The organism is Serratia nevei (assembly GCF_037948395.1).
In the GTDB taxonomy this organism is placed as follows: Bacteria; Pseudomonadota; Gammaproteobacteria; order Enterobacterales; family Enterobacteriaceae; genus Serratia; species Serratia nevei.
The window spans coordinates 1,597,668-1,655,338 of sequence record NZ_CP149940.1 but is presented as its reverse complement, the minus strand read 5'-3'; the positions used below and the strand labels follow the sequence as shown (position 1 = coordinate 1,655,338).

Genomic DNA, 57,671 nt, shown 5'->3' with positions numbered 1-57,671 from the left:
TATTGGTTATGGTGAGCCTGAGTGGGTTATCGAAAGAGTGAAAAAATTTGCCAACATCGTGCTGATTGGTAAAGTGATGCCGAAAGATCTCCATCAATATGTTAAAGAATGGTCGATCGGGTTGATCCCATTCAAAAGCGGTGAGCTTGCCCAGGCGGTAGACCCTATAAAAATATATGAATACCTTTATTTTGGTCTGCCTACGTTGGTAACAGGCATCGAACATATCAAACGCTACCCAATGACTTATTTTTCCGATGGCAGTGATATCATTGAGATGTTCAAGAAAACACTAAGTTGCGAGCGACTTTCTTCCGAACTTGAAACATTCTTGCAAGAAACAACCTGGGCAGCCAGATTCAAAAAAATGGAATCTGATATTTTGAATAAAAATGGAATTGGGGAGCTTTATGCTTCGTAAAATAGCATTCATCTATCCTTGGGCTACGCACGGTGGTGTTGAAAAGGTCATGTTGACCCGAGCAAAGCTGCTCAATGATACAGGAGTTTATCAGATTGACGTCCTCTTTACTCACGACTCAGGTGCAGCTAAAGCTATTACCTCCGCTCTCTCTGATTGTAAAAACGTCAATGTAAAAATAGTCAATCTGAATTATCTGCAAGAGCAGAGTTACCACTATATATTCTGTATCGATTTCCCTGCAGCGCTTGAGTTTTGCCATGCAAAGCAGCTTAAATACTTTGCAGAGTGCCATACGCCTTATAAGGATAATAGAGCCTATCTGAACAACATCCCGGAAAGTTGTTTGGCGATACTATGTCCTTCAAATTTATTCATGGAACAACTTGAACCTGAATTGAAGAAAGCGCCCTGCCAGCTACTACTGCTGCGGAATTTTGTTCCGTGGGATCATATATCTCATGAGGCGGATAGTATTCCAACGTTACCACGCTGGTCGAGAAGGCCTATCCTCTTTTTGGGACGTATGGATAAGTTAAAAAATCCACTAGAACTATTAGATGCATTTGTTTCTCTGAAGGCACGTAATCCTGAAGAATATATGCTTCTTCTGTGCGGTCCGCAATCTTCTGAGATCGACATCAATGCCGAGTTAGCGAGCCGAGGCCTGATTGGCGATTCCGTCGTCTTACCGCCAGTGCCATTTTTAAAAGTTGATAAGCTTCTCATCGCGGTCTCTCAGGCAAATGGCATATTTATTTCACCTTCAACAGGGGAATCTTTTGGGCTATCCGCTTCAGAAGCCATTTGTTCCGATATACCTGTAGTCTTATCCGATATCGAAGCACACTGCTATTTAGTGGCGCCGCGAGAGAAAGACTTCACCTATCCGCTGCATGGCGCTCGTCAATTGTCAGAAAAAATAGAGTTTATTTCTGATAACTATGCACAGTCCAAAACATCACTATCCGAACTTAAAGATAAGTTTTCAGCTCATGCCTTTATGAGCGATTGGGACGAATTGCTTCGCAGACACTGATTCCGATCACCCCATGCTGATTTTATTTTCAGAATGGGGATTTTAATATTTTGAGGAAGTTATGCTAAAAAAAATTATGTGCGTTGTGGGTACTCGTCCGGAAGCGATAAAAATGGCTCCGGTGATCAAGGCACTTCAGGCCTCCGGTGAATTCGACGTTTGCGTATTGGCGACGGCCCAACACCGAGACCTGTTGGATCAGGCTTTCCAACTTTTCGAAATTGAAGCCGATTATGATCTTAATGTCATGACACCTGGGCAAACATTGCCAGAGTTGACCGCGCGCCTGATGACCAGCATCGACCGAACTCTCGAAGAGGCAGCACCGGATTTGGTTATCGCACAAGGCGATACGACGACCGTCTTCGTGACGTCACTGGCCTGTTTCTACAAGAAAGTGCCTTTCGCTCATCTTGAGGCGGGTCTGCGTACACACGACCTCTATTCACCTTTTCCTGAAGAAGCAAACCGTATTCTTGCCGGACATTTAGCACGCTTGCATTTTGCTCCGACTGAAGTATCTAAAAGCAACCTCTTGCGCGAAGGCATTCCTGAAGAGCATATTCACGTTACGGGAAACACCGTGATTGATGCCTTGCTGACGACCGCACAAAAGACGTTTGATATCGGCGTCGATATTCCCCAAGACGCCCGGGTGCTTCTTATCACTTCTCATCGCAGAGAGAACTTCGGCCAACCTATTGTCAATATCTGCAACGCGGTTATTGAACTTATTGAAAAATATAGTGATATCTATATTCTTTTCCCCGTCCACCCCAACCCAAACGTGCGCGAAGTCACGGATCGTCTGTTAAAAGACCACGAAAGAATTAAGCTGGTCAGCCCATTTGACTATGGCCCTTTCGTTGCCGCCATGAAGAATGCCTACCTGATTCTTTCCGACTCTGGCGGCGTGCAAGAAGAAGCTCCGGCCTTGGGTAAACCCGTCTTGGTCTTACGTCGCGATACCGAGCGCCCAGAAGCCGTCTCGGAAGGCGTGGTGAAATTAATCGGAACGGAACAAGCGGACATCGTAAGAGAAGCGTCTTTGCTGCTTGATAGCCCTCAGGCCTATCAAGAAATGGCAAAAGGAAGCTCTCCTTACGGTGATGGTGAGTCCAGCCAGCGTATCGTCCGTATCGTCCGCAATTTCTTTACTGAACAATGCTAATGAAAATCGTCTATCTTTCAGCTGTTCCCTGGTTGAGCATAAGTCAGCGACCTCATTTTTTCGCCAAATATGCGCTGACTCATGCCACCCAGGAACTTTTGTGGATTGAGCCTTATCCTAGTCGTTTTCCCACCCTCGCCGATCTGACCCCCGGCCGCCATGCCCCTGAACCGGCCGGGTTGAATTTGATAGGCGGTCTGCAACTGACTCGATTGGGTTTTGTAGCTCCCGTGGAGCCAATACCTGCGTTGTTTAAGCTGCTCAACCATGGAAAAATAAAGAAAATCATTGACGATATAAAGAATTTTATATCCGAAGACACCATCTTGGTAATCGGTAAACCCTGCCTGTTGGCCAACATGCTTATCAAGCAATTTAAATGGCGACAAGTGTGGTATGACGCCATGGACGATTTCCCCTCGTTTTATTCCGGTATATCAAAGAAGAACACGGCTAATCTTGAAAAAAAAATCGCCCTGCAGGTTGACCGTATATTCTGCTCAAGCCATGCCTTAATCGAGAAGTTTTCGTCTATCGCACCCCACAAAACTGTGTTGGTGCTGAATGCATGTTCGGATGACATTCAGAAAATAAATCTTCCCGAACCGTCTAATAAGCAAGTCACGTTTGGGTATATTGGTACAATCGCGAGCTGGTTTGACTGGAACTGGGTTATCGAGTTGGCAACCAAAAACCCGGAAAAAATCATAAATCTGGTGGGACCAAGAAAGACCAAAACACCGGAAAACTTACCTAAAAATATCATTCTGGAACCGGCCATTCCACACCCACGGGTTATGGAAAAGATATCAACGTTTGACTATGTGATTATTCCTTTTTTGCAGAATGACATAACCAAATATGTCGACCCAGTTAAGTTCTACGAATACAGACTGGCAGGAAAAATCATTCTGTCTACGCCATTTGGCGAGATGCTATGGCATCATAAGGATGAAACCTGCAATTCAGACACAACGTTAGACATAAACATACCTGACAACACGCTAGTTTTTCCTTCACCTAAAAAACCAAACGACATCCCAAGATGGAGTGGACGATTCTCTCATGTCTTTACCGGCTATTGAAGATGAAAAATTTCTTACAATCTCATTAGTAATTTTCAAACCGAATCTTGTAGATTTAAGAAAAACCCTTGCCGCACTTGTTGAGACAAACGTTTTTAAAGCACGCGACTGTTATTTATTGGTTGTTGATAACTCGCCAACTACTGATCCTGTAGTCACTGCGCTAATTAAAGAGTTCCTTGACGTTATTCCCGGAAATTACACATCGCGACCAGACAATCCTGGCTTTGGAGCGTCACATAATTTAAGCCTAGCTATTAAGTCAAAATACACCCTTATTTTAAACCCCGATTTAGAGATGGATAAAAATGCATTAGAGAATGCATTCTCCTTTATGGATGCTCACCCTGAATGTGGCTTAATTACGCCGTATGCAACCTGGGGAAGCGGGGAAACACAATATTTGTGTAAGCGATACCCTTCTGTATTTGTATATTTATTGCGTTTCTTTGCCTCGGTTAAAGGAAAGCGTTTTTTCAAAAGTTATCTTCGACGCTATGAGATGGCTGATACGCTAACGCCTCACGATGTTTATTTCGATCCGCCTATCGTGAGTGGCTGTTTTATGTTTTTCCGCTACAGCGTACTGAAAGAATTATCCGGATTCAATCCTAAATTCTTTCTTTACTTCGAAGATTTCGACCTCAGCATCCGTACGGCAAAAATTACCAGAATAGCCTATGTCCCTGATGTCAAAGTCGTGCATTACGGTGGCCATGCGGCGCGAAAAGGCTGGGCGCATATTAAGCTATTTTCACGCTCAATGATTACTTTCTTTAATATTCACGGCTGGAAAATTTGGTAACTCCATAGCGAAAAAGCTATGCGCCAATTACTGTCGGGTGAGCATGAAAAGAACAAAATACATCATGCTCACCCTCACGGTGCCGACATTACTCTTGTAAGTAACCCATTTTTCTCAATCGAGAAATCACGTATTCCAGGGCTGACTGCCAGTTAGAAGCAGGAATACCTATCCCATTGATTTTATTGCAACTCAAAGTTGAATATTTAGGACGCTTAGCCAAAGTCACATATTGTTCTGATGTTATTTTACTGACTTTTGGCATGCGAGAAATCGCCCCCACATCCGCGGCAACTTTAAATATGTGCTCCGCAAACTCACTCCAGCAGACCTCTTCATCCCCGCAGAAGTGATAGATCCCTCCCTGAACCTCACTAAGCAACATTTTTATCATCGCGTCTGCGATGTCCCCCGCATATGTCGGGCAACCGCGTTGATCGGCTACGATATCAAGAGATTCACGTTGCCTAGCAAGCCTCAGCATGGTTTTAACGAAATTTTCGCCATATTCACTGAAAACCCAGGAAGTGCGAAGAATTATCGCATCTTGCATTTCTGAAACGATCGCCAATTCGCCATCACGCTTGGTTTTCCCGTAAATGCACAGTGGGCGGGTTCCAGCCAACTCATTGTAGGGAAGCTTGCCCAAGCCATCAAAAACATAATCTGTAGAAATATGAAGCAGTCGGCACTCCATTGCCTTTGCAACCAAGGCCAAATTGGCTGGGCCTACAACGTTGGCTAACAACGCAGCCTCGCAATCTTGTTCCGCTTTATCAACGGCGGTATAGGCTGCAGCGTTTATGATCGCCGTCGGTTGAAACGCCTCGACGACGGCCCTGACCTGCTCTGGGTTGGTAATGTCCAGCATGTTGCGATCGGTCGCCATAATAACCCAATCGGCTGGTGCCCGATCGATAAAACAGCGTCCGACCTGCCCTTTAGCTCCGGTCAAAAGAATTCTCATCAAATCAGTTCTCTGAGAAATTTACCGTTCTTGTCCTTTTCCGACAAAACAGGGTGACTAACAGGCCACACCACACCGACATCGGGGTCATTCCACATCAAACATCTTTCATGCTCTGGAGAATAGTAATCAGTACACTTATATTCAAAATCCGCGCTCTCAGAGAGCACGACAAAGCCGTGGGCCAAACCAGGAGGGATCCAAAGCTGGGTCTTGTTCTCTTCCGATAGCACAATGCCTTCCCACTTGCCAAACGTGGGTGAGTCTGGGCGAATATCTACTGCAACATCATAGACTTCACCTCGCACCACGCGAACCAACTTACCCTGCGGCTTGATATCCTGATAGTGCAGTCCACGCAAAACCCCCCGAGAAGAGCGCGAATAATTGTCTTGGACGAAGTCCAAGTCAATATCCAACATGTCTTGAAAGCGACGCTTCTCGAACGTTTCCATAAAAAAACCGCGAGTATCACTGAATACCGTTGGTTGAATGACTTTGACTCCATCGATTTTAGTATCGATAACCTGCATTCTGCGTACCTCATAAGACGCGAGAATTTTTGCTCACAAAACCCTCGCAAATACAGTAACTTATAACACATTAGCTTTATTGTCGTGATAACGAAAAACGTGAACGAAGCCTAATCTTCCTCAAAGCTACCTGTTTGTTGGCAACGCGAAAACAGAGGAAAACAAGAGAGCCAAGCAGCATCATTTTGCGGTAAACGATTGACAAAATCCGTGACCAAGCACAGCGTCTTCCCCACAACGGTTTGATGCTCCCCCATTAGCGTAAAACTTCATTACACCTTACTGATGCAAAGCAAGAGAAATGGTGGGGTTTATCGCTTCACAAGCCTGATAGGCTAACATATCTGCTGCTCTTGTCTCTCTCAACAAACCTTCAACAAGGCATTTCCAGGAGGGAACATCTCATATTCACACACCAAACACCGCGACCAGCATTACCCTGCGATTTCATGCCATAACGGCATATCATCCCAATAAAGCCACTTCAATGGCACCAGTATAATCTGATAGCGTGGATTTTTCATAAGGAAGTGCTGATTATTATCAAATAAGGCCCATAAAAAAGCGAGGTAACAACCCTCGCTGATCGGTGGTCTTCATGTTTATTGGGCTCCGATAGCCCTGTGACTGTCGGAGCACCTCCCAGACCACCCGCAATCAATATTTTTAATCAGTGTGGTTTAATGGTAACCCCTAGGATTTTTCTTCTGCCAGTTCCAAGTATCGCGCATCATGTCATCGAGTCCCCTGCGCACTTTCCACCCCAGCTCCTGATAAGCCAGATCGGCATTCGCCCAGAAGGCAGGCAGATCGCCGTCGCGGCGTGGCAATATTTGGTAAGGGATCGCGACACCGGAGGCTTTTTCAAATGCCTGAACCATCGCCAGCACCGAGTGCCCTACACCGGCCCCCAGGTTATAGGCCTTAAATCCGTTGAGCTTCGGCAGATGATCCATCGCTTTCAGATGGCCTTCGGCTAGATCCATGACATGAATGTAATCACGCTCTCCCGTCCCATCGTTCGTCGGGTAATCCCCGCCGAAAATACCCAGCTTTTCCAGTTTGCCAATAGCAACCTGCGAGATATAAGGCAACAGGTTATTGGGAATTCCGTTAGGATCTTCGCCGATCAACCCCGACTCATGGGCACCTACCGGGTTAAAGTAACGCAAGGCAATAATCGAAAACTGCGGCTCAGCCTTGGCGAAATCCTGCAGAATCTGTTCCACCATCAGCTTGGACGTACCATAAGGGCTGGTCGTGCCGCCGATCGGCGTCGTCTCGACGTAAGGCACCGGCGAATTGGCCCCATAGACGGTGGCGGACGAGCTAAAAATGAACGCATGTACGCCGGCACGGCGCATCGCATCCAACAACACCAGCGTGCCAGTAACGTTATTCTGGTAGTATTCCAGCGGTTTACGCGTAGATTCCCCCACCGCCTTAAGACCGGCGAAATGGATCACGCTCGTAATCGAGTGCGCTTCAAAGATGCGATGCAGGCATTCGGCATCCTGAACATCTCCCTGGTAGAACACGGCGGCTTTCCCCGCCAGTTTCTCCACCCGCTGCAATGACTCCGCAGATGAGTTAGACAAATTGTCCAATACCACCACGTCTTCGCCACGTTCCAACAGAGATAAAACGGTGTGAGACCCGATGTAACCGGCACCGCCGGTGACTAGAATTGCCATATCAACCCCTTATACTTCGGTAACACCCTTTGTTTGACAAAAGCACCCCATTTAATAATGGATGCATCATACAACCTTCTGAGCGCACCATGAAGAAAGAGCGGCAAAAAGCCGCCCTCATCCTAGATCTTCAATGTACTAAGCATTAAATTTTTGCAGCGAGCAGCGCAAGAATTTCATCAGTTTTCTCTTGCATCAGCGCAACATCAGCACGTGATTCGACATTAAGACGCACTACCGGTTCCGTATTGGAGGAACGCAGATTGAAACGCCAGCCTGCAAACGCCATACTGATGCCATCGGTGTAGTCCACCTCGTCGGCTTGCGCCAAATAGTGTTGCTTAACGCTTTCAATAGACACGGCCGGCTGGGCCAGCTTGATATTGATCTCACCGGAAGACGGATAGGCAGCAATGCGATCCTGTACCAGCTGTCCCAAGGTTTTCCCTTTCACACTGACCAACTCAGCGACCAGCAGCCACGGGATCATGCCGCTGTCACAATAAGCAAAATCACGGAAATAGTGGTGGGCGCTCATCTCTCCGCCATAAATGGCGTCTTCCGTACGCATACGCTCCTTAATGAAAGCATGGCCGGTTTTTGACATCACAGGCACGCCCCCAGCATCGGTGACCACATCGACGGTGTTCCAGCTCAGACGTGGATCGTGGATGATCTTCGCGCCCGGCTGTTTCTGCAAGAAGGCCTCCGCCAGCAAGCCGACGATATAATAACCCTCAATGAAATCGCCTTTTTCATCGAACAGGAAGCAGCGATCGAAATCGCCGTCGAACGCAATGCCCATATCAGCGCCATGCTCACGCACCGCATCGGCGGTATCCGCACGACACTCAGGAAGCAATGGGTTGGGAATACCGTTAGGGAAAGTGCCGTCCGGCTGGTGATGCACCTTGATAAACTCCAATGGTACGCCCTGCGCCTTCAGTTGCGCCTCAATGGCATCGATAACATGCCCTGCCGCGCCATTGCCCGAGTTGATCACCAGCTTCAACGGTTTGAAGTTGTTCACATCGACATAGGACAGAATGTGCTTTACATAAGCCCCTAACACGTCCTGACGTACGTAGCTGCCGCGCGTTGCTGCCGGTGCCTGAAACTGATTTTTCTCCGCCAGCTCCTGGATCGCTCGTAATCCTGTATCGCCGCTAATCGGGCGAGAGCCTTCACGCACCAACTTCATGCCGTTGTAATCGATAGGGTTATGGCTGGCGGTGACTTCCACGCCACCATCAGTTTTTAAATAGGTCGTGGCAAAATAGATTTCTTCGGTCCCGGTTAAGCCGATGTCGATAACGTCGGACCCCGCATCCTGTAAGCCTTTCGCCAGCGCCTGCTTCAGGCTTTCACTGGTCAAGCGTACATCGCTGCCCAATACGATAGACTTGGGTTTCAAAAACTCGCCGTAAGCGCGTCCAATACGATACGCGATGTCCTCATTCAGCTCTTCGCCCAGCTTTCCCCGAATGTCATAAGCTTTAAAACACGTCAATTTTTGCATTACCAAACCCTATTAAACTCTGCCATAGCGATCTTGCAAACGCTCAATATCATCTTCTTCCAGATAGTGCCCCGACCTGACCTCAATCATTTCCAAATCGATTTTGCCGGGGTTTTCCAACGTATGGACACTGCCCGCAGGAATAAAGGTGGACTGATTTTCAGATAAGAAGAACTCCTTATCATCAACGTTAACTTTTGCCGTACCGCTCACGACCACCCAATGTTCAGCCCGATGGAGATGACGTTGTACTGACAAGCCTTCACCAGGCCGCACAATGATCTTTTTCACCTGGAAGTGCGGGCCGCTGTCGATGTCGCAAATTTTGCCCCAGGGGCGATAAGAGGCTGAATGCTGGCGGAAATGATGAAGGTTTCGCTTTTTAAGCTCATCGACGACTTTTTTGACATCCTGCACTTTGTCTTTATGAGCAATCAGTAGAGCATCACTGGTGTTGACCACAACCAGGTTTTCCAACCCGATGGTCGCCACCAACGCGGACTCAGAGGAAATGTAGTTGTCATTGGAATCGATCGAGATAATTTCACCCACGTTGACATTACCCAAATGATCCTTCTTTGACACTTCCCACAATGAGGACCAGGAACCGACGTCACTCCAGCCCGCATCAATAGGAATCACCACCGCGTCATGCGTCTTTTCCATCACCGCATAGTCAATGGAGTCACTCGGGCAGTGTTTGAAGATGTCTTGCTCAACCCGGATAAAATTCATGTCGCGTTGGCTGTTGCTCACAGACTGCTGGGTAGTGCTGAAAATTTCAGGACTGAATTGCCGCAGTTCCTGCAGGAACTTGGCCGTCTTGAACATAAACATACCGCTATTCCAGCTGTAATCACCGCTGGCGAGGTATTCGACCGCTTTCTCCAAACGCGGCTTCTCAACGAACGAATCAACTTTGAAACATGCATTGGAAAGGTGCTCGCCACGCTTAATATAGCCATAGCCCGTTTCAGGGTGCTCAGGGATAATGCCAAACGTGACCAGTTGGTTGTTTTCTGCAAACGAAATAGCCGTCTGAATAGCCGCGTGAAAATTATCCACTTTGGTGATCAGATGGTCCGCTGCCAGCACCAAAAGCATACTCTCTTCGTCTTCCTCAGCAGCAAGATGAGCGGCTAACGCCACTGCTGGGGCGGTATTACGCCCTACGGGCTCTAAAATAATATTGGTCGCTAATTGTCCAATTTCACGTAATTGTTCGGCAACTAAAAAACGATGTTCCTCGTTGCAGATGACCAGAGGGGCGGCAACTTCAATGCCAGCCAGGCCCGACAAACGCTGTAACGTCTGTTGCAGCAGACTTACGCCACTCTCATCAATAGACAAAAACTGTTTAGGAAACGATTCTCGCGACATCGGCCATAGACGACTCCCAGTACCGCCGGCCATAACCACAGGAATTAGTTTGGACATTATCTACCCTTTACTCAGAATCATGCTTATAACGAAGACGCCACGCCTCAGCGGCACCATCATTCTAAAACTCATACGATCGTCAACCAATCGCCGCGCTTTTACTAAAAATATAAATTCCTCTAACCTACTGCCTTTTAACAGCAATTATGTAAAGAAATAGGCTAGGTTAGCAAAAATACGAGAGCAATCACGAGCCGATAACATAACGTATTAACGCAAAAAAGAGCAGCACTGTGCTGCTCTTTCAGATTAATGCTCATAGAGAATATGCTGCTAGCTACTACGGGCGAAATACTGCGCCACGCGCAGCACATCCTTCTCGTCCAACGTGCCGGAGTCGCTCAGCAGGGTAATCCAGGACTTGATGTAGGTGTACTTGGCAGAGGCCAGATCGCGCTGGGCGCTATAGAGCTGCTGTTCGGCGTTGAGCACATCGACGTTGACGCGCTGCCCCGCCAAAACGCTCTGCCGGGTCGCCGTCACCTGCGTGGTCGCCGACTTCACCGCCAGCTCGTAGGCCGCCAGCTTGGCGCGGCTGCTGATGCACAGATTGAACTGTTTGCGCAGATCGTTCAGCGTCGAGCCAACCTGCGTGTCCATCTCGGCCATCGCCTGGCCGTAGCGTGCCGCCGCCTGCCGCGTTGAGGCCGCCACGCCGCCACCGGAGTAAATCGGCAAACTCACCTGCACCCCGATACTGTCGGTGCGATATTTCTGATTAACCGTGTTGTCGCTGCTGGAATCGTTCTCCGAATGCGAAGCATAGAGTTGCACACTCGGCATAAAGCCGGCGCGGTTTCTCTCTACCTCGTATTTTGCCGCATCGACGCCGTGGCGCGAGGCGGCCAGCAACGGGTTATTCTCCAGGGCGATCTTTTGCCACTCTTCAAACTTCGACGGGATCAGCGGAGCCACCTGGAACTTGCCCGGCCGTAAGACCTGCAGCTCATCCAGTTGATTCAACGGCACGCCGATGATCACCTCCAGCTCGCGCTGTGCGGCATCCAGCGCGTCGCGCGCCTCGATCACCTGTGCCTCGGCCAGGCTGTAGCGCGCCTGCGTTTCGGAAACGTCGGTCAACGTCCCCTCACCCGCGCTCATCAGCCGATCGTTCAACGCCAGCTGCTCTTTATAGGCTGTTTTTTGCGCCTCGGCCAAGGCGATTTGATCTTTGGAATAGGCCACTTCGACGTAGGCGCTGATCACCCTCACCGCCAGATCGAGCAGTTTGCCGCGGTAGCGTTCATCCGACATCATCGTCTGCGCCACGCCGCCTTTGTAACGCGCATAGGCCTCATAGTCGAACAGCGGCTGCGTCAACGTCACCGAGCTGGAGTAGCTGCGGTACTGCTGACGCCGCGTCGCTTCCGTAATGTTGCCAAAGAAATCGCTTTGCGGGTACTTCTGCGTTTGCCAGTTGCGCGGCGAATTCTGGTAGTTCAGCGATACCTTCGGCAGCAGCCCCGCCCTGCCGATATTTTCGTTCTCATCTCCCGCTTCTTTTTCTTTTATAGCCGCCCGGAAGGTCGGGTCCTTTTCTAATGCCAGCGAATATGCGTCTAAAATCCCTATCGAATAAACCGGCGCAGACATCGCAAACAAAAGGGTGCCGATAACCAGACCGGCAGCCTGTCGTTTTGAATGAATCAAAATTATTCCTCGGTTAATGAAGTATGAGCGCGATCCAAAATAGGTTTAAACAGATAGCTCAGCAGCGAGCGTGACCCCGTTTTCACGAACACTTCCACCGGCATCCCCGGCTTGATGTCCTCGCCACTGAGCATTTTCATGCCCTCCGGCGAGACCGTGACCTGCATCTGGTAGTAAGGTTCGCCATTGGTTTTGTCGACCAGACGATCGGCGGAAACCAGCGTGACCGTTCCCGGAATTTTCGGGGTTTTGTTTTGGTTGAAGGCGGTAAACATCAGATCCACCGGCAACCCGTTGTACACCTTATCGATCAGGTCAACTTTGAGGCGAGAATCCACCACCAATGTCGCCTGGCTGGGTACCACGTCCATCAGGTGGTCACCCGCTCCCACGACGCCCCCCTGAGTGAAGATATTCAATCCGACCACGGTGCCGTCCACCGGTGAGGTGATGGCGGTGTTGCCCAGATCGAAATCGGCCATTTGCAGCTTGTTGCGGAACTCGCTGGCGTCCATTTGGGTTTGCGCCAGCTGCGTTCTGACTTCGCGCTGATAGTCGGCGAAGCGCTGATCGATGCGTTGCTGAGATTCCTGCAGCTGCTTTTGCAGTTGGCCAATCCGCCCGACGGTTTCATCGATGCTGCTGTTCACCTCGGCGAACTGGCGCTGAATTTCCAGATAGCGGTTGCGCGGCAAGTAACCGTCCGCCGCCAGCTGTTTCATGCTGTTCATCTGCTCACGCAGGCTGGAGAGTTGGATCTGTTTGTTGGCACGTGAGTCCTGCAGGCCTTTCAATTGGAAACGGATCCCGTCCATCGACTGCTTATAACCGTCAATTTCACTTTGCAGCCCTTGGCGGCGGGAGGCGAACAGCTGCGTCTGCAGCGCAACGATCTCCGCGACACGTGGCTGCTCCTTAACCTGAGCGAAAACAGGGGAAAAAGTGACCTTGCTCAGACCGTCCCGTTCAGCCAGCAAGCGCCCTTCGGTCGCCAGCGTGGTGTAATACTGATCGCGCAGCGAATCGACCTGCGCCTGTGCCTGCACCTGGCTCAACTGAACCAGGACTTCGCCGGCTTTCACCTTGTCGCCGTCTTTCACCACGATATTTTTGATGATGCCGCTGGCCGGTGCCTGCACCGTTTTACGGTTGCCGGAAACGGTTACCGATCCCGGCGACGCGACCCCTTTGTCCAAAGGTGCAAACGCCGCCCAGGCCAAGAAACCGAACACGCCCACACCCAGCGCCAACCACCCGAGACGGGTATAACGGCGCTCATCCAGCGGGATCTGTTCTGAGTACGAGTCATTCGGCTCGCCAATATGCGTAGACATACCAACTCCTTTGACTGCCGGCGACGCAACGGCGCCGCCAGGCCAGTTCACGGCTTAATTAATTTGAGTTTTAGGAACATCGCCTTCATCCGGCTCGGAGTTCACCGCACGCACCGCCTGCGTTGGCACCTGCGCTTTTTGCGCATTCGCCAAGGCCTGCAGCACCTGCTGCGTTGGGCCAAACGCATTGACGTTCCCATTAACCAGCAGCAACAGCTTGTTGGTCATCGCCAGCAGATTGGTGCGGTGCGTAATCAGGATCACCGTCTTATTCCGCTGTTTAAGGAACGTAATGGCCTGGTTCAACGCCCGCTCGCCGGCATCGTCCAGATTGGAGTTGGGTTCATCCAGCACGATAAGAGAGGGATCGCCATACAGCGCGCGCGCCAAACCGATACGCTGTTTCTGTCCGCCGGAAAGCCCGGCGCCTCCGCTGCCAATAACCGAATCATAGCCATTGGGGAAGCGCAGAATCAGCTCATGTACCCCGGCCAACTTAGCGGCCTCGATCACTTTCTCCGAGTCCAGCTCGTTGAAGCGGGCGATGTTCTCCGCGATGCTGCCGGCGAACAGCTCAATATCCTGCGGCAGATAGCCGATGTAAGGCCCCAGCTCGTCCTTGTTCCACTGGTAGATGTCGGCGTTGTCCAGCCGCACGATGCCTTCGCTGACCGGCCAGATGCCGACCAGCAGGCGCGCCAACGTCGACTTGCCGGACGCACTCGGCCCGATAATCCCCAGCACGTCTCCCGGCTGAATGGCGAAGCTGACGTTATGCAACACCGCGCTCCCCTTCGAACCGGGCGGCGTCGCGGTCACCCCTTCAACGGAAATCACCCCTTCCGGGCGCGGCAGCGACATGGCGGTACCGCGCGGCGGATGCTGCTCCAACAAACGCACCAGGCGCTGGTAAGCCAGCTTGGCGGAGCTCCAGCTTTTCCAAACGTTGATCACCTGCTCGATAGGCGCCAACGTGCGCCCCATCAAAATGGAACCGGCGATCATCATGCCCGGCGTGATGTGCCCATCGATCGCCAGCCAGCCCCCCAGGCCCAAAACCAGCGACTGGAGCGACAGACGCACAAACTTCGTGATCGACGTGACCCGTGATGCCCGCTCGCTGGCGATGCGTTGGCTGTTCAGGAAGCGCTGATGCAAACTGAACCAGCGCCCCTTCAGGTTGGGTAACATCCCCAACGCTTCAATCACTTCGGCATTACGCAAGTTGGTGCTGGCCAGATTGCCCGACATGATTGAAAGCCGGCTGGCATCCGCCAACGGTTTCTTCGACACCACTTCGTTGATCATCGCCAGGGCGATCAACAGCAAGGAGCCCACCAGTGCGAACAACCCCAGCCAAGGGTTAAACAGGAAAATCACCAGCAGATAAATAGGGAACCACGGCGCATCGAAGAAGGCGAACAGCGCACTGCCGGTCAGGAATTGACGCACGTTGGTCAGATCGCTCAACATCTGGCCGGCATCGGAAGAGCCGTTCTTTAAATTCGCCTCGTAAGCCGCCGTATAGATACGCGTATTGAGACGCATATCCAGCTGGCTGCCGATGCGGATCACCACCATGCTGCGCACGTATTCCAGCAAGGACATCATGCCGAACATACCCAGCATGATCAGCGTCAGCATTAACAGCGTGATTTCATTACGCGAAGGAAGCACCCGGTCGTAAACCTGGAGCATGTAAATGGAAGGCACCAGCATTAACAGGTTAATAAACGCAGTGAATATACCAACGGTCCAGAAGACTTTACTGCGCGTCCGTATAACATCCGCAATTTCGTTGCGCGGGATAAATTGATTCACGTTCTGCCCTTACATCATGTGCACTGTCAGTCCAATCCGCATTGACCTCTTCCCTAAAGAAATTCCTAAAAAAGAATTATCCCGAGAAGACTCACCCCAAAGAAATGCCCGAGACTGCAGATACTTTTGTTAACTATAGGTAGAGAAAGTGAAAACCGGCAAGGTAGGGTATAAAAAAAAAACCGGCCATCACGCCTTAAAAAGGCATGATAAAACAGAATGATACGGGAAAATGAAAAAGCAACGGGAAGATAACGAAATGGAATAACTTAGAGAGGATGATGCTGCTCACAAATTTAAACATGCGGGGGAATAACCCCCCCGCATTATTTAAAACTCAATAGTTCCATAGGGAATTATTGGCTGTTGTGGTTTTACCCTTAGGCGTAGTGCAGAGTATCCACCAATTGCTGGTGGTTCTGGCCAGTCAGGTAAATGACGGTATCGTTAGCATCCAGTGTGTGGTTATTGTTATTGTCAATAATCACATAGGAGTCAGCATTGTTACCTGTACCACTGAACACCACCGAGGCCACGCCCACCTTCGCCGTCAGCGAGTTAGGATTGCTCAGGCCCAAGATGCCGCCCAACAGACCGACAACGCCGGTAGTCAGACCGCCAACCAGTGAACCTAACAGCGCATCCAACGTATCTGAAGCGCGAGTACCGTAATCCGCCACCGCGGTACCAGTGTTGGACAGGGTCAGGCCGGAAGCCGCATCCACGATTTTGTCTTTCGCAGTGCTGAAGTCGGTGATGGTGACCCCCGCCTGCGAAGTACTGGATTTCAGATCGTAGATATTCGCCCCGGTGCCCCCGGTCAACGTGGTGTTACCCAGTACGTTGAAGCTGTCGGCCGTGGACGTCCCTTCTACCGTCAGTTGGTAACCGTTCAGACCCAGCGTGTTCAGCAGCGGGGTCAGCAATGCGGTGGTAACCGCACTCAGTGGCAACGCGTTCAACAGCTGCACGATAATACCGTCACCGGTACCCGCATGGCTTGAATCCAGGTTCAAACCGCCGGTATTGGTAGAAGCGTTAACGTCACGAACGTTGCTGAAGCCGCTACCCAACGTCAAGTTCAGCGCATGGTCACCGGTCACGTTGACAGTCTGAACCTGCGCATTGGTGCCTGCCAGGGACAGAATGTTGTTGAACGAACCGGTACCGCCGGAAGCCACGTTCACCGTCGTCAGCGCGGTGCCCAACAGCGCACTGCTGCTGCTGTTCAGGCTGATGGCGCCGGCATTCACGTTCGCCGAGCTCACTGCATCAAAGTTGATGTTAAAGTGGTCGGTGGCGTTTTGGACGAAGGTGAAGTTCAGCGTACTGGCTGAGGTCGCATCGCCTTTCACTTCCAGCTGTGCGGCGTTACCGCCGGCAGCGTTGATGACGTTGACGTTAGCCAGGCCGGAGATCACGAACCCTTGCGCCCCCAGGTTGGTCGCCGCTGCGTTCTGGGTGACCGTACCGCCCGTAGTACCTTCTACCGTAGACGTGCCGTTGGTCAGGCCAAAGTCGAAGGTGTTGGTTGGCGTAGTGACGCTGGTGGTGGTCGGTGAACCAATCAGCGGTGTCGTAATCAGCGTACCGACAGACTTACCGATATAACCGGTCAGATCAATCTGCTCAAAGTTCGAGAAGTTGTTGGCGTTGCTGGTCACGGTGCTGGTGCGAACGCCCAGGGCGTTCTGGTTGGTCACGACGGTTTTGGTGATGAAGTTGGCAGAGATGGAATCCGTGCCGGTACCGCCGTCAGCCTTGACGGTATTGGCAACGGTGTTCGCACCGCCGGAGACCGCGTTACCCGCCCAGTGCAGGCTGTCGTTGCCGGCGCCGAGGTTAAACTGTGCGGTCCCGGTCGCGATGTTAGCCGTCGAAGTCACGACCACGTTGTCTGAACCGGAGCTGGCGTTCAGAATGACGTTGCCGTTGTTGACAGTCACCGCCACGCCAGGGTTGACGCCGTTATCAGACAGGTTCACCGTTGCAGCGCTGGTGCCGTTGATGGTCAGGTTAGCCAGGTGATCGGCGAACTTCAGGTTGACCAGGCTGGCGGCGTTGGCGTTCAGTTGGACATCCGTCAGTACCGCCGTTTCGGCGTTGCTAATTTGGTGAGATGCGCCGGTGTTGACGCTGCCCGTCGCGTTGCCGCCGGCGGCCGTTGCCGTCAGAGACGCAGCTGTTTTGTACAGCAAGCTGGTACCGATATCAAATTCAAAACCATGCTGTTGAGTTACGGTTGTGACGTCAGTGGCCGTCGAGTTACGAAGATCGTTGATGATAGCTAACGTGATAGCCGTTTTATCCGTGCCCAGAGCAATATACGGTGCGAGCTGTGCGGCGGTGCCGGCAACACCATGAACATCAGTATAAATAAGCTGAATATAGTCGCTTAAAGTAATGCCTTTCGGGAAATGAATACCAAATTCACGAGAAACCAAAAATTCTTTAATGATTCCGTCGTAATTTTTTGCTCCACGCTCAAGTTGCCTTGTATAGCTGCTCAACCCCAGAGCATCAATTTGGCGATCAAAAACAGATAAGTAAAGAGATGCAAGTTGCTCTTTATTGGTCATGTTTGCCGGTAAATAACCATCGTTATAGCTTGGAGAACTAAGCACAAGTTTTTGTTTGGCAGCTAGATCGGAACCTGATGTTATAGCTTTCAATGTGTCATATACATTAACAATCACTTGAGCCCGACTAGCTCCAGATGTGAGTTCATTAAGATATGTATTAAGCTCAGTGGTCGTCGGATCACGTAAATAACCCGCTTTAAAAATGCTTTTGACAAAATTGGTGGCGGTAGCAGTAACCAATCCAGGACGAAGTTGTAGTAAAGCAGTTGCAGCGTCAATTTCAGTCGCTGTGCCCCCGTTGATCCCTGTACCAATGGATTGCAAGATAGCATCAGTAGGGTAAGTCCCCATGATGTATGCAATTCCTTTAACTGTAGTTCCCCCCAAACCTGTCGCAGCACCATCTCCTGCATAGAGTGCAGTATTCAAAATTTGTTGAAAAGCTTGCTGCTGAGATAATAAAGTACTATCAAATCCGTTATAAGTAATCAGGCTAATAGTAAGTGATGCAATATTTTGTGCCAACGTGTCACCGTTAGTCAAATACCCCGACAGAACAGCAGCTGTAGGAGCAACACCATAAGCCTTAGTATATACAGCAGTTAAAATATCAGAATCCGACTTACCGGCATAAAGAGCTTGTCCATCGGTTGATGTCAGCACAGAGTTAACAAAATCACTCGTTGTTTGCAGGCCATACTGGATATTTTGGCCTTGAATGTCAAAAAAAGCCTCGCTGGGTTTCTGCCCCAGAATAGCGTAATACATCGCAACAACATTTGTTTGAACTGCTAAAGAAGCCATAAAACCCCCAATCATTCAATATGATGGACGACAAAAAACAAAAAAAGACAACCACGAGTAGCAGTTTAAGTTAAGTACAGCTTCTTTTTTCTGTCAAGAATTAAAAATAATAATTTTCCTATACAAAAACAAAAGGATAGCAATACATTTCACGGCAATTAAAAAATAGCATCATTGATTAACACCACAATACAAAAAAACCAAATAGAAAAAGCAAAACAAATAGATGCGAAAATACGAGACAAACCACGTGTCTAAATCCATTCTAAAAAAATAGCTTCAATCCATATCATTAAAAAATATATTCTGAGATTAACTACGGGTTGTAGTGGAAGAATTTATCCAAACAGAACGGAAAAATATTAACACTATTGCATTTTACCTGAAGAACGATCCTGTATGGACAGGGGCACTCAATTTTTCTTCTCTCTTACACTCGGATTGTCAGCCAAAGAAAACCTAGCCATAATTACGATTGGGAGGGGTTATAAGCGGCGAGGAAACAGAACAGCAGAGCCTATTCTAACTCGAAGGCAAAAAACCAGCCGTAGAGGGAGGAGTGCCAGATCCTGCTTTAGACGTCGTCAGATTCAAAAAAAAATCTGTCACTGGCAGATCCTGTGTGGTGTGAGGGGAATTCGCTCTACATAGCCTCTCTGTATCGCAACGGATGTCTACGTATTTACATGTATCGACGTTAGGAATGTTAGGAATTAAACCCAGGATGTAAGCACAGCATCATGGCATTGATGGGTCAGGAAAGGCCAAGACTACATAATGCAGTTCAATACTGGGGTTTGGGGTTTGGGGTTTGGGGTTTGTATAGAATAGGATGCTTATGAAAACGTATCGGACACTGAATCCAGACTGGGACTGATTATGGAAGCGAATTTATTTCGAAATAATGGGATGAATTGGTATATGAAAATGGCATGAGGCCAAGCCTCACTAAACACTGCTTATAGGTAAGAGAATCCTTATCTAGAAAGAGCCCCTCAGTATTCTAGAAGGGCTAGCTTTATCTAAACTTATTTTTCTAACAAGGTCAGACGTTAAAGAGCATTGAGTAATCAATGCTCAGAATACTATACGAAACTACTTTTTTCTTTATGATTAGTTATAATATAAAAGTAAGTAAGTATTATGAAGCTGTCAACCGTAAAGAAAGAAACTGTTGCTGTAAATATAGCCACAATCGCAACATCATAACTATCCAGTTTAAGTATCAAAAAAGCAAATATCACCCCAACAAATCCAAGTAACCCCATATCCATAATTAACCCGGACAATCCAACAGCAGGAATTAGACCTTGATCAGTAAGGTAACCGACCAGGGGCTGGTAGTCTACAATGCAATTGTACTCTGTGTTGCAGCCATAGAGAAGATTGCCAATGTTCATATGGAGCATAAGATATGATGCTGATAAGCGGTGAGCTATGGAGTCATTAACCATAAAGTAGCTCGGCGCCCCAATATTTAAAAATTGTGCCAGTGACACGAAAATGACAATAAACCCGATAAAGGTGACAATAACGGGGACCTTTCTCAATAATTTTCTCATCGGGTAAAGAATAAAGAAGAGAACTAGTGTAATCGAAGACTTCGAGAGACTGAAAAGATAACCAAGAAGAAAAAGTGATTTCTCGATAAAATTGAGTTTATTATCTCTAGTACGTATCATGAAAGAAATAATTAGCAGAGAAGCAAAAAAACCCGCCTCTCGTGATAAACCTGACATGCGAGGAAACAGGAAAAGCGTGTATTGATTGGTAAAAGTCATCGTTGCAAACTCGCCCCAGAAAAACTTCGATATGGAGCCAGGACCAATCGCAGCAGAATAAGAGGGATTAATCTGATATGCAATGAATTGTATTACGCACCATACTATCGATACTAACATGCAGCAATAAACTTTATTGGTAATAGGTGTTCCTACTTTGACTAGATAAGATACCCCCAAGATAAGAACAAAAGACTTAAGCGCCAAATCATATCTAAAGAATAAAAAACACATGCTTAACCAAATAAAGACACAGAGCAAGACAGCCTTTGAGACCGCCCTGAAAGATCTTATATATTGATAATCAAAAAACACTAGCGGAATCCACAAATAAATCGTCGTATTAGCAACAAAGGGACTTAAAGGGCTTGCAATTATAAATAGTGCTATTAACCACCGTAAGGTTTTTAGATAAAAAGACTCACTACACTTACTGTTCTCAAGAAGTACATTCTCTGACACTATTGTCATCATATTTCCTTTCTTAGAAACTTATGACAGGTTAAAATCGTTATAAAAATATGCACTTAACGGATAAACGTAAGTGCATATAAACTTAAATCACTTAATAAGCGCCATCTTTTTTAAGCACGACATTAATAGTTTTAAAAAGTATGGCGATATCGTTCCATAGTGCCCAATTCTTGACGTACCATGCATCAAAATAGACTCGGGTATCATAATCAATATCATTACGACCACTAACTTGCCATAGCCCCGTCATGCCAGGTTTCGCCATTAAATAGTAATCAACATCGCCTGCATAGCGCTCAAGCTCTGCCTCAACTATGGGGCGCGGTCCAACCAAACTCATTTCGCCAATAAAAACATTCCAAAGTTGTGGAAGTTCATCAAGACTGGTTTTACGTATGAAAGAACCTATCTTAGTAATACGCGGGTCATTTTTTAGTTTAAAATCTTTATTCCATTCTTCACGCGCCAACGGATCATTAGCAAGTAATTCAGCCAAGACTTCTTGCGAATTTACAACCATTGAACGAAACTTTAAACACTTAAATTTTCTTCCGTCACGGCCAATTCTTTCATGACCATAGATTGGCTTTCCACCATCACGTGATACCGTATAAGCTAAGAATAGCAGCACTGGCGACAAAACGAGCATTATTGCAAATGAACCGAAAATATCAAAGATACGTTTAAGAAAACGCGATGAGCGTTTTGCTAAATTATTGCTGACCCTAAGAATCATCACTTCATGACTAAAAATAAATGACATGTCAGTACCGTAAAGAGGTACTCCTCGTAAAGTAGGAATGACAGATACTGAACGACAATTGTGTTTTGCTAGATTTTTTAGCCACCAATCACGCAAGCTATGTTGCTCAAATTCGAGAGCCACAATGAATTGAGTATTTTCTATGTCTGCAATTTCCCATAATTCCTTTTCACTATTAATTACAGGAATACCATTATATTCTCTTTCACATGGTGAATCTGTGCACACAAACGCGGAAACGTTGAATCATAACACTTCTTCACTTTGTAGAGCAGCATATGCCTCAAATGCGTTACGACCAGACCCAATGATGATAGTGTTTTTTTTCCACAAATTAAGTTTATTCAGAATGTGCTTGGCTAAGCTACGACCTAGCGGAACGGCGACAAGGATCAGCGTCCAGGTAACCAACCATAGTAACCGAGAAAAGTTCCATTTTGAGAATGCAACTAATGCCAGATCTAGAACCGCGAAAATTATTAATGTTCTTATAATTTCTTTCAATTCAAACCAAAAAGGCTTCCGGTAAGAATAGTGTCTAAGTCGAGTCCAAAACCATCCTATGCAAATGACAGAAAGGAAGAAATGAGATAAAAACCTCATATTCATTTCATTCGCAGGAATAAAAACAGATACGTTATCAAACAAAAAACACATAATAAAATAAGCAAAAACAATTGCTAAATTAAAAAACAACAAATCAGCCGCAGCAAGAAATACTTTTGGGAAAGCCCCCCCCCAAAAAACATTATTTCTTTTCATCAGTTTTACCCATTCCTGAATGGCTTTAATCGCCTTATAAAAACTCGAATAAAATAAAGCGATGCATTTATCTCAGCTAATGCATTCTATTCGAGAGCCCACCATAATAAATTAGTATACTATTTTCTTGCTTTCTTCAAACTGTTCCCATTTGGATGATATATATTCACCCATTTCCTTCTGGAAACGTTCACTTGAAAATTTCATCGCATGATTTCGACAATCTTCAGCAACAAAGCTATCTTTTATTTTTTCAAAATGCTGGACAGCAGCTATCACAGATTGAGGCGTTTGCTGATCAAACAGAATACCCGTTGGGTGCATAACTCCAAACGGCCTTACCGTTTCGAGAGACCCACCTTTTCCGTAAGCAATCACAGGAGTGCCACAAGCCTGAGCTTCTACTGGAGTAATTCCGAAATCCTCTTCCGCTGCAAAAATAAATGCACGAGCCCTTTCCATATATTTTTGCATTACATCATTGGTTTGATAACCTAGAATTTCAACATTTCCGGCTGCTTTCGACTTTATTTTTTTCATCTCACTACCATCACCAATCACAACCAACTTTTTATCTGGCATGGCACTGAATGCATCAACAATAAGATCGACTCTTTTATAAGGTACGAGGCGTGATGCAGTGACATAATAATCTTCTTTCTCTGAGCAGAAGTTGAAACGCTCGACATCCACAGGCGGATAAATGACATCTGCATCACGTCCGTATACTTTTTTTATTCTGCGAGCAATAAATTGAGAGTTTGCCACAAAATGGTCAACGCCATTAGTGGTTCTGCAGTCCCAAATCCTAATTTTATGTAGCAACCATTTTGCAAGCATTCCCTTCAACCCGCGGTCTAAACCAGACTCTTTTAAATACTGGTGCTGTAAGTCCCATGCATAGCGAATTGGTGAATGAACATAACAAATATGCAATTGGTCAGGTCCGGTGAGTACCCCTTTTGATACAGCATGTGAACTAGACAGAATAACATTGTGATTAGAAACATCTAGTTGTTCTATGGCAAGAGGCATTAATGGAAGGTATTTTTGGTATGCTCTCTTCGCCCTTGGCAAAGTTTGTATAAATGTAGTTTTGGCTTTCTTGCCTTTGAAATTAATACGTGACTCATCAGATAAGAAGTCAACAACAGAATACAAGTCAGCTTCTGGATAAATTTCAAAAAACTCTTTAATAACCTTCTCTGCACCGGCGTACGTAACTAGCCAATCAGCAACAATTCCGACGTTGATTTTCTCTTGAAACATAGAAATCCCTTGAGTCATAATATTTATGCTAAGATGAACTGATGCAACATTAAACGAATCAGTTTCTAATTTAAGCTGTCAACAAGAGTATTCAATTGTTGTGCCGAATTAACCCAAGAAAATCTTTTAATATTTTCGCGACCTTTTTCAATTAACTGAACACGAAGCGTTGGGTTATCTCTTATCATATACATTGCATTAATAATTTCATATTCATCTTCAGGATTGAAGAAGATTGCACTATCCGACAAGACTTCTGGCATTGAAGCTGCGTTAGATGACAGAATGGGGCAATCGCATGCTTGCGCTTCCAAAGGAGGAATACCGAATCCCTCATATAAAGAGGGAAATATGAATGAATATGCGTTTGAATAAAGTTCAACGAGTTCTTCATCTGAAACCCGACCAAGAAATTCAATTTTATTTTTACAATTCCTGATCAAATCATCCAAATCTATGCCGCCAAGATTTTTGCTCTTCTCACCAATTATTTTTAAAGAGTAACCATCAAAGTTTTCTGCCTTTGAAAAAGCCTTTATTAAACCATGAAAATTCTTATGAAAACTAGGAGAAGAAACGGCCAAAAAATATTTATTCGGAACCTGGGAGTTAGAATTTTTTAATTTTTTTTTGAAAACATCACTCGAAGCATTATAGATGACATTTATTCTATTTCTGCCATAGTTGTAAACACTCTCAATTTCATCCTTAGAAAACTCACTAACCGTTATTAATGCACGACTATTCTTTAGCATCAAAGGAATAAAGGTGTTATAAATAGAGCGAAACTTCCATGAATAACTTTGAGGGAATTTTTTATACGTAACGTCGTGGTGTGTTACGATCTGATTTCTATAAAAAACTGGGCCAGTATTACCAAGATTGATCAGGAGCCCTCCTCCATTATTCTTAAGGTAATTAGGAAGGGTTATCTGCTCCCAAAAGTGCCCTCCTCTTTCTCCGATTTTAACTACATTAAGCTTAGATGCTATCTCGTCTCTCAAAATATCTGGAGGTGCTAGGAATACAACATCGTTTCTGATTTTCTTAAATTCAAGACTAATTTGCTCTGCAAATCGCTGTACTCCAGTCAGATTTTGCGTTAAAAATCTCGCGTTGACATATATCATAACCAGATAAATACCTTATTTTTGACTATTATCTTTTGAAATAAGCATGTAATAAATTAGGGTAAGAAAGAAATCCTACCCTAATGTTAAAAACTAAACTCTAGCTTTTATACTCATATTGATAATAATCATAATAGTTAGTAGCCCGTCGCTCAACAGCATTCAAAATAATACCTTTAACTTCAATGCCATTTTGCTCAAAACGCCTCATACTTACTTCGATCTCTTTAACGGTATTCATCGCAAATCTGGCAACCATTAAAGATGTTCCAACATGATGACCTATAATAGCTGCATCAGTAACAGCTAGAATCGGAGGTGTATCGATAAGCACGAGATCGTAATTTTTAGTAGCCCAATCAACAAGGTCTCCAAAGCGCGAGGTCATCAATAGTTCAGCAGGGTTAGGTGGAACCTGGCCACGAGAAATGAAGTCCATTCCTTCTATATCAGTTTTCTTTATCGAGCTCTCTATTCCTATTTTCCCAGCTAAAATATCTGATAAGCCATTTGTCCCTTCGAAACCCAGCAAACTATGCGAATAACCTTTTCGCATATCGGCATCTATAATAAGAACCCTTTGCCCTGTTTGAGCAATAACAGCAGCTAAGTTAATGCTAACAAAAGTTTTACCAATATTAGGACTAGCACCAGATATCATTAAAACATTGTTTTTTGCCTCAAGCATTGCAAAGTGCAAACTAGTACGAAGACTTCGAATAGCTTCAATTGCTAGATCTGCAGGGTTTTCTGTAGAAAGAAGATTACCTTTGCCTGGTTGATGACGTTTTTTATAGTGAACAAACGTCTCTCTATCTTTCTTTTGTTGCCACTCAGAAAACGGGATGCTCGCGTATACGTTTATTCCTTCCTGTTCAAGCTGCTCTGGGCTTTCGATGCCCTTATGCAACATTGTTTTTAGCAAAACAATACTTACGGATATCAGCAAGCCTAAAATTGTTGCAATGATAATAATTAACAACGTACGTGGTTGTACAGGTTTGATCTGAGTGATTGCAGGATCAACCACACGGACATTGCCAACTGTACTCGCTTTGGTGATGCTTAATTCTTGCTGTTTATTTAATAACTGCATGTAAATTTCTTTACCTGCATCAACATCACGTGTTAACCGAATTATCTCTTGCTGAGTCTTCGGCATTCCATTAATTTTCTTATTTAAGTTACCTCGCTCTGTCTCCAATGTTTTACGCTTTTCTAACAATGCTCGATAAGCAGGGTGCTCTTTAGTGTAAAGCTTGGATATCTCGGCCTCTTTGAAAGTTAACTCGTTGAGCTGCGACTCTGTGGATACGATAGTATCCAGCATGGATTTAGCTTCAAGAGAGAGGTCGACAGAAGAGTTTTGTTGCCTGAAAAGATTCAGCTTGTTTTCAGCCGTATCTAGTGACTCTCGTACGATTGGTAATTGCTCTTTTAAGAAAGCCAGACTTTTTGCGGCCTCTTCCGACTTTCTTTCGACATTTTGCAATAAATAATTATTACTAATGCTTTGAAGCACTTTTTTGCCTTGCACGGGATCAGTACTCAAATAACTGAGATTAAGAACACCGGTATCCTTTCCCTTATCCACAACAGTCAAAGCTTTTAAAACTGTATTTATCGCATTAATCTTGTGTACTTTTTCAACAAAAAAAATCGTTTCGGGAGCCGCATCTATATCTGTTACAAGTAAACTAGCATAATCCGATGTTGCTAGTGTGCCTACTTGCCCTTTAAGAATTTCCGTATCATCAGCTGACAGAATATAATTATTTTTATCGACAATCTTAAGTTCCATCTGAGAACCAATCAGATCTTCACGCACATTAAGGCGTGAGAGTGCAATTTTGGGTTCTTTCTCTGAGATTAGCTGCTCCCAGGCGCGACCAAGAATAGGGAATCTTTTGACAGAAACGATAGTATCGAGACCAAGATCATCGACAGTTTTTCCTACTACCATCCTAGATTGGATCAATTCTATTTCGGTCGATGAAGTACTGGAATCATTATTAGAGATCATTTGTGACAGATCGCTAAGTATCGCATTCCCTGCCTTATTTTCAACCTGAATTAAAGCATCTGATTGATAGACGGGAGTTGCGAATATGACATATACCATGCTCACTACAGAGAATAAAAGGGTTATACCAATAATCAACCAACGATGATCAATCAGTATTCCAAATAATCTGCCGAGATCGATGTCATCCTGACCATTGCCAGTAGTGCCAGCTCTTTTATTTTCAGTCATTGTCATCTCTATTCATCAATTTAGTGCTTTAACCCATTTCTGCGCTGACTCAGCTAACAGCTTATAGACAAACTCAAAGACTTCGTCGCTCTTACGATAGGGGTCGACGACTTCTTTTCTATCGTTCCAATGGCCATAAAGCATCGTTTTTCCACGTGCTTCCGGTGAGAATTGGCACACAGCGTCAATATGCTTACGTTCCATAACAAGAATAAGTGAGCTTTTCCTACACATTTCGGTGGTTAGTTGGCGTGCAACATGCCCATTCAGACTTAACCCATGTGCATTAGCAACATTGATGGCTTTAGCATCAGCAGAGTTGCCAACTAAGGCTGAAATGCCTGCAGAGCTAATATCTTTGTGAGGAAGCAACTCCTTTAGTAAACGTTCACCGATAGGTGAACGACATATGTTTCCGACACAAACAATTAAAATTGAATCAAACATGTCTCAATTCCTACGGCCAGTTTCGGATACGCAAGCTAGCTTCAGTTAAATTATTAAAGCTAGAGATTGTAGGAGCAAGCTGTACTATGACACGGTTCCAACGAACGACAGGTGCAGCTGTAACATAAACAACATCATAAGGCTGTAAATGGAATTCAGTACCCATTACCATAGCGGTAGCATCAGCCATATTAAGTTGATATATATCCGCAATCTTTTTCCCTTGCGTTCCACGCAGAGGTCGAATAACAAACACACCTGTTGCATCAGCAGTGTTTTGATCCAAGCCAGCAGAATTGCCTAATGCTTCTGTTAAGGTCATACCACTGCGATCCATTTTTAATGTCGCCGGGGATTTGACTTCACCCATAACAAAAACTTTCAAATCATCGTTACGTGGTACATAAATGATGTCACCTGGATAGAGCAACTGATTTTGCGTTAAATCACCATTTTGCATCAACTTTTGAAGTGATAGTATTTGCTCTTTACCATTGTGTGTCAAAACTACATTTCGCCAGTCGGCATTAGCACTGAGTCCGCCTGCCGCATTAATGGCATCCAATACTGTCAATGGAATATTGGTAATTGGCTGTTGACCTGACTTCTCAACCTCACCAGTAATATAAGCTTTCTGAGATCTAAAGGCAGCTATATTCACATCCACTTGGGGGCTTTCAATGTATTGGGTCAGACGACTAGAGATTTCACTTCTTACCTGGCTGGCTGTTTTCCCTGAAACTTTAACCTTTCCTATGTAAGGGTAGAAGATAGTCCCATCGGATTGTACCCAGTTACCGGTATCACTCGCACTACGATACTGGCCTGCAGGCGTAGTTAGTTCTGGATGATCCCACACTGTGATGTTTAAAACATCACCAACACCAATTCTGTACTCATAATTCTTCGTTGCTTGCTCTAATAATACGTTAGGCTGAGCAACCACTTTTACCGGTCTAAGTTTGGCGATAAGCGAGGGAGTCAAAGGGTAAATGTTAACTAGTTCATCAATCTGAAAGTCACTATCTTCTTGTTTAACAACATTTTTGCTATCAGTTGTTAGGTGCTGACCGGGTGCAATTGCACACCCCGTTAGCATAGCTCCATATACAATGATTGCTAAAGCTTTAACTTTTGGATTTATCATTATTGATCACTACCATCTGAATATTTAAGTTAAATTTTTGGCGTTCGCTGGCGAATGTGAGCGATTATTTTACTCCGAAGAGCCATCACAGAATCACCACTGACATCATATAGGCTGTCCGTAGGTAAGTAATCTAACATACCATCCCTAGCAGCAGCAATGATTGGCACATTTCTTTCCAAAGCTTCCAACATGACAAGCGGTACGCCTTCGAACAGCGATGGTATTACCAGAAAATCAATCTTGTTCTTTTCTGCCACATCCCAAGAGTTGGTTGCCCAGCCATGAAAAACCATCGATATGTTGTCTGGTAATTTTCCCTGCATGTTTTTTAAATTTTTTAGATCTGGACCGTCACCAACTACATGCAATGCAATTTGATATTCGCCAATCCCTGAAAGGGCTTCCACTAATACATCATGCCCTTTTTGATGAAATTGCACACGGCCAATGATGAAAATATTAACGACATCAGTGACACAAAATTCTCGCACAGTGAAAGATGCTGAGGTTTTTTCAACGAAATTATGAACAATAAGGACTTTTGCTTTTCTATTTCTATTTATTAGTTCTTTTTCAAAAACTTTCGATATCGTTATATAATTATTACATAGCCTATAAGCTAAGGTTGAAAAACTATCTTTTAGCCATGCAGCTTTTGCCGCCATTCTCTTGAAAGAATGAGCATATGGTATATAGCTAGTCACAGTTTTATCAAGCAATCTCCCTGCGACAAAGTAACCCAGTCCCTGGAGAATATCACCCTGAACAACAATTATTTTACTTCCCTTTGGGGTTGATCGTAGCAACCTGATACAGCGTGATATGTATACAGGGTTAAAGAGAGCATGTAGGAACTCGGGTTTGAATAAATTGGCTTTAAATGATTCGTACGCAATTCCATTTTCAAACAGTGTTTTTTTTATTTTTAGATTATCAATAGGAACATACGCCAGAAAATTTCTTTCTTTAAATTCTTTTTGCTGTCTCAGTAACTTGATAAGTTCTATCGCCATAATCTCATGTCCTCCCACTATTTTGGAGGGGAAAATGAAACATATTGGACAATCGTCAAGCGCTGAAGAAAAGAGTTTAATATCACTGTCTATCATATCATTCATACGCAGGTCTACCCGTACCTATACTACGATTTGGTTTTTATTTATAGGCAGTATTCATAAAAAAATAATGACTACTTTGTTGTATTAGCTAAAACTCAAAGCAGTCCTTATTTATATATTACAAAACGTCTATGTCTATAGCGACCAAGAAAAATCATCCAACGAGAATATGGTGAACACTTGCACTGATGCTTTATAAATAAAACAAAAGTTGCCATGACCATATCCATATAATGACGAGAATTTATTTTCGAGGCATTCAGTTGAATGGCATGCTACGGTGTAGCATCAAAAAATTAGCTCTGTGCAAAATCTTTGCATTTTGCTATCAATTCATTTGCATATTGAAGGTGAATGTCTTTGTTTTTGATAAGAGTTCTAAGCCCTATTTTTTCACCAGAATACTCAAAGTTTGTAGTCGACTCAGCTTTATCATCAACATCAATTCTATTGAAGAAGTCAAACAGACCATCAAATCGACAATTGTCGACCTTATTCTTAAAGCCGCCATTAACGAAGATAACAGGAGTTCCCATAGCCAAGCACGGTAATGCTGTGTGAATTCTCGACGTCACTACCAATCTTGCATTAGCCAAGCGTCGCAGGAAATCATCGGCTAACTTAAACCCTACCTTCGCATCAATATACGGTATAATTTGTGTTTCAAACTTGGCTTGCTCTAATAATTCTGCATCGAAGTACTGATTTAGTATTTTTTTACGATGGGTGAATTCAAATGCCCGCCCATTTAGAATTCGTTTACCGAATCGAAGAGGCTGACGAATTAGCTCAGGTAACGTTTTGGAGTCATACATTACGTCGATGAAGTATACATCATCAGTAACTTTATTTCGCTTGTATGACTCTCCTAAGGTCAATGTCATGCATCCTGAGTAGTACGCATCAATCCCCTTTTTTTGCAACAAATCACGAGTGTAGAAATCGCGACAACCTATGGGCGAGTATTTTTTGAAATGCTCGACTGCTGCCGGAGTCAACATCTTTTCTGCAACCGTAGAGTTAATGTGTATCGATACATATAGCGGGCAGACATTATCTGATGGAGGGAAATTTTCAGGTAAATCCATGTACCAGGCATTCATAATCATTTTGGCTTTATTGCCTGCATATGAATTCATATGGTCACGAGGGATAAAATTATCTACATGAGGGAAAAATTGTTTAGCCGCTGTACTTTGGACATAGTCACCAAGGTTAATCCAATTGCGCTTAACATATACTTCACTTTCATAAGTTAACACACCATACTCATTATTCATATTTCAACCTTAATATATTAAACCCGTTTAAATCGATTTTTAATCATATTGATAATGTTCACCCTCTCTTTTTTGCTCACGATAAACAGAGAAAACATGATCAAGACAGCAAAGAGGTTAACTAACGTTAAACTAAAGACCCCAAAGAAACCACCTACCATATAATAACTACAATAATGACTTAAAAGAATACAAACTAAAGCTACAAATACCAAGCGAGGGAAGTCATAACATAAAAAACGATTGACGTTTATCCCTATAATTTTACCCACATAAATAACTCTAAAAATCAACAAAGATAAAGTGCAAGCTATTCGTGCAGAAACTGCAATGTAGATAGAGTAGCCGGAAAAATAAAGAATTAGGGTGAGTAAGAGAGAGAGTAGCATGATTGAAGAAACTATAATTTGATAGTTCCTAAGTCTCCCAACTGCATAAATCGCAGTCACATAAGGTCCCGACATTGAATCTATCAGAACATATATGGCAACTATTTTTATAAGACCGACCAAATACTCAGGAGGGGTATTTAGCCAAATTTCGGCAATAGCTTTTGCATCAATAAAAACCGGTATTGCAGAAACCATGACAACAAACGCTGTTAATTTGCAGGATAGCGATAATAGAGACTCAACTTCATGATGGTTACCAATCGTATACTGCTTTATTATTTGAGGATTAAATGCTGTCTGCAAAGTACCGATAATTCTATTAAAGGCAATCAATATTTGTTCTGCTAGCCAGACGGCGCCGTTAGCTACGACGCCTACAAAATAGTAGGTTAGTAACGCAATTCCCTGTGACAACCCTACCACACTTAGTGACCCCAGCATCGACCAACTAGAGAAGAAGAAAATTTCCTTCAGCAAACTCGCACTATCCTTCTGGCGAAGATTTATTTTACAAATACTTAACCGCGAAGTACAAAACTTAAGATAAACCGAAAAGACAAGAAAGTAACCTATTAGCAAGAATATCGCATAACCGATAATCTTATTTTCAACCGCCGAGATCGAGAAAATAAACACCATAAACCATCGCTGGAAGGCATCGAAAATACCGATTTTGGCGAATAAATCCATTTTTTCACATGCGATCATTGATGCTATAAATGGCGTTTGCATTATTTGAAAAAGCAAAGAAAGAATTGATATTTGATATACCCAGAATATATCATCTAGCCTTGCTTCTGGTACTTTTAACTTATGCAGTAAAAACCAAAGCCCAACTGTCTCTGCAACGAAAATTATCAACGCACATATGATTAAATGGACAATTATACTGACGTTAAATACTTTATTCGTCCAGGCAAAATCCATCTTCCCCAAGCCAACAGATAAAAAACGCTGTGTAGCCAAAGCCGAAACATTCTGAATGAACGAGAACAGTATGATTATGCTACCGACCAAGCTATACAAGCCGAAATCGTAAACACCCAAGGCTTCCAGAACCATTCGTGATGTATATAGCGTCGCAAACATGATTAACAACATGCGGCCATACAGCATGAAAGTGTTTTTCGCCATTAATTTTTTATTTACCACTTAGAGTTCTCTTCTCAGTAGAATAAAACTGACGTCGAGCGCCCATAATTCACCTCCCTTTCAGCCCCCATCCTTATGATGTAAAGAACACAAGGAGTTGCGGTTCTAGATAGATCACATTGAGGCTTCATTTAACCGAATTAGATTATCATAAACAATGAACTAACTTTCTCTTGTTAACATCAAGGACTTTGACATAGCAAAAAGAAAGACGAGCAAACTCTCGATTGCTCGACTTGTTTAAATAATTTCTATACTGCTGTAGTTACTTAGCGGGAAGCAATTCAAAATCAAATTGTTTAAGCCATTCTCGAAATGCGTGACCCTGTGTTGGGTGGCGTAATCCATAAGTCACGAAGGCCCGCAGATAGCCTAGCTTTTCACCGCAGTTAAACGACTCACCAACCAATTCAGTGGCCTCGACCGTCTGATGCTTCAGTAACTCGGCTATCGCATCCGTCAACTGAATACGTCCCCAGACACCCGGCTCGGTTTTTTCCAAAATGGGCCAGATGGCGTCTGACAGTACATAGCGCCCAACAGCCGAATAGTTGGATTTCAGTTGAACACGGTTGTCCGGCTTTTCGATGATAGCGGTAATGGGTGAGGATTCGCCTGGCTGCAACGTATTGTTCTGGCACTCGACAACAGAGTAATCGCGCAAAACATGCTCATCCACAGGTTGTATCAACAGCTGGCTCAATCCCGTCGCTTCGAAACGGGAAATCAGGTGTGCCAAGTTATCTTTTTTCAGATCGGCTTTAGCATCGTCAAGCAACACATCCGGCAACAGCACCACGAAAGGAGCGTTTCCGATCAATGGTTTGGCGCAAAGTACCGCATGCCCCAGCCCTTTAGGTTGCCCTTGCCTAATATGCATCAACGTTACGCCTTTCGGCGTTATCGATTGGACTTCATCCAACAACTGGCGCTTAACACGTGCCTCGAGCATCGCTTCCAGTTCAAAGGACGTATCGAAATGGTTTTCTATTGCATTTTTAGATGAATGCGTAACCAGAATGATCTCTTTGATGCCTGCGGCTACGCACTCATTAACAATATATTGAATCAAAGGCTTATCGACGATCGGCAACATCTCTTTAGGAATCGCTTTGGTCGCCGGTAGCATATGCATGCCAAGGCCAGCGACAGGAATGACAGCTTTCAACTTCGTCATGCTCGTCCTCTTCAATCTTGTGAACGTACTCAGCCACATGTTAGTTGTTATTCAAGGCCAGCTTCAACCATCGCGAGAAATCTTCACCTTCTGTGGCATGGCGCAAACCGTATTGCACAAAGGCCTTCATATAACCCAGTTTATCGCCGCAGTCGTGTGATTTACCGCTCATATGGAAGGCTTCCACTATTTGCTCATCCATCAGCATGGCGATAGCATCGGTCAACTGGATCTCATCGCCAGCACCAGGCGGTGTTTTCTCAAGCAAAGGCCAAATGTCTGCGGAAAGCACATAACGGCCAACAACAGCTAGATTTGAAGGTGCGTCCTCACGAGCCGGTTTCTCTACCACCGCCGTCATCGGTGCACTTTCACCCGCAATGAGCGCCGCACCCGCGCAATCTACCACGCCATATTTAGATACGTCTTCTTCCGGTACCGGTTCAACCATGACTTGACTGAATCCCGTCTCATCAAAACGCTGGAGCATCTTGGCCAGATTTTCTTTGCGAAGATCTGCCTTTGCTTCATCCAGTAAGACGTCCGGCAGGAGGACTACGAAGGGGTAATCACCCACCATCGGTTTGGCGCACAATACCGCATGGCCAAGTCCTTTCGCTTGCCCTTGGCGAACCTGCATCACGGTCACATCCGATGGGCAGATGTTTTGTACTTCAGCCAACAGCTGGCGTTTTACTCGCGCTTCCAATACTGCTTCTAATTCGAAAGAGGTGTCGAAATGGTTCTCAATCGCATTTTTTGAAGAATGTGTGACCAGTACGATATCTTTGATGCCGGCGGCAACACATTCGCTGACAATGTATTGGATAAGTGGCTTATCAACCACTGGTAACATTTCTTTAGGGATCGCCTTGGTTGCAGGCAACATACGCGTCCCTAGACCCGCCACGGGGATCACAGCTTTTAGTCTTTTCTGCATGTCCACTTCCACAAGCAATTAACTGATTTATTTAGCATAAACCACACCAATCGGACAAAGCATGGCAATACAAAAATTCATTTAGGCACGCTACCGCCCTTGGCTTAAAGCTACCAAAATGCTGTTGGTTGCGAATTTACTGGCGATTACCATCACACTTCTACGAGCCACGAAGTTTGTATGCCCACATGAATGTTTTGCGACTCACAAAACGGCAAAAATTGTGTGCCTTATAACCAAACAATGCTAGTTGTTGCCACTTATGAGGCTAAGATTCTTATACTATTAACTTACTGATACAAGCCTTAGATACCTGCGGTTAGGTGTTTTCAGAATAAGACTACTAACGATCTGTATACAGACGAAGTGTAGCATAGGGATTTATTTCAACGATCTGATTTATTTAAACTTTTAGTCATGTGTTTTTTATGAACAATTGGCTTCATGTGACCGGCTCTTCGTTGTTCACCCCATCCTGACGTTAGTAATGTCTTCATAAGCAACATGATGCCCCGCATGAAGAAGTGTTTTGCCAGCGAACAACTCATCAGTATTCTCCGTGAAATCGAAGCGCGTATATCTGCCCGTGAACTTGACCGTAAGCATGCGATCTCTGAAGCTACCTTTTATACTTGGCGTAAGAAGTTTGGCTGCAGGAATTACCTGAACTAAAACGTCTTAAGTCACTTGAAGAAGAGAATGCTCACCTCTAGAGGTTGCTCGCAGAATCCATGCTTGAAAAGAAAACATTACAGGCTATGCAGCGCCGAAAGTACTGGCAACAGACCACAAGCAGGTAGCTGCTGTGCTGCTGTAATGATGTGTGAAGCGACGGGCCTGTCGCAATGTCAGATCTGCTGGCTGGTTTGTACTTGTCGACGAGCCGCGATGAAGCACAGCGTCGACGACTGATGCGAATTTATCTGAACGCATCACCGATGCTGGCACCGGAGCGCAGACACATCGGTTCCCGCCGTAATGCAGCCACTGCGTCGAGAAGGTCTGCTTGTTATCCACAACTGATATGACTAACTGGCAGTTGTATCTGATCTTAGGGAGCAGGTCACAAGATCTATATACCGTTATACCGTTGCTCGGCCATAGTGGCCTCCTCAAGCGCGTTTAGGATTATTGGTTTTTTTGTCAGCCTAAATACCCCGTTTTCATCCACTTCCTCTGATTAAAGTTGAATTTTGCCGCCTCAGCGCCCATCATTCCCCTGCGGCATAAGCCGTAGAACTTACAGGTGAAATTGGGCGTATGGAATGGATCGCTGATCCAACAATTTGGGCCGGCCTGGCCACATTGGTCGTGCTGGAAATCGTTCTGGGTATAGACAACCTTGTCTTCATCGCCATTCTGGCGGACAAACTACCAAAACAACAAAGAGATAAGGCTCGTGTCGTCGGTCTGTTGCTGGCGCTGGTCATGCGCCTGGCGCTGCTCGCTTCCATCTCGTGGCTGGCGACGCTGACCAAACCGATGTTCATCGTCGCGGAGCACCCCTTCAGCGGCCGCGATCTGATCATGCTGGTCGGCGGGATATTCCTGCTGTTCAAGGCCACCATGGAGCTGAACGAACGGCTGGAGGGCAAGGATGAAGAACAGCACGGCGCACGCAAAGGCGCGCGTTTCTGGCCGGTGGTGGCGCAGATCGTGGTGCTGGACGCCGTTTTCTCGCTCGACTCGGTGATCACCGCAGTCGGCATGGTCGACCACCTGGCGGTGATGATGATCGCGGTGTGTATCGCCATCGGCCTGATGCTGCTGGCCAGCAAGCCGCTGACGCGCTTCGTCAACGCTCACCCGACTATCGTTATCCTGTGCCTGAGCTTCCTGCTGATGATCGGCTTCAGCCTGGTGGCGGAGGGCTTCGGCTACCACATTCCGAAAGGTTACCTCTACGCGGCGATCGGCTTCTCGGTGATGATCGAAGCATTGAACCAACTGGCACAGTTCAACCGCCGGCGCTTCCTGTCGAAGGTGCGGCCACTGCGCGAGCGCACCGCCGAGGCGGTACTGCGCATGCTGAGTGGTAAACACGAAGAAGCGGAGGTCGACAGCCACTCCGCCAACCTGCTGGCGGACAGCGACAGCGAAAACGGCGAGATCTTCAATCAGCAAGAGCGGCGCATGATCGAACGCGTGCTGGGCATGGCGCAGCGCACGGTCAGCAGCATCATGACTTCGCGTCACGACGTCGAATACCTCGAGCTGAACGATCCGCAGGAGAAACTGACGCAATTGCTGGAGCGTAATCAGCACACGCGCATCGTGGTGGTGGAAAGCAGCGCCAGCGACGAACCGCTGGGCGTTATCCATACTATCGACGTCCTCAAACAGCAGTTGGCGCAGGCGCCGTTGGATCTGCGCGCGCTGATACGCCAACCGCTGATCTTCCCGGAACAGCTCACGCTGTTAAGCGCCCTGGAACAGTTCCGCCAGGCGCAGACGCACTTTGCCTTTGTGGTCGACGAGTTCGGTTCCGTCGAAGGTATCGTCACCCTGACGGACGTGATGGAAACCATCGCCGGCAATCTGCCGGAGGCCGGCGAAGAGGTGGACGCACGCCATGACATTCAGCAAAACGAAGACGGCAGCTGGATTGCCAACGGCTATATGCCGCTGGAAGATCTGGTGCTGTACCTGCCGATGCCGCTGGAAGAAAAACGCGAATACCACACGCTGGCGGGGCTGCTGATGGAACACAGCCAGCGTGTGCCGCAAGAAGGCGAGCAAATCAAGATCGGTGACTATCTGTTCGAACCGCTGGAGGTTAACAGCCACCGCATTCTGAAAGTGAAGATCACCCCGCCTCCCCCACCGGAGGACTACGAGGTTTAGCATTGAGGCCGGGCATCGCCCGGCCTTTCTTTTACTGGGGAACCAACAGCTCGGTCGCCACGATCACCACCACCAACCCGACAATTACCGGCACCGAAGTGCGTTTCACCACTTCGAACGGCGAGATTTTCGCCATGCCGGAAACCGCCACCACCACGCCGGAGACCGGCGACAGCGTGCGGCCGAGGTTAGACGCCTGCAGCATCGGGATCACCAGATAGGCCGGATTCACGCCCATCTGCGCCGCCAGTTTCGGGATCAGTTCGACAAACGCATAAAACGGCGCATTGCCGGAACCGGTAGTCATGGCCGCCAGCATGGTGATCACCACCAGCACCAACATCATGATCAAACCACCGGTGCCGAACGACTGTGCCAGCCCGATCAAGCCGCTGATAAAGCCGACGGTGCTCAGCCCCTGCGCGAATACACCCGCGGCCACCAGCAGCATCACCACGCTGGCGAAAGCGTCCGCCATGCCGCGATAGGCCACTTCCAGGCCGCTGAATACCTGTTTGGCGCTGAAGCTGCGCACAAACTCGATCACGGCCGCCAACAGTATGCACCCGACCAGTACGGTAATGATATGCAGCTCCGGCCCCCATTTTCCGTCGAAAATCAGCACGCCGAGGATCGGCGTAAACGGCAAAATCGCATAGAACCCCGGCGCGTGGGTGTTGATTTCGCTGACGTCCATGATGTGATGCTTTTCATTGTTCTTTTTGTCGAGATAGCGCTGCCAGAAAAAGTGCGCCGCGGCCATGCAGACGATGGCGGCAATCGAGATCGGCAGCGTGGTTTTGAACGCGAAGTCCACCAGCGGCATCTCCGCCGCCTTGGCCGCCAGCACCACGTCGCCAGAGGTCGGCGCCAGGATAATCGCCGCCGGCGAAGCGCAAATGGCCGCCGCCGCCCCGCGGCTGATGCCAACGTTCACCATCAACGGGAATAGCGTCGCCATCAGCAATACGCCGAGGCCAGTGGCGGAAGAGACCGCCAATGACATCAGGCAAGCGACAAAATAGGCCGCCACCATCAGCAGATAAGGCGAGTTGATCATCTGCAACGGGCGCGAGGCCAGCTTGACGACCACGTCGTTGGCGCCGATATGCGTCATGTAAGCGGCGAAACCACACAGCATCATGATCATCATGCCCAGATCGCCGCCGCGGCTCATCAGCAAGATCTTGACGTATTCGATAATATCGGTCGCGCGCCAGCCGGTAGACGCGGCGCCGGACGGCAACAACGTTTTCCCCATTAGGGCGCTGATACCGAGCAGCAGTAACCCGCCCACCATCAAGACGCCGGTGGCGGAATACCCTTTGATGATGTAACGGCCTACACAGGCAGCAACGATAATCCCGATAGCGAGCTCAGTCATAAATAACCCCAAAGAAAATAGACAAATAATAGACTAAGGAAACGCCACGACTTAATCGTGATGCAAATCAAACAAAATAGGAAATATCGCAATAAATTGATGCTCCCTTGAATGACAGAACAATCCTAATAATAAATTTTCTTCATTTTCATAGATAACAATGCCATAACATTTGGAAAAGACATTTAACAACTTAATGTTTACAAGCTTTTATCAGATGCTATTATCGCTAACAACCTTCATCTTACATTGTGTTTTATGGGTGGACATATGAACAGAAGAGATCTGGTAAAAACTATCATAGCGGGCACCTCAGGAATTTTAGTAGCGAAGTCCTATGCGGCAGAGACCGTAAAAAGCATCGAATCCAACAGTACGGAACAAGACTTATCTTCAAGTAACAATTTATCTGTCCTCTCGTCAAAATTATCCGGCTATGATGGTGCTAAATATATAGGTCGTTGCCCAGATATTGATACATTAAGAAAAATAACCCCCCAATTTCCTGGGCAAAAAATTGATGTCGTTAGCTTTTACTCCACTAATGATATCAAATCAACAGGTGGAGGAGAGTTTTACTCAGCTCGTTCAAAAGATCTAAAGGAAAAAAATGGAATTGTTATTAGAGTAGATGAAACCTGGTGCTGGATAAGAGTTGACTCCGTATCAACAAATATTTGGCCAATTGAATGGCTAGGTGTCAGGATTGGTTCACCTCAGTACGGCGAGGACAATTCAAATATACTCCAAGAATCCATGGTAAATAACTATCGAGTTGAGCTGATTTTTCCAAGTGGAGTCACTTATCTTAAACCAGGCATATTACGGATACCGGGTAATTGGGCCGGAGTACTGAGAGGGAGCAACACAAGAAACTGTATAATATCACCAAGCGAGGATCCGAAAAATCCCGATGTGATACTTTTAGAATATAATCATGAGAAGATCTTCAGTTGGGGCTTGAGGATAGAAAATATTTCTTTCGATGGAAATAACTATACGTTAAGTGCACTACGCATTAGTAACGTCGGATATATTTACACCAACAACCTACAGATCTACTCTTTTCATGGTTGCAATCTTTGGCTAGATAAAGTACAAGATTCCGTTTTTGAAGCAACCAATATACAAGACGGTGGATACTCTACCGGTGATGTTAGCGACAATTCACAAACGACGCATCCGGCATTATTACTAACAAGCACCATCAAAAATGATGCGTGTAACATGATCAGATTCAACAACTGTCAAATAGAGAACAATAAGTGCAGCCCTTATGTTCGCATTAAAAGTGGAATTGGGCTCATGTTCACCCAAACACATGCCGAGGTTAGAGATCAAAATCAATGGGCAAAGAGAGACTTTTTAGAAGTTGATAATGCAGATGTACAAATAATTGAACATGCTGGTTCTCGCTTCAGAAACGCTGTATTAATTAAAGGCTACGGCGCAACCACGATAAGCGGGGGGCGTGCATTAGGTGGTGATATTAAAACTCTGGCTGAGGGGAAAAGAGGCAATATTTCTTTATCCAATTGCCGTGTAGGGAACATAATAATTTCGGCTTACTATGGAAATCATCAGTTCTCAAACGTCTACGCAGCTGATGTCATATTAAATAAAACGGCAGGTTCTATAAGATGGTTTGGCGGCTCGATAGGTCAACTGTCTGTAAATGGCTCTGTCAATCCATCCCTAGGAGTTCATTTTGATGGAGTTATCGTATCTAAAGACGTATATTTTAATGACAAACTCAATGACAGAAAATTATCTCATTCATTTATAAATAGTACTGTACTGGGAAATGTGATTTTTAACTGCATTAATGGCGTTTATTACGCTAACAATGTTGCAGGGAAAGAGTTAATTGGGGCAGAACAGAAAATTTCAATCCCAAGTAATGTGCGAACAATTTACAGTAATGCAGTGCCAACATCAGGTAGTTACAATCAAGGAGATAGAGTCATAAATACCCTCCCCATAGCTGGTAGTTGGGACGGTTGGAGATGCGTAGAATCAGGTTCTCCGGGTGTATGGAAGGGTTACGGTAAAATATCTGATTAATTACAGTTAATTGCCCCTACAGGAATGATAGTACTTCTCCCATAGGGGCTAATATTACAGCTTGTCGAGCAGCTTCTTCAGATCCTGGCCTTCGCGCGAATCCTTGTTCTTTTCAGCCCATTTGTTCAACGCATCCTTGGCCCGATCCTGCAGCGTTTTGCGCAGCACTTGATCGACCTGCAGTTGATAATTCAGCTGTTGCCAAGGCCCATAGACCCGCAGCGGGATCGGCGTTTTTTGCAGTTGCTCAATCAGCTCGCCGCGCCCTTGCCAACCGCCGGTGACGCGCACGTTGAGCGCCATGTCGCACTGTTTGCCCGGCATATCGATGCTGCCGGCGCCGGTCAGCGCCAGCAAAGGCGAATCCGCCGTCAGGCCGCTAAGTTTGACCATGCCCTGACTCAGGCTGGCCTGCGCCGAGACGCTTTTGACTTCGGTATAGCGCTGATAGCTGTCTTGCCCACGTACGCTGTTATCATTACGCGCCACCGCCTGCTGAATCAGCTGCTGAATATTCAGGCCGTGCAGCTGCGCATCCTGCATCGCCAGCTGCGCCGTACCGCGCCAGCGGCGCTCAAATGCCTGTGAAGAGAGGCGATCGCCGGTCAGATCCCCTTTCATGCTGAACTTGCCGGTGAGCATCTGCGGCATATCGAATGCCTTGAGCACCGTGCCGAGCTCAACCTGATTCAGCACCGGTTGTACGCTTATCACCGGTTTATTGCCGCGCGCGTCGAGCGTTCCCGGCAAGGAGAAATCTCCGCCGGCCAATTGCCCGGCAAGCTTGTGCAACGTCAGCAGGCCGCGTTGGTTGTCCGCCGTAACGGCCAACTGGGCAACGTTCATACCGCGATAGGTTACCTGTGCCGCCTGCAGGTTCAATTGTGCAGTGAAATCGCGCAGCGCCTCCAGGTTTTGCTGCCGATCGTCAACCTGGCTGGCGATCACCGGCGCGGAAGTCACGGCGGGCTGCTCGGCGGTCGTGGTGCTGGATTGCCAGCCGGAAAGCGCGTCGAGATCGAGGTTTGCCGAATTGAGGTTCACCACATAGCCGGGCACTGCCCCCAGCGTGGCGCTGATATCGCCGGTCAACTGACTGTTATTGGCGCTGACGTTAAGCTGGCCGACGGCAATCTGCGCCGGCGTCTGCTGATAGACCACCTGGGCATTACCCTCTCCCTGAATACCGCCGTTCAGAATATCCGCGCCCGCCAGTTGGTAATTGAACTGGGTCACTTTGGCGCCAATCTGGCGTGGGAACTGCTGCAGATCGACATCGGCCGCCATGCTGAAGGTCAGGTCACGTTGATCGCGGTTGACCCGGCTGGAAAGTTCCAGCTGCGCCTGGCGTTTCTCCGTTTGTTGCAGGGTGAGATTGATATCCCGGACATTGATTTGTTCGTTATCGGCACGCTGCCAAATCAGCAGGCTGTCCACCACCCGAAGGTTATCGATATCGAACTTCCAGGCCGCGTCTGCCGCGTCAGTACCGCTACCGGCGGGTGCGATTGGGGCGTCCACCTGCGAGTGCTCTTCGCTGTCGGGCGTGAGGCGGATAACCGCGTTTTTCAACATCACCTGCTTCACAAACAGCTGATGCGACAGCAGCGGCAACAGTTTGACATCGAGGCGCATGTTTTCCGCACTCACCACCGGCGCTTTGGCACCCGGTGCGGTTAGCGTCATGCGGCCGGCCAAAATGCTGAGCTGCGGCCAGATGTGCCACCGCAGGTCGCCTTCGAGCGTCAGCTGGTAGCCGCTCTTCTGCTCGACTTTTTTGACCATGTAGCCGCGAAAATCATTCGGATTGACCAGCAGTACCAGCGCGGACATCCCCGCCACCACGACCACCAGTAAAATCGCCAATGTCGTCAGTAATCTTCTCATGCCACCCTCTTGTCAGCGCCACACCGACGGTGCATCCCGCGCCGTTAGTCCTTGTCGATTCGACTGGCTACTGCGCCCTGCTGATCGCGATATTTTGCGTCCTGGCGGCTGTTGTATGGCCGGGCCGCCGGGCCGGACAACGGCTCAAAGCTCAAGGCGCCAATCAGCATCCCCGGCCGCAGCGCCAGCGGCAGCTTGCCGGAGTTGTAGAACTCCAGCACGATGCGCCCATGCCAGCCCGGATCGATACGGTGCGCGGTCACGTGCACCATCAGCCCCAGGCGCGCCAAAGAAGAACGGCCGTCGAGCCAACCCACCAGATCGTCCGGCAACGTCACGGATTCGAACGTCACCGCCAGGGCCAGCTCGCCGGGATGGAGGAAGAACGCCTCGCCTTCCGGCAGGACAATCTCGTCGCTCATCACGCGATCCAGCGCGGCGCTGACTTCGTCTTTCGGCCCGCTAAGATCGATAAAAGGCGCGGTATGGCCACTGAACACGCGGAACTGATTGCCCAAACGGACATCTACTGTGGCCCCGTTGATGCGTTCGAGCGGCGGGCGCGGGGAAATCACCAGTTTCTCGCTATCCAGCCAGGCTTCTATATCGCGGTCGCACAGTCTCATGTCTTTCTTCTCCATCAAAACGCGTCACTAAACAAAAATTGCCACACAACGGGCGAAAGGTCTACGCCGGGGTGCAAATAGTTGGCCACCGGCCGGAAATGCACATTTCCGGCCATTAAGCGGCATTATTCAAAGAATTGGCTGATTTTGGCTTTCAGAATATCGATCGCGATGCGGTTCTTGCCGCCGCGCGGGACGATGATATCGGCGTATTGTTTGGAAGGTTCGATAAACTGCAGGAACATCGGGCGCACGGTCTTCTGGTATTGCGCCATCACCGAATCCATCGAGCGGCCGCGCTCGTTGACGTCGCGCTTCATGCGGCGCATCAGGCAGATATCCAGCGGCGTGTCGACGAAGATCGAGAAGTTCATCTCCTGGCGCAGGCGGATATCCGTCAGCAGCAAGATCCCTTCCAGAATAATCACTTTTTTAGGTTCGAGATGGACGGTTTCTTTCTTGCGCGTGTGTTCGGTGTAGCTGTACAGCGGCAGTTCGATCGCCTTGCCGGCCTTCAGCATCTGCAGATGCTGGAACAGCAGATTGTGATCCATGGCGCTCGGGTGGTCATAGTTGGTTTTGACCCGTTCTTCCATGGTCAGGTGAGTCTGGTCTTTATAGTAACTGTCTTCTGGAATAACGCCGATGTGCTCATCGCCGACCTGCTCGCGGAGTTCGCGGTACAACGTGCTGGCAATAAGGCTTTTTCCGGAGGCAGATGCGCCAGCTATACCAATAATGACGCACTGATGCGGATTGTCAGTCATAAAATTAAAGACCTGATTTCGTAATGTGAAGGGGGGAACTAAAACGCGACAATTATAGGGAGTCGTCGGGGTTTGCGCCACTGTATATTGCGCGACGGCGGGCGAATTCGGGCTATCGCGCCGTATCGGCAACGCGCATTTTAAGAATCTCACGGCTAGGGCAATGCCCGGCAACAGGTTAAACTCCAGCGCTGACTTCTGGACCCCGTAGTCTTTCATCGGAGATTGATGTGCTGGATTGGTATTTTTTGACTTTTTTCGGCGACAGCATGCTGCTGCTACCCTGTGCGCTGATTCTGTTTTTGTTGCTGCTCGCGTCTTCCGCCACCCGCGCGGCAGGCTGGCAGTGGGCGTTGATCTTCGGCTTCACCGGCGGGCTGGTCTGCCTGTCCAAACTGGCCTTTATGGGCTGGGGTATTGGTAACGCAAGTTATGATTTCACCGGATTCAGCGGCCATTCGGCCCTCGCAGCCAGCATCTGGCCGCCGCTGCTCTGGGCATTGACCGGCCGATTTTCCCATCCGGTGCGCAGCCTCGCGCTATTGACCGGGTGGATATTGCCTTTCACCATCGGCGTGTCGCGGCTGGAAATTCGCGTTCACTCGGTATCCGAGGTGATCAGCGGATTGATTTTAGGCTACCTGGCCAGCGCACTGTTCCTGTGGCTGCAACGCGCCAAGGCTCGCCCATGCCTTTCCTGGCCACACCTGGCCATCGCGCTGGCCTTGCCGTTGGCACTGATGGGACATCGTCAGCCGGCCCCCACCCAGGGGTTGCTGGAACATATCGCCAAAACGCTGGCGCAAATCGAACGTCCTTATACCCGCGCGGATTTGCACAACCCTGTCCGCATCCCATAAAAAAACCCGGCGTTTAAGCCGGGTTCTTGCCTTGCCATAGGCAGATTACAGCGCGCGGAACGCAATCTCTGTCGGGATCGCCTCGCCCTGCCAATACATCTGCGCGGCCACGCGGCCGGCGAGCTGACGATACATCTCGGCGAATTCGCTGTCCGGGCGGCTGATCACCGTCGGCGTACCGCGATCCAGGTCTTCGCGCAGCGAGATATGCAGCGGCATCTGCCCCAGCAGACGGCTGTGGTATTTCTGCACCAGCTTTTCAGCGCCGCCGGTGCCGAAGATCGGCTCATGGTGACCGCAGTTGCTGCAGATGTGCACGCTCATATTCTCCACGATGCCCAGCACCGGCACATGCACTTTCTCGAACATCACGATGCCCTTGGCGGCATCCAGCAAAGCGATATCCTGCGGGGTGGTAACCACCAGCGCGCCGGTCACCGGAATGTTCTGCGACAGCGTCAGCTGGATGTCGCCGGTGCCCGGCGGCATGTCCAGCACCAGGTAATCCAGATCCGGCCACAGCGTATCCTGCAGCAGCTGCATCAGCGCCTTGCTGGCCATCGGGCCGCGCCACACCATGGCGTTATCGTCGGTCACCAGGTAACCGATGGAGTTGGTCGCCAGGCCGTGCGCCACGATCGGCGCCATGTGCTGACCGTCCGGCGAGGTCGGCCGCTCATGTTCGGTACCCAGCATGTTGGGGATCGACGGGCCGTAAATGTCGGCGTCCAGAATACCGACCTTGGCCCCTTCGGCGGCCAGCGCCAGCGCCAGGTTGACGGCGGTGCTGGATTTCCCCACCCCGCCTTTGCCGGAGCTGACGGCGACGATGTTGCGCACGCCTTTGATGCCGGCCTGGCCGTTGGCGCGTTTCAGCGTCGTGATGTCGTGTTTCAGCTTCCAGTCGATAGCGGAAGCGCCGGTCACGCGCAACAGCTCGGGGCCGACGCTCGCCTGCAGCGCCTCAAAACCGCTCTGCCAGGCAAACGGCATCGTCAGTTCGATATGCAGTACATCGTCCAGCAACGCGCAGTGATGAATGGCCTTCAATGCGGTCAGGTTGTTTTTCAACGTCGGGTGTTCAAAGGCGGCCAGTACACCGGTCACCAGGGCGCGCAGAACTTCGGGGTTGGTCTGCTCAGGGGATTTTGCGTTCATCCCGGCTCCTTGATTTTGAATGAGTAGCTTCCGGCTAAGCATATCAGAACTGCGCTGCCGCTGGCGCATATAACCTGCAAGAAACCGCCCTAGCAGCGAAGGGCGCGATCGGTTAACATCGAAGGCCCTTTTATTCATTACAGAAAGCAAGTTCTCACTATGGCTCAAGTCGCGAAAAAATTATTGGTGACGTGCGCGCTACCGTACGCAAATGGTTCCATCCATCTCGGCCACATGCTCGAGCACATCCAGGCGGATATCTGGGTGCGTTACCAACGAATGCGCGGCCACGAAGTGCATTTCATCTGCGCGGACGACGCGCACGGCACGCCGATCATGCTGAAAGCGCAGCAACTGGGCGTGAAACCGGAAGAAATGATCGCGGAGATGAGCCAGGAGCACCAACAGGATTTCGCCGGCTTTGGCATCAGCTATGACAACTACCATTCGACCCATAGCGATGAAAACCGCGAGCTGTCCACCCTGATTTACAGCCGCCTGAAAGAAAACGGTTTTATCAAGAACCGTACCATTTCTCAGCTGTACGATCCGGAGAAAGGCATGTTCCTGCCGGACCGTTTCGTGAAGGGCACCTGCCCGAAATGCAAATCGCCGGATCAATACGGCGATAACTGCGAAGTGTGCGGCGCCACCTACAGCCCGACGGAACTGATCGATCCGAAGTCCGTGGTTTCCGGCGCGACGCCGGTGATGCGCGACTCCGAGCACTTCTTCTTCGACCTGCCGGCCTTCAGCGAAATGCTGCAGGCGTGGACGCGCTCCGGCGCGCTGCAAGAGCAAGTGGCGAACAAGATGCAGGAGTGGTTCGAATCCGGCCTGCAGCAGTGGGACATCTCCCGCGATGCGCCTTACTTCGGCTTCGAGATCCCGGATGCGCCGGGCAAATACTTCTACGTCTGGCTGGACGCGCCGATCGGCTACATGGGCTCCTTCAAGAACCTGTGCGACAAGCGCGGCGATCTGGACTTCGACGAGTTCTGGCGCAAAGATTCCACCACCGAGCTGTATCACTTTATCGGCAAGGACATCGTCTACTTCCACAGCCTGTTCTGGCCGGCGATGCTGGAAGGCAGCAACTTCCGCAAACCGACCAACCTGTTCGTGCACGGCTACGTGACGGTGAACGGCGCCAAAATGTCCAAATCGCGCGGCACCTTCATCAAGGCCGGCACCTACCTGCAGCATCTGGACGCCGACTGCCTGCGCTATTACTACGCCGCCAAGCTCTCTTCACGCATTGATGATATCGATCTCAATCTGGAAGACTTCGTGCAGCGCGTAAACGCCGACATCGTCAACAAGGTGGTGAACCTGGCGTCACGTAACGCCGGCTTTATCAACAAACGCTTCGGCGGCAAGCTGGCCGACAGCCTGGCCGATCCGGCGCTGTACCAGACCTTCGTCGACGCGGCGCAGAGCATCGCCGAAGCTTACGCCGGCCGCGAGTTCAGCCGCGCGATCCGCGAAATCATGGCGCTGGCCGATCTGGCCAACCGCTACGTGGATGAGCAGGCACCTTGGGTGGTGGCGAAGGAAGAAGGCCGCGACGCCGATCTGCAGGCCATCTGCTCGATGGGCATCAACCTGTTCCGCGTGCTGATGACTTACCTGAAGCCGGTGCTGCCTTCGCTGACCGAACGCGCCGAAGCGTTCCTCAACGCCGAGCTGAGCTGGGACGCAATCCCGCTGCCGCTGCTGGGCCACCAGGTGAACGCATTCAAAGCGCTGTTCAACCGCATCGATCTGGACAAGGTCAGCGAAATGGTCAACGCCTCGAAAGAAGACATGGCCGCCGCCAAGCCGGTGACCGGTCCATTGGCCGATGATCCTATTCAGGAAACCATCACCTTCGACGACTTCGCCAAGGTGGACATGCGCATCGCCCTGATCAAGAGCGCCGACTTTGTCGAAGGCTCCGACAAACTGCTGAAGCTGCAGTTGGATCTGGGCGGCGAATCGCGCCAGATCTTCTCCGGCATTCGCTCCGCTTACCCGGATCCGAAAGCGCTGGAAGGCCGCCTGACCATCATGGTCGCCAACCTGGCACCGCGCAAAATGCGCTTCGGCGTTTCGGAAGGCATGGTGATGGCGGCGGGCCCCGGCGGGAAAGAGATCTTCCTGCTGAGCCCGGACAGCGGCGCGCAGCCTGGCATGCAGGTCAAGTAACCGCGCCGGCGCGTTACATCAAGGGTCGAGCTTGCTCGGCCCTTTTTAATGCCTCAAACCCAACGTTATAAACAGTAAGAAAAAGTCATAACCGCTCTGATTCCCTCGCCCGCCGCATCTCGCTATGATGCTCCGCAACAACAAATAGACGTCCAGACAGAAAGACTGCTATAACAGACCTTCACCGGGACCGTTTACCCGCTTTTTTGGAGCCTATAATAATGAAAAATCTCAAGACTTCGCTGCTCGCCCTCAGCCTGCTGGCCGCCCTGCCGCTGCAGGCGGCGGAAAACGCCGCCGTGCCGGCCGCCATCGCTCAGCATCAGGGGCCGGTGCGCATCGCGGTGATCCGCAACCTCGGATCCGACGACAACACCACGCAATTTTTGGCGGGCACCATTCAGGAAGGACGCAAGCTGGGCTTCAAGGTGGACACCTTCCTCAGCAACGGCGACGACGCGCGTTTCCAGGACTTCGTCAACCAGGCTATCAGCCAGAAATATGACGGCATCATCCTCTCGCAGGGGCGAGCCCCCTATTCCACCGATCTGGTCAAACGCATCGCGGCGGCCGGCATCGCCGTCGCGGCTTTCGATACCGACGTCAGCGGCAGCGTTCCCGGCGTCACCGTCTCGCAGCAGGACGACGCTTCGCTGGCCAACGCCTCCTTCGGCCAGCTGGTGAAGGATTTCAACGGCCAGGCCAACATCATCAAACTCTGGGTGGCCGGCTTCCCACCGATGGAACGTCGCCAGGCCGCCTATCAGCATCTGCTGAAACAGCATCCGGGCATTCATGAGCTGGAATCGATCGGTGCGGTCTCCTCCGACGTACAGGGCGATACCGCCAACAAGGTGGGCGCGGTGTTGGCGAAATACCCGAAAGGCAAGATCGACGCCATCTGGGGCACCTGGGACGCCTTCACCCAGGGCGCTTACAAGGCATTGAAAGAGAACGGCCGCACCGAGATCAAGCTGTACAGCATCGATATCTCCAACCAGGACTTGCAACTGATGCGCGAAGCCGGCAGCCCGTGGCAGGTCAGCGTGGCGGTGGATCCGAAACTTATCGGCGCAGTCAACCTGCGCCTGGTAGCCAACAAGATCGCCGGGGAAAGCACGCCGGACAGCTATCAGTTCAAAGCGACGGTCATTCCGCAAGCGCTGTTGCTGGCGCAGCCGGGGCCGGTCAACGTCGCCGGGCTGGCGAAGATCATCCCCGGCTGGGGCAGCAGCAGCGACTTCGTGCAGCCGTGGTTCGCCACGCTGCAGGCCGAACACGGTAAATAATGCTGTTTTTGACGAGGCTGCCGACGCAGCCTCTGTTTTTAAACTAATTTTCGGCTTTCCCCTTCCGTCCTCGCCAAAATACGCTATGTTATCTGCATTGCCCAATAACTGTATGCATACACAGGCTTCGAATGAAGGGATTCCCCTCGCTGATTAACATGCTGCTGGCCAGTTCGCTGGTGTTGACCATCGGCCGCGGCGTGACGCTGCCGTTCATTACCATCTATCTCACCGAGCATTTCCATCTGCTGCCGAAGAGCGTGGGCGTGATCCTGGGCGTCAGCCTGACCCTCGGCATCCTTGCCAGCCTGTACGGCGGCTATCTGGTGGACAAATTCAGCAAGAACCGCCTGATCCTGCTGTCGATTTTATTGTTTGCGCTGAGCTTCTTCGCCCTTCCCTGGATCCCGCGCCCCGGCGGCGTGATCGTGGTGCTGGCGATCCTGCATACCTGTTATTCTGTGCTGAGCATCACCATTAAGGCCTGTTTCGCCGACTGGCTGCCGGTCGAGCAGCGCATCAAGGCTTTCTCAATCAACTACACATTGGTCAACGTCGGCTGGGCGATCGGTTCTGCGCTCGGCGTTCTGGTGGCCGGGCTTAGCCCGCTGCTGCCGTTTTACCTGTCGGGCGGGTTGGCGCTGGCGACGGTGGCGACGCTAAGCCTGCGCTTGCGCGGTCGGGAACAGCGCGCAACGCCAGCCGCCGCCCCCGCGGCGCTCCCCAACTTCCGCCAGACGGTGACTATCCTGCGCAGCGATCGGCGGCTGATCTACTTCACTCTCGGCAGTACCCTGGGTGCCGTCGTGTTCGGTCAGTTCACCGGCTATCTGTCGCAATACCTGATCACCGTCTCCAGCGCCGAGTTCGCCTACAAAATCATCGGGCTGGTGATGATCGTCAACGCCAGCATCGTCATCGCCCTGCAATACCTGCTCAGCCGCGGCATGCGTCAGGAAAACATGCTGCGCTGGCTGGCGCTGGGCACGCTGTTTTTCATCGTCGGGCTGCTCGGTTTTATGGTGGCCGGCCAGGCGGTCTGGCTGTGGCTGGCGGCGATGGCGGTGTTTACCCTCGGCGAAATCATCGTTATCCCGGTGGAATACATGTTCATCGACTTTATCGCGCCGCCGCACCTGAAAGGCAGCTACTATGGGGTACAAAATCTCAGCGCGCTGGGCGGCGCCATCAACCCGGTGCTGTGCGGGGTACTGCTCAGCTATGCCGCGCCGCCGCTGATGTTCGTGATGCTGATCGTCGCCGCGCTGCTCAGCCTGCTGTTTTTCTTCCTCGGCCACCGGCTGGCGGAACACGCGGCGGCAACCGCCGAAGATACGCGCTAAACCCACGCGTACCAGCGATTGCGGGCTGTCAACCCGCCGATCGAGCATGGCATCCATAGCGAGAATTCATGGTGCGATCTGTGGCATGGCTCACAGTTTAATTGTATGATGAATGCATCAGTTAAACGGGAAAAGACAATGGCCAACGTGCTCACACTGTGCTGGAAATACCTGAGAGCCCTGCTCCTCATCTACCTTTGTCTGTTCGTCGGCAATGCGCTGGCGGCGCTGCTGCCGTTCGCCATTCCCGGCAGCATCCTCGGCATGCTGCTGCTGTTCGCCCTGCTCTCTACCCAGATCCTGCCGGCCAAATGGGTTAAACCCGGCTGCCATTTGCTGATCCGCTACATGGTGCTGCTGTTCGTGCCGATCGGCGTCGGGGTGATGAAATACTACGACCAGATCGTCGCGCATCTGGGCCCGCTGGTTATCTCTTGCCTCATCAGCACGCTGATGGTGCTGGTGGTGGTCGGCTATACCTCACACTATTTTCACCGCGAGCGCCGCATCGCCGGTAAGCCCGATGACACGGAGGGCAACCCATGATCCATGAAATCTGGTGGTCGCTGCCGCTGACGCTGGCGGTCTATTTCGCCGCGCGCTGGCTGGCGCGCAAGCTGAACATGCCGCTGCTCAACCCGCTGCTGGTTTCCATGGCGGTGATCATCCCGCTGCTGCTGCTCACCGGCATCCCCTATGAGCGCTACTTTCAGGGCAGCAAAATCCTCAACGATCTGCTGCAGCCGGCGGTCGTCGCGCTGGCCTTCCCGCTGTATGAACAGCTGCACCAGATCCGCGCGCGCTGGAAGTCGATTATCGCGGTGTGCTTCATCGGCAGCCTGACCGCCATGATCAGCGGTGGCGCCATCGCCCTGTGGCTGGGTGCCACGCCGGAAATCGCCGCCTCTATCCTGCCGAAATCGGTCACTACGCCGATCGCCATGGCCGTCGCGGACTCGCTCGGCGGCATTCCGGCGATCAGCGCGGTCTGCGTCATTTTCGTCGGTATCCTTGGCGCCGTGTTCGGCCATACGCTGTTCAACCTGTTGAAAATCACCACCCACTCGGCGCGCGGTCTGGCGATGGGTACCGCATCCCACGCGCTGGGCACCGCACGCTGCGCGGAGATGGACTACCAGGAAGGCGCTTTCGGCTCGCTGGCGCTGGTGATCTGCGGCATCATCACCTCCCTGCTGGCACCGTTCCTGTTCCCGGTGCTGCTGCACCTGTTCGGTTGAACAGGGTGAAACTTGCGATACATCTCGCATTTATGTATCTCATTGCATTAATTTCATCAATTAAGAGACATTAATCACACTTTAATGTCTCTGGCCTGCCTAGAATGTTATCCCGTTAACCTGTAGAGAGACTTTCTATGCATCCGCGTTTTCACACCGCGTTCAGCGCACTGCCCGCGACACTGCAATCCGCCCTGCGGCCCTATCTGGACGCGCCTGACTTTCCGGCGATGTTCACGGCCGAGCAAGCGGCGGCGATCCGCACAGGCTGCGGGTTGGACGATGACGCGCTGGCATTCGCGCTGCTGCCGCTGGCGGCGGCCTGCTCGTTAACCCCGATATCGCACTTCCACGTCGGCGCCATCGCGCGCGGGCAAAGTGGCAACCTCTATTTCGGCGCCAATATGGAATTCAGCGGCGCACCGCTGCAGCAAACCGTGCATGCAGAACAATGTGCGGTTACCCATGCCTGGCTGCGCGGCGAGCCTGCGCTGGCCTCGGTCACCGTCAACTACACGCCGTGCGGCCACTGCCGTCAGTTTATGAATGAACTGAACAGCGGCGGCGAGCTGCAGATCCGTCTGCCGGGCCGCGCGCCGGCCACGCTGGCGGACTATCTGCCGGACGCCTTCGGCCCGAAAGATCTGGATATCGCTTCGCTGCTGATGGACAAGGTCGATCACGGCCATCGGTTGGCGCTGGACGATGCGCTGACGCAGGCGGCGCTGGCTGCGGCCAATCAGAGCCACGCACCGTACAGCAACGCCCACAGCGGCGTGGCGCTGGAAACGCAGGACGGTAACCTCTACGCCGGCCGCTATGCAGAAAACGCCGCCTTCAACCCGAGCCTGCCGCCGCTGCAGGCCGCGCTGATCCTGCTGAACCTCTCCGGCGGCGATTGCCTGAACATCCGCCGCGCCGTGCTGGTCGAACCGCAAGAGGCGATCCTCAGCCAGTGGGACGCCACCCGTGCCACGCTGGCGGCACTGGGCTGCCAAAACGTCAGCCGCGCCGCGTTCTAAGCGCACCACGGCGGAGCCATCCGGTTCCGCCGCTAACAGCCCCGCCCGCCAAATACAATGCCCCAACGCCGCCAGAGAGACTTTCTTTAGTTAAAAAATCATTTGATTGTCGATAATTACGCCAACCTGGTTCATCATCTGGCAACAAATGCTGTACATCTTCTCTTTATCTCTTAGGATCGTCGGCAATAAAGTTATCTGATACGTGAAGAGTAAAACTGATGGAACTAGAATACGAAAGCAAACGCCCGCTCTACATCCCTTACGCCGGCCCGATTCTGCTGGAATTTCCGCTGCTGAACAAAGGCAGCGCTTTCACCGAGGAAGAACGTAGCCACTTCAACCTGCACGGCCTGCTGCCGGAAGCGGTGGAAACCATCGAAGAACAGGTGGAACGCGCCTACCGTCAGTACCAGGATTTCAAGAACGACAACGACAAGCACATCTACCTGCGCAACATCCAGGACACCAACGAAACCCTGTTCTACCGCCTGCTGGACTCGCACCTGAGCGAGATGATGCCGATTATCTACACCCCGACCGTCGGCGAGGCCTGCGAACACTTCTCCGATATCTATCGCCGCGCGCGCGGGCTGTTCATCTCCTACCCGAACCGCGATCGCATCGATGACATGCTGCAAAACGCCACCAAGCAGAACGTCAAGGTGATCGTGGTCACCGACGGCGAGCGTATCCTTGGCCTGGGCGACCAGGGCATCGGCGGCATGGGCATCCCCATCGGCAAGCTGTCGCTGTACACCGCCTGCGGCGGCATCAGCCCGGCCTACACGCTGCCGGTGGTGCTGGACGTCGGCACCAACAACCCGCAGCGCCTCAACGATCCGCTGTACATGGGCTGGCGCCATCCGCGCATCTCCGGCGAGGAGTACCACGCCTTCGTCGAAGAGTTTATTCAGGCGGTCAAACGCCGCTGGCCGAACGTGCTGCTGCAGTTCGAAGACTTCGCGCAGAACAACGCCACCCCGCTGTTGAACCGCTATCGCGACGAGATCTGCTGCTTCAACGATGACATCCAGGGCACCGCCGCGGTCACCCTCGGCAGCCTGATCGCCGCCAGCCGCGCCGCCGGCAGCCAGCTGCGCGATCAGACCGTCACCTTCCTCGGCGCCGGTTCCGCCGGCTGCGGCATCGCCGAGCAAATCATCGCGCAGATGAAGTCCGAAGGTTTGAGCGAAGACGAAGCGCGCGCCCGCGTATTCATGGTCGACCGCTTCGGCCTGCTGACCGACAAACTGCCGAACCTGCTCGATTTCCAGAGCAAACTGGTACAGAAGAGCGACAACCTGGCCGGTTGGGAAACCGCCAGCGACGCCATCTCGCTGCTGGACGTGGTGCGCAACGCCAAGCCGACCATTCTGATCGGGGTGTCCGGCCAGCCGGGGCTGTTTACCGAAGAGCTGATCCGCGAAATGCACAAGCACTGCGAACGCCCTATCGTGATGCCGCTGTCCAACCCGACCTCGCGCGTGGAAGCCCGTCCGGAAGACATCATCAACTGGACCGACGGCGCCGCCCTGGTGGCAACCGGCAGCCCGTTCGCGCCGGTGAGCTATAAAGAGCAGCTGTACCCGATCGCCCAGTGCAACAACTCCTACATCTTCCCGGGGATTGGCCTCGGCGTGCTGGCCTCCGGCGCCACCCGCGTCACCGACGCCATGCTGATGGCCGCCAGCCGCGCGCTGGCGGACTGTTCGCCGCTGGCCACCGACGGCCACGGCGCACTGCTGCCGAATATCGACGATATTCAGGGCGTGTCGAAGTGCATCGCCATGGAAGTGGGTAAAGCGGCGCAGCTGCAGGGCGTGGCGATCGTCACCTCCGAAGACGCGCTGTCGAAAGCCATCGAGCACAACTTCTGGCGGCCGCAGTACCGCAGCTACAAGCGCACCTCGTTCTAACTGGCGCGCTAAATTGACCCAGCCCGGCTCCGCCGGGCTTTTTTGTGCGGCAAAACCGCCTAAAAATGCGGCGTTGCGCGTGCTTCAGGCGGTTCGCGTCTTGCGTCGATCGGTCAGGTAAAGTAGCCTTGATCCATCTTTTTCAGCCCGGCGCGCGTAAGGCAACAACATGTGGAAACGCCTGATCATCAGCCTGTTCATCATCATTGCGGTGTTGATGGGTTCGGCTATTGCGCTGGATCGCTGGATCAGCTGGAAAACCGCGCCTTACGTCTACGACGAACTGCAGGAATTGCCACACCGCCAGGTCGGCGTGGTGCTCGGCACCGCCAAGTATTACCGCACCGGGGTGATCAATCAGTACTACCGTTACCGCATTCAGGGGGCGATCAACGCCTATAACAGCGGCAAGGTGAAATACCTGCTGCTGAGCGGCGACAACGCCCAGCAAAGCTATAACGAGCCGATGACCATGCGTCGCGATCTGATCGCCGCCGGCGTGGCGCCGAGCGATATCGTGCTGGACTACGCCGGTTTCCGTACCCTGGACTCCATCGTGCGCACCCGCAAGGTGTTCGACACCAACGATTTCATCATCATCACCCAGCGTTTCCACTGCGAGCGCGCGCTGTTCATCGCCCTGCACATGGGCATTCAGGCGCAGTGCTACGCGGTGCCGTCGCCGAAAGACATGATGACGGTCCGCGCCCGCGAGATCTTCGCTCGCCTGGGCGCGCTGACCGATCTGTACATCCTCAAGCGCGAACCGCGCTTCCTTGGCCCGCTGATCCCGATCTCCGCCATGCACACCGTGCCGGAAGACGCCCAGGGCTATCCCGCAGTTTCACCGGAACAGTTGGTGGAGCTGGAGCACAAGCTGAAAGAAGAGAAGCAGAAAGCCAAACAGCCCTGACGCGGCAAACGCCCAAAACAAAGGCCGGCAATAGGCCGGCCTTGTTGTCTGTACTGCGGTAAACCTACTTCTTCTTGGCGTATTTCAACGAGTCCAGCGCCACGGCGAAGATGATGATGCTGCCCTTGATAATGTACTGCCAGTACGGGTTGATGCCGATATAGGTCAGGCCGTAGTTAATGACGGTGAAGATGATCACCCCGGTCACCACGCCCCACACCGTACCCACCCCGCCGGCGAAGGAGACGCCCCCCACCACGCAGGCGGCGATGGCGTCCAGCTCATACATAAAGCCGAGGTTATTGGTGGCGCTGCCGATGCGTCCCGCTTCCAGCAAGCCGCCGAAGGCGTAGAACACGCCGGACAGCGCATAGATCATGATCAGGTTCAACGGCACGTTGACCCCGGACACCTTGGCCGCTTCCGGGTTGCCGCCGATGGCGAAGATGTTCTTGCCGAAGCGGGTCTTGGTCCACAGGATCCAGACGAATATGATGGCGATCAGCGCATAGAAGGTAATGTACGACAGTTTAAAGTCACCGAAGCGCAAGAACCCCTGGGCAAAGGTGGAAAACTTCGGATCGAAGCCCGCGACCGGCGAAGCGCCGACCGAATCGTAATACAGCGAGTTGATGCCGTAGACGATGATCATGGTGCCCAGCGTAGTGATGAACGGCGTCACGTTGAGATAGGCGATAATCAGGCCGTTAACCAGGCCGATCACCGCGCCGACCGCACACACCAGCAGGATGACCAGGGGAATCGACCAGGTTTCCATATGCGGGAACACCTTGTTGACGTTATCCATCGACTGCAGCAGCGTGGCCGCCACCACCGCCGCCAGCCCCACCTGCCGCCCGGCGGACAGGTCGGTGCCCTGGGTCACGATCAGCCCCGCCACGCCCAGCGCGATGATGATGCGCACCGAAGACTGCGTCAGGATGTTACTCAGGTTCATCAGGCTGAGGAAAGTCGGATCCTGAATGATGATGATGGCCAACAGCACCAGCAACACCACGTAAATGCCGCCTTCCTTGAAATAGGTAAATAAGGTTTTTTTATTTAGCGCGTTCATAATTCCGATCCTTAAAGGTGCAGGGAGGCGAGACGTAAGATTTCATTTTGCGAGGTCTGTTTGGTGTTAACGATGCCCGCAACCTGACCATTGCTCATCACCAAAATACGGTCGGTGATCCCCAAAAGCTCCGGCATTTCG

General features: G+C 49.8%; 43 protein-coding genes and 2 pseudogenes (2 of these 45 cut by a window edge). 17 read left to right on the top strand and 28 right to left on the bottom strand.

The features are described 5' to 3' along the window. The 5 genes from V8N38_RS07830 to V8N38_RS07810 all read left to right on the top strand — a co-directional run. Positions 1-421, top strand: the final stretch of a protein-coding gene (locus V8N38_RS07830; protein WP_147839515.1) for a glycosyltransferase family 4 protein. 2,348 nt of this gene lie to the left of the window's left edge; only the last 421 of its 2,769 coding nucleotides appear in the window; its start codon lies off the left edge, out of view; the stop codon is at positions 419-421. Next, entirely contained in the window at positions 411-1,460 is a 1,050-nt protein-coding gene (locus V8N38_RS07825; RefSeq protein ID WP_089185737.1) for a glycosyltransferase family 4 protein, read from the top strand. Before V8N38_RS07830 ends, V8N38_RS07825 begins: the two co-directional genes overlap by 11 nt. 61 nt (positions 1,461-1,521) lie before the next feature. After that, complete coding sequence (wecB, locus tag V8N38_RS07820) at positions 1,522-2,631, top strand: non-hydrolyzing UDP-N-acetylglucosamine 2-epimerase (RefSeq protein ID WP_142109583.1); 1,110 nt, start codon at positions 1,522-1,524, stop codon at positions 2,629-2,631. Continuing rightward, entirely contained in the window at positions 2,631-3,716 is a 1,086-nt protein-coding gene (locus V8N38_RS07815) for a glycosyltransferase family 1 protein (protein ID WP_147839516.1), read from the top strand. Before wecB ends, V8N38_RS07815 begins: the two co-directional genes overlap by 1 nt. After that, a complete protein-coding gene (locus V8N38_RS07810) occupies positions 3,697-4,521 on the top strand; it encodes a glycosyltransferase (protein ID WP_084826533.1) in 825 nt (274 codons plus the stop codon). Before V8N38_RS07815 ends, V8N38_RS07810 begins: the two co-directional genes overlap by 20 nt. Positions 4,522-4,609: 88 nt before the next feature. Here the strand turns inward: V8N38_RS07810 and rfbD are convergent, their stop codons facing one another. The 21 genes and pseudogenes from rfbD to galU form a co-directional block, all read right to left on the bottom strand. Further along, complete coding sequence (rfbD, locus tag V8N38_RS07805) at positions 4,610-5,488, bottom strand: dTDP-4-dehydrorhamnose reductase (protein ID WP_142109582.1); 879 nt, start codon at positions 5,486-5,488, stop codon at positions 4,610-4,612. Continuing rightward, positions 5,488-6,021: a dTDP-4-dehydrorhamnose 3,5-epimerase gene (rfbC, locus tag V8N38_RS07800; protein WP_084826535.1), complete on the bottom strand. Its 534-nt coding sequence runs from the start codon at positions 6,019-6,021 to the stop codon at positions 5,488-5,490. Before rfbC ends, rfbD begins: the two co-directional genes overlap by 1 nt. A gap of 680 nt (positions 6,022-6,701) precedes the next feature. Beyond that, the gene (gene galE, locus V8N38_RS07795; RefSeq protein ID WP_147095297.1) at positions 6,702-7,715 is read right to left on the bottom strand and encodes a UDP-glucose 4-epimerase GalE; all 1,014 of its coding nucleotides are present in this window, start codon (positions 7,713-7,715) and stop codon (positions 6,702-6,704) included. Between the two features lie 145 nt (positions 7,716-7,860). Then, on the bottom strand, positions 7,861-9,234 hold the full coding sequence (gene cpsG / locus V8N38_RS07790; RefSeq protein ID WP_147839517.1) for a phosphomannomutase CpsG: 1,374 nt from the start codon (positions 9,232-9,234) through the stop codon (positions 7,861-7,863). A 12-nt stretch (positions 9,235-9,246) separates the two neighbouring features. Continuing rightward, entirely contained in the window at positions 9,247-10,671 is a 1,425-nt protein-coding gene (locus V8N38_RS07785; RefSeq protein WP_147839518.1) for a mannose-1-phosphate guanylyltransferase/mannose-6-phosphate isomerase, read from the bottom strand. A 276-nt stretch (positions 10,672-10,947) separates the two neighbouring features. Continuing rightward, positions 10,948-12,324 carry a TolC family outer membrane protein gene (locus tag V8N38_RS07780; protein WP_147839519.1) on the bottom strand — a complete coding sequence of 459 codons (1,377 nt, stop codon included), beginning with the start codon at positions 12,322-12,324 and terminating at the stop codon, positions 10,948-10,950. 2 nt (positions 12,325-12,326) lie between these two features. Beyond that, complete coding sequence (locus V8N38_RS07775) at positions 12,327-13,658, bottom strand: HlyD family type I secretion periplasmic adaptor subunit (protein WP_147839520.1); 1,332 nt, start codon at positions 13,656-13,658, stop codon at positions 12,327-12,329. Between the two features lie 54 nt (positions 13,659-13,712). Beyond that, positions 13,713-15,479, bottom strand: a complete 1,767-nt coding sequence (locus V8N38_RS07770) for a type I secretion system permease/ATPase (RefSeq protein WP_147839521.1) — start codon at positions 15,477-15,479, stop codon at positions 13,713-13,715. 380 nt (positions 15,480-15,859) lie between these two features. Next, a complete protein-coding gene (locus V8N38_RS07765) occupies positions 15,860-18,865 on the bottom strand; it encodes a beta strand repeat-containing protein (RefSeq protein WP_147839522.1) in 3,006 nt (1,001 codons plus the stop codon). A 1,085-nt stretch (positions 18,866-19,950) separates the two neighbouring features. Beyond that, entirely contained in the window at positions 19,951-21,120 is a 1,170-nt protein-coding gene (locus V8N38_RS07760; protein ID WP_232094933.1) for a hypothetical protein, read from the bottom strand. A gap of 91 nt (positions 21,121-21,211) precedes the next feature. Next, a pseudogene (gene wbaP / locus V8N38_RS07755) lies at positions 21,212-22,645 on the bottom strand (undecaprenyl-phosphate galactose phosphotransferase WbaP). Positions 22,646-22,756: 111 nt separating this feature from the next. Next, positions 22,757-23,914 carry a glycosyltransferase family 4 protein gene (locus V8N38_RS07750; protein WP_147839524.1) on the bottom strand — a complete coding sequence of 386 codons (1,158 nt, stop codon included), beginning with the start codon at positions 23,912-23,914 and terminating at the stop codon, positions 22,757-22,759. Between the two features lie 65 nt (positions 23,915-23,979). Continuing rightward, entirely contained in the window at positions 23,980-25,044 is a 1,065-nt protein-coding gene (locus V8N38_RS07745) for a glycosyltransferase family 4 protein (protein ID WP_147839525.1), read from the bottom strand. Positions 25,045-25,144: 100 nt separating this feature from the next. After that, on the bottom strand, positions 25,145-27,298 hold the full coding sequence (gene wzc, locus V8N38_RS07740) for a tyrosine-protein kinase Wzc (protein WP_147839526.1): 2,154 nt from the start codon (positions 27,296-27,298) through the stop codon (positions 25,145-25,147). Positions 27,299-27,313: 15 nt separating this feature from the next. Then, complete coding sequence (locus V8N38_RS07735) at positions 27,314-27,745, bottom strand: protein-tyrosine-phosphatase (RefSeq protein ID WP_047568487.1); 432 nt, start codon at positions 27,743-27,745, stop codon at positions 27,314-27,316. Between the two features lie 10 nt (positions 27,746-27,755). Then, positions 27,756-28,892 (bottom strand): polysaccharide export protein, encoded by a 1,137-nt coding sequence (locus tag V8N38_RS07730; RefSeq protein WP_072021577.1) that lies wholly within the window; start codon positions 28,890-28,892, stop codon positions 27,756-27,758. A 29-nt stretch (positions 28,893-28,921) separates the two neighbouring features. Then, the gene (locus V8N38_RS07725; protein ID WP_147839527.1) at positions 28,922-30,013 is read right to left on the bottom strand and encodes a glycosyltransferase family 4 protein; all 1,092 of its coding nucleotides are present in this window, start codon (positions 30,011-30,013) and stop codon (positions 28,922-28,924) included. A 296-nt stretch (positions 30,014-30,309) separates the two neighbouring features. Beyond that, positions 30,310-31,293, bottom strand: a complete 984-nt coding sequence (locus tag V8N38_RS07720; protein WP_147839528.1) for a polysaccharide pyruvyl transferase family protein — start codon at positions 31,291-31,293, stop codon at positions 30,310-30,312. A gap of 17 nt (positions 31,294-31,310) precedes the next feature. Beyond that, positions 31,311-32,837: a hypothetical protein gene (locus tag V8N38_RS07715; protein ID WP_147839529.1), complete on the bottom strand. Its 1,527-nt coding sequence runs from the start codon at positions 32,835-32,837 to the stop codon at positions 31,311-31,313. 265 nt (positions 32,838-33,102) lie between these two features. Then, positions 33,103-34,014 (bottom strand): sugar phosphate nucleotidyltransferase, encoded by a 912-nt coding sequence (locus V8N38_RS07710; RefSeq protein WP_147839530.1) that lies wholly within the window; start codon positions 34,012-34,014, stop codon positions 33,103-33,105. Positions 34,015-34,054: 40 nt separating this feature from the next. After that, on the bottom strand, positions 34,055-34,954 hold the full coding sequence (gene galU / locus V8N38_RS07705) for a UTP--glucose-1-phosphate uridylyltransferase GalU (RefSeq protein ID WP_147839531.1): 900 nt from the start codon (positions 34,952-34,954) through the stop codon (positions 34,055-34,057). 516 nt (positions 34,955-35,470) lie between these two features. Here galU and V8N38_RS07700 point away from each other — a divergent pair. Together V8N38_RS07700 and V8N38_RS07695 are read left to right on the top strand one after the other, a co-directional pair. Further along, positions 35,471-35,971, top strand: a pseudogene (locus tag V8N38_RS07700) (transposase); the annotation flags it as partial. A 243-nt stretch (positions 35,972-36,214) separates the two neighbouring features. Continuing rightward, positions 36,215-37,798 (top strand): TerC family protein, encoded by a 1,584-nt coding sequence (locus V8N38_RS07695; RefSeq protein WP_060440356.1) that lies wholly within the window; start codon positions 36,215-36,217, stop codon positions 37,796-37,798. Positions 37,799-37,829: 31 nt separating this feature from the next. Here the strand turns inward: V8N38_RS07695 and dcuC are convergent, their stop codons facing one another. Beyond that, positions 37,830-39,182: an anaerobic C4-dicarboxylate transporter DcuC gene (dcuC, locus tag V8N38_RS07690; RefSeq protein WP_147839533.1), complete on the bottom strand. Its 1,353-nt coding sequence runs from the start codon at positions 39,180-39,182 to the stop codon at positions 37,830-37,832. Positions 39,183-39,452: 270 nt separating this feature from the next. Between dcuC and V8N38_RS07685 the strand changes: the two genes are divergently transcribed. Further along, on the top strand, positions 39,453-41,246 hold the full coding sequence (locus V8N38_RS07685; RefSeq protein ID WP_147839534.1) for a hypothetical protein: 1,794 nt from the start codon (positions 39,453-39,455) through the stop codon (positions 41,244-41,246). A 54-nt stretch (positions 41,247-41,300) separates the two neighbouring features. On the opposite strand, the gene asmA is transcribed toward V8N38_RS07685, so the two are convergent. From asmA to udk, 3 genes are all read right to left on the bottom strand, one after another. Continuing rightward, on the bottom strand, positions 41,301-43,133 hold the full coding sequence (gene asmA, locus V8N38_RS07680) for an outer membrane assembly protein AsmA (RefSeq protein ID WP_147839535.1): 1,833 nt from the start codon (positions 43,131-43,133) through the stop codon (positions 41,301-41,303). 44 nt (positions 43,134-43,177) lie between these two features. Further along, positions 43,178-43,759, bottom strand: a complete 582-nt coding sequence (gene dcd / locus V8N38_RS07675; protein ID WP_019454407.1) for a dCTP deaminase — start codon at positions 43,757-43,759, stop codon at positions 43,178-43,180. 125 nt (positions 43,760-43,884) lie between these two features. Beyond that, the gene (gene udk / locus V8N38_RS07670) at positions 43,885-44,526 is read right to left on the bottom strand and encodes a uridine kinase (protein ID WP_004938922.1); all 642 of its coding nucleotides are present in this window, start codon (positions 44,524-44,526) and stop codon (positions 43,885-43,887) included. Between the two features lie 230 nt (positions 44,527-44,756). Between udk and V8N38_RS07665 the strand changes: the two genes are divergently transcribed. Next, complete coding sequence (locus V8N38_RS07665) at positions 44,757-45,386, top strand: phosphatase PAP2 family protein (protein WP_147839536.1); 630 nt, start codon at positions 44,757-44,759, stop codon at positions 45,384-45,386. A 45-nt stretch (positions 45,387-45,431) separates the two neighbouring features. Here the strand turns inward: V8N38_RS07665 and apbC are convergent, their stop codons facing one another. Further along, positions 45,432-46,544: an iron-sulfur cluster carrier protein ApbC gene (gene apbC, locus V8N38_RS07660; protein WP_038880999.1), complete on the bottom strand. Its 1,113-nt coding sequence runs from the start codon at positions 46,542-46,544 to the stop codon at positions 45,432-45,434. A gap of 159 nt (positions 46,545-46,703) precedes the next feature. On the opposite strand from apbC, the gene metG reads away from it, so the two are divergent. The 8 genes from metG to sanA all read left to right on the top strand — a co-directional run bounded on the left by metG (position 46,704) and on the right by sanA (position 56,455). After that, positions 46,704-48,731: a methionine--tRNA ligase gene (metG, locus tag V8N38_RS07655; protein ID WP_147839537.1), complete on the top strand. Its 2,028-nt coding sequence runs from the start codon at positions 46,704-46,706 to the stop codon at positions 48,729-48,731. Positions 48,732-48,952: 221 nt separating this feature from the next. Continuing rightward, positions 48,953-50,020, top strand: a complete 1,068-nt coding sequence (locus tag V8N38_RS07650) for a sugar ABC transporter substrate-binding protein (RefSeq protein WP_147839538.1) — start codon at positions 48,953-48,955, stop codon at positions 50,018-50,020. A gap of 131 nt (positions 50,021-50,151) precedes the next feature. Further along, entirely contained in the window at positions 50,152-51,363 is a 1,212-nt protein-coding gene (locus tag V8N38_RS07645; RefSeq protein ID WP_087762203.1) for an MFS transporter, read from the top strand. 138 nt (positions 51,364-51,501) lie between these two features. Beyond that, positions 51,502-51,909, top strand: a complete 408-nt coding sequence (locus V8N38_RS07640; protein ID WP_038880991.1) for a CidA/LrgA family protein — start codon at positions 51,502-51,504, stop codon at positions 51,907-51,909. After that, positions 51,906-52,601: a CidB/LrgB family autolysis modulator gene (locus tag V8N38_RS07635; RefSeq protein WP_019454415.1), complete on the top strand. Its 696-nt coding sequence runs from the start codon at positions 51,906-51,908 to the stop codon at positions 52,599-52,601. The genes V8N38_RS07640 and V8N38_RS07635 overlap by 4 nt, the downstream gene beginning before the upstream one ends. A 137-nt stretch (positions 52,602-52,738) precedes the next feature. Continuing rightward, positions 52,739-53,623: a cytidine deaminase gene (gene cdd / locus V8N38_RS07630; RefSeq protein ID WP_060421403.1), complete on the top strand. Its 885-nt coding sequence runs from the start codon at positions 52,739-52,741 to the stop codon at positions 53,621-53,623. Positions 53,624-53,844: 221 nt separating this feature from the next. Beyond that, positions 53,845-55,542, top strand: a complete 1,698-nt coding sequence (locus V8N38_RS07625) for an NAD-dependent malic enzyme (protein ID WP_004938945.1) — start codon at positions 53,845-53,847, stop codon at positions 55,540-55,542. A gap of 169 nt (positions 55,543-55,711) precedes the next feature. Beyond that, a complete protein-coding gene (sanA, locus tag V8N38_RS07620; RefSeq protein WP_004938948.1) occupies positions 55,712-56,455 on the top strand; it encodes an outer membrane permeability protein SanA in 744 nt (247 codons plus the stop codon). 64 nt (positions 56,456-56,519) lie between these two features. Here the strand turns inward: sanA and mglC are convergent, their stop codons facing one another. Continuing rightward, the gene (gene mglC, locus V8N38_RS07615) at positions 56,520-57,530 is read right to left on the bottom strand and encodes a galactose/methyl galactoside ABC transporter permease MglC (protein WP_004938953.1); all 1,011 of its coding nucleotides are present in this window, start codon (positions 57,528-57,530) and stop codon (positions 56,520-56,522) included. 11 nt (positions 57,531-57,541) lie between these two features. Next, positions 57,542-57,671: the 3' portion of a galactose/methyl galactoside ABC transporter ATP-binding protein MglA gene (gene mglA, locus V8N38_RS07610; protein WP_033637724.1), read on the bottom strand. It continues 1,379 nt past the right edge of the window; the window shows 130 of its 1,509 coding nt (coding positions 1,380-1,509); the start codon falls outside the window, past its right edge; its stop codon occupies positions 57,542-57,544.

Bases quoted from the DNA above. Each gene is read 5' to 3' on its own strand.
- V8N38_RS07750 (WP_147839524.1), bottom strand. From the start codon at position 23,914: ATGTTTCAAGAGAAAATCAACGTCGGAATTGTTGCTGATTGGCTAGTT.
- V8N38_RS07625 (WP_004938945.1), top strand. From the start codon at position 53,845: ATGGAACTAGAATACGAAAGCAAACGCCCGCTCTACATCCCTTACGCC.
- rfbC (WP_084826535.1), bottom strand. From the start codon at position 6,021: ATGCAGGTTATCGATACTAAAATCGATGGAGTCAAAGTCATTCAACCA.
- dcd (WP_019454407.1), bottom strand. From the start codon at position 43,759: ATGAGACTGTGCGACCGCGATATAGAAGCCTGGCTGGATAGCGAGAAA.
- V8N38_RS07745 (WP_147839525.1), bottom strand. From the start codon at position 25,044: ATGATATATGTCAACGCGAGATTTTTAACGCAAAATCTGACTGGAGTA.
- wecB (WP_142109583.1), top strand. From the start codon at position 1,522: ATGCTAAAAAAAATTATGTGCGTTGTGGGTACTCGTCCGGAAGCGATA.
- galU (WP_147839531.1), bottom strand. From the start codon at position 34,954: ATGCAGAAAAGACTAAAAGCTGTGATCCCCGTGGCGGGTCTAGGGACG.
- V8N38_RS07825 (WP_089185737.1), top strand. From the start codon at position 411: ATGCTTCGTAAAATAGCATTCATCTATCCTTGGGCTACGCACGGTGGT.
- V8N38_RS07760 (WP_232094933.1), bottom strand. From the start codon at position 21,120: ATGATGACAATAGTGTCAGAGAATGTACTTCTTGAGAACAGTAAGTGT.
- dcuC (WP_147839533.1), bottom strand. From the start codon at position 39,182: ATGACTGAGCTCGCTATCGGGATTATCGTTGCTGCCTGTGTAGGCCGT.
- V8N38_RS07650 (WP_147839538.1), top strand. From the start codon at position 48,953: ATGAAAAATCTCAAGACTTCGCTGCTCGCCCTCAGCCTGCTGGCCGCC.
- apbC (WP_038880999.1), bottom strand. From the start codon at position 46,544: ATGAACGCAAAATCCCCTGAGCAGACCAACCCCGAAGTTCTGCGCGCC.
- cpsG (WP_147839517.1), bottom strand. From the start codon at position 9,234: ATGCAAAAATTGACGTGTTTTAAAGCTTATGACATTCGGGGAAAGCTG.
- mglC (WP_004938953.1), bottom strand. From the start codon at position 57,530: ATGAACGCGCTAAATAAAAAAACCTTATTTACCTATTTCAAGGAAGGC.
- V8N38_RS07810 (WP_084826533.1), top strand. From the start codon at position 3,697: ATGTCTTTACCGGCTATTGAAGATGAAAAATTTCTTACAATCTCATTA.
- cdd (WP_060421403.1), top strand. From the start codon at position 52,739: ATGCATCCGCGTTTTCACACCGCGTTCAGCGCACTGCCCGCGACACTG.
- V8N38_RS07815 (WP_147839516.1), top strand. From the start codon at position 2,631: ATGAAAATCGTCTATCTTTCAGCTGTTCCCTGGTTGAGCATAAGTCAG.
- V8N38_RS07685 (WP_147839534.1), top strand. From the start codon at position 39,453: ATGAACAGAAGAGATCTGGTAAAAACTATCATAGCGGGCACCTCAGGA.
- V8N38_RS07730 (WP_072021577.1), bottom strand. From the start codon at position 28,892: ATGATAAATCCAAAAGTTAAAGCTTTAGCAATCATTGTATATGGAGCT.
- wzc (WP_147839526.1), bottom strand. From the start codon at position 27,298: ATGACTGAAAATAAAAGAGCTGGCACTACTGGCAATGGTCAGGATGAC.
- V8N38_RS07635 (WP_019454415.1), top strand. From the start codon at position 51,906: ATGATCCATGAAATCTGGTGGTCGCTGCCGCTGACGCTGGCGGTCTAT.
- V8N38_RS07725 (WP_147839527.1), bottom strand. From the start codon at position 30,013: ATGAATGATATGATAGACAGTGATATTAAACTCTTTTCTTCAGCGCTT.
- sanA (WP_004938948.1), top strand. From the start codon at position 55,712: ATGTGGAAACGCCTGATCATCAGCCTGTTCATCATCATTGCGGTGTTG.
- V8N38_RS07720 (WP_147839528.1), bottom strand. From the start codon at position 31,293: ATGAATAATGAGTATGGTGTGTTAACTTATGAAAGTGAAGTATATGTT.
- galE (WP_147095297.1), bottom strand. From the start codon at position 7,715: ATGGCAATTCTAGTCACCGGCGGTGCCGGTTACATCGGGTCTCACACC.
- V8N38_RS07640 (WP_038880991.1), top strand. From the start codon at position 51,502: ATGGCCAACGTGCTCACACTGTGCTGGAAATACCTGAGAGCCCTGCTC.
- V8N38_RS07775 (WP_147839520.1), bottom strand. From the start codon at position 13,658: ATGTCTACGCATATTGGCGAGCCGAATGACTCGTACTCAGAACAGATC.
- udk (WP_004938922.1), bottom strand. From the start codon at position 44,526: ATGACTGACAATCCGCATCAGTGCGTCATTATTGGTATAGCTGGCGCA.
- asmA (WP_147839535.1), bottom strand. From the start codon at position 43,133: ATGAGAAGATTACTGACGACATTGGCGATTTTACTGGTGGTCGTGGTG.
- V8N38_RS07645 (WP_087762203.1), top strand. From the start codon at position 50,152: ATGAAGGGATTCCCCTCGCTGATTAACATGCTGCTGGCCAGTTCGCTG.
- V8N38_RS07765 (WP_147839522.1), bottom strand. From the start codon at position 18,865: ATGGCTTCTTTAGCAGTTCAAACAAATGTTGTTGCGATGTATTACGCT.
- metG (WP_147839537.1), top strand. From the start codon at position 46,704: ATGGCTCAAGTCGCGAAAAAATTATTGGTGACGTGCGCGCTACCGTAC.
- rfbD (WP_142109582.1), bottom strand. From the start codon at position 5,488: ATGAGAATTCTTTTGACCGGAGCTAAAGGGCAGGTCGGACGCTGTTTT.
- V8N38_RS07785 (WP_147839518.1), bottom strand. From the start codon at position 10,671: ATGTCCAAACTAATTCCTGTGGTTATGGCCGGCGGTACTGGGAGTCGT.
- V8N38_RS07695 (WP_060440356.1), top strand. From the start codon at position 36,215: ATGGAATGGATCGCTGATCCAACAATTTGGGCCGGCCTGGCCACATTG.
- V8N38_RS07735 (WP_047568487.1), bottom strand. From the start codon at position 27,745: ATGTTTGATTCAATTTTAATTGTTTGTGTCGGAAACATATGTCGTTCA.
- V8N38_RS07710 (WP_147839530.1), bottom strand. From the start codon at position 34,014: ATGACGAAGTTGAAAGCTGTCATTCCTGTCGCTGGCCTTGGCATGCAT.